This is a genomic window from Bacillus sp. LQ01, assembly GCF_057624735.1.
On sequence record NZ_JBYEZL010000001.1, the window covers coordinates 286199 to 343869 of the forward strand.

Annotated in this window: 50 protein-coding genes and 1 riboswitch (1 of these 51 cut by a window edge); of the genes, 39 read left to right on the top strand and 11 right to left on the bottom strand. The window is 35.7% G+C overall.

Features of this window, described 5'->3' with window-relative positions:
- Positions 1-11: 11 nt before the first annotated feature.
- The 9 genes from AC22L0_RS01600 to AC22L0_RS01640 all read left to right on the top strand — a co-directional run bounded on the left by AC22L0_RS01600 (position 12) and on the right by AC22L0_RS01640 (position 9309).
- Positions 12-677 carry a DUF7018 domain-containing (lipo)protein gene (locus tag AC22L0_RS01600; protein ID WP_000644831.1) on the top strand — a complete coding sequence of 222 codons (666 nt, stop codon included), beginning with the start codon at positions 12-14 and terminating at the stop codon, positions 675-677.
- Between the two features lie 358 nt (positions 678-1035).
- On the top strand, positions 1036-2232 hold the full coding sequence (locus AC22L0_RS01605; RefSeq protein WP_139894355.1) for an oxalate decarboxylase family bicupin: 1197 nt from the start codon (positions 1036-1038) through the stop codon (positions 2230-2232).
- Positions 2233-2616: 384 nt separating this feature from the next.
- On the top strand, positions 2617-3066 hold the full coding sequence (locus AC22L0_RS01610) for a helix-turn-helix domain-containing protein (protein WP_087966171.1): 450 nt from the start codon (positions 2617-2619) through the stop codon (positions 3064-3066).
- A gap of 97 nt (positions 3067-3163) precedes the next feature.
- Complete coding sequence (gene glpP / locus AC22L0_RS01615) at positions 3164-3724, top strand: glycerol uptake operon antiterminator GlpP (protein ID WP_087966170.1); 561 nt, start codon at positions 3164-3166, stop codon at positions 3722-3724.
- Between the two features lie 226 nt (positions 3725-3950).
- Positions 3951-4772, top strand: a complete 822-nt coding sequence (gene glpF, locus AC22L0_RS01620) for a glycerol uptake facilitator protein GlpF (RefSeq protein WP_001272195.1) — start codon at positions 3951-3953, stop codon at positions 4770-4772.
- A gap of 13 nt (positions 4773-4785) precedes the next feature.
- The gene (glpK, locus tag AC22L0_RS01625; RefSeq protein WP_000760008.1) at positions 4786-6276 is read left to right on the top strand and encodes a glycerol kinase GlpK; all 1491 of its coding nucleotides are present in this window, start codon (positions 4786-4788) and stop codon (positions 6274-6276) included.
- A 133-nt stretch (positions 6277-6409) separates the two neighbouring features.
- On the top strand, positions 6410-8092 hold the full coding sequence (glpD, locus tag AC22L0_RS01630; RefSeq protein WP_487272096.1) for an aerobic glycerol-3-phosphate dehydrogenase: 1683 nt from the start codon (positions 6410-6412) through the stop codon (positions 8090-8092).
- A 118-nt stretch (positions 8093-8210) separates the two neighbouring features.
- The gene (locus AC22L0_RS01635; protein ID WP_000356630.1) at positions 8211-8543 is read left to right on the top strand and encodes a PadR family transcriptional regulator; all 333 of its coding nucleotides are present in this window, start codon (positions 8211-8213) and stop codon (positions 8541-8543) included.
- On the top strand, positions 8536-9309 hold the full coding sequence (locus AC22L0_RS01640; protein ID WP_001288383.1) for a VanZ family protein: 774 nt from the start codon (positions 8536-8538) through the stop codon (positions 9307-9309). The genes AC22L0_RS01635 and AC22L0_RS01640 overlap by 8 nt, the downstream gene beginning before the upstream one ends.
- A 424-nt stretch (positions 9310-9733) precedes the next feature.
- Here AC22L0_RS01640 and AC22L0_RS01645 read toward each other — a convergent pair whose 3' ends face one another.
- On the bottom strand, positions 9734-9889 hold the full coding sequence (locus AC22L0_RS01645; RefSeq protein WP_000469930.1) for a hypothetical protein: 156 nt from the start codon (positions 9887-9889) through the stop codon (positions 9734-9736).
- Between the two features lie 289 nt (positions 9890-10178).
- On the opposite strand from AC22L0_RS01645, the gene AC22L0_RS01650 reads away from it, so the two are divergent.
- Genes AC22L0_RS01650 through AC22L0_RS01660 form a run of 3 tightly spaced genes read left to right on the top strand, consistent with a single transcriptional unit; the run spans position 10179 to position 12385 of the window.
- Positions 10179-10712, top strand: coding sequence for a sigma-70 family RNA polymerase sigma factor (locus AC22L0_RS01650; RefSeq protein WP_097814071.1), 534 nt, complete (start codon positions 10179-10181; stop codon positions 10710-10712).
- A gap of 4 nt (positions 10713-10716) precedes the next feature.
- Positions 10717-11124, top strand: coding sequence for a PadR family transcriptional regulator (locus AC22L0_RS01655; protein ID WP_000390151.1), 408 nt, complete (start codon positions 10717-10719; stop codon positions 11122-11124).
- Between the two features lie 7 nt (positions 11125-11131).
- Positions 11132-12385 carry an FtsW/RodA/SpoVE family cell cycle protein gene (locus tag AC22L0_RS01660; protein WP_139894357.1) on the top strand — a complete coding sequence of 418 codons (1254 nt, stop codon included), beginning with the start codon at positions 11132-11134 and terminating at the stop codon, positions 12383-12385.
- Positions 12386-12389: 4 nt separating this feature from the next.
- Here AC22L0_RS01660 and helD read toward each other — a convergent pair whose 3' ends face one another.
- The 3 genes from helD to AC22L0_RS01675 form a co-directional block, all read right to left on the bottom strand.
- On the bottom strand, positions 12390-14726 hold the full coding sequence (gene helD, locus AC22L0_RS01665; RefSeq protein WP_139894358.1) for an RNA polymerase recycling motor HelD: 2337 nt from the start codon (positions 14724-14726) through the stop codon (positions 12390-12392).
- Positions 14727-15160: 434 nt separating this feature from the next.
- Entirely contained in the window at positions 15161-16030 is an 870-nt protein-coding gene (gene prsA, locus AC22L0_RS01670) for a peptidylprolyl isomerase PrsA (RefSeq protein ID WP_098507855.1), read from the bottom strand.
- A gap of 423 nt (positions 16031-16453) precedes the next feature.
- On the bottom strand, positions 16454-16648 hold the full coding sequence (locus tag AC22L0_RS01675) for a hypothetical protein (RefSeq protein ID WP_000172690.1): 195 nt from the start codon (positions 16646-16648) through the stop codon (positions 16454-16456).
- A 115-nt stretch (positions 16649-16763) separates the two neighbouring features.
- On the opposite strand from AC22L0_RS01675, the gene AC22L0_RS01680 reads away from it, so the two are divergent.
- Entirely contained in the window at positions 16764-17099 is a 336-nt protein-coding gene (locus AC22L0_RS01680; RefSeq protein WP_000383655.1) for a DUF1878 family protein, read from the top strand.
- A 5-nt stretch (positions 17100-17104) separates the two neighbouring features.
- On the opposite strand, the gene AC22L0_RS01685 is transcribed toward AC22L0_RS01680, so the two are convergent.
- From AC22L0_RS01685 to AC22L0_RS01695, 3 genes are all read right to left on the bottom strand, one after another.
- On the bottom strand, positions 17105-17662 hold the full coding sequence (locus AC22L0_RS01685; RefSeq protein WP_000834924.1) for an HTH-type transcriptional regulator Hpr: 558 nt from the start codon (positions 17660-17662) through the stop codon (positions 17105-17107).
- Between the two features lie 299 nt (positions 17663-17961).
- On the bottom strand, positions 17962-18324 hold the full coding sequence (locus AC22L0_RS01690) for a YtxH domain-containing protein (RefSeq protein WP_000030302.1): 363 nt from the start codon (positions 18322-18324) through the stop codon (positions 17962-17964).
- A gap of 179 nt (positions 18325-18503) precedes the next feature.
- The gene (locus AC22L0_RS01695) at positions 18504-18938 is read right to left on the bottom strand and encodes an HIT family protein (RefSeq protein WP_001016835.1); all 435 of its coding nucleotides are present in this window, start codon (positions 18936-18938) and stop codon (positions 18504-18506) included.
- A 562-nt stretch (positions 18939-19500) separates the two neighbouring features.
- Here AC22L0_RS01695 and ecsA point away from each other — a divergent pair.
- Genes ecsA through ecsC form a run of 3 tightly spaced genes read left to right on the top strand, consistent with a single transcriptional unit; the run spans position 19501 to position 22169 of the window.
- Entirely contained in the window at positions 19501-20244 is a 744-nt protein-coding gene (gene ecsA, locus AC22L0_RS01700) for an ABC transporter ATP-binding protein EcsA (protein WP_001292603.1), read from the top strand.
- Positions 20237-21448, top strand: a complete 1212-nt coding sequence (gene ecsB, locus AC22L0_RS01705) for an ABC transporter permease EcsB (protein WP_098607468.1) — start codon at positions 20237-20239, stop codon at positions 21446-21448. The genes ecsA and ecsB overlap by 8 nt, the downstream gene beginning before the upstream one ends.
- A gap of 13 nt (positions 21449-21461) precedes the next feature.
- Positions 21462-22169 (top strand): ecs operon protein EcsC, encoded by a 708-nt coding sequence (gene ecsC, locus AC22L0_RS01710; protein ID WP_000634143.1) that lies wholly within the window; start codon positions 21462-21464, stop codon positions 22167-22169.
- 40 nt (positions 22170-22209) lie between these two features.
- Here the strand turns inward: ecsC and AC22L0_RS01715 are convergent, their stop codons facing one another.
- Entirely contained in the window at positions 22210-22353 is a 144-nt protein-coding gene (locus tag AC22L0_RS01715) for a YjcZ family sporulation protein (protein WP_000522760.1), read from the bottom strand.
- Between the two features lie 155 nt (positions 22354-22508).
- Between AC22L0_RS01715 and AC22L0_RS01720 the strand changes: the two genes are divergently transcribed.
- The 13 genes from AC22L0_RS01720 to AC22L0_RS01780 all read left to right on the top strand — a co-directional run bounded on the left by AC22L0_RS01720 (position 22509) and on the right by AC22L0_RS01780 (position 38944).
- A complete protein-coding gene (locus AC22L0_RS01720) occupies positions 22509-23090 on the top strand; it encodes a TetR/AcrR family transcriptional regulator (RefSeq protein WP_000164831.1) in 582 nt (193 codons plus the stop codon).
- 2 nt (positions 23091-23092) lie between these two features.
- Entirely contained in the window at positions 23093-23260 is a 168-nt protein-coding gene (locus tag AC22L0_RS01725; RefSeq protein WP_000783813.1) for a hypothetical protein, read from the top strand.
- Between the two features lie 79 nt (positions 23261-23339).
- A complete protein-coding gene (locus AC22L0_RS01730; protein WP_487272097.1) occupies positions 23340-23816 on the top strand; it encodes a PH domain-containing protein in 477 nt (158 codons plus the stop codon).
- Positions 23809-25251: a PH domain-containing protein gene (locus tag AC22L0_RS01735; RefSeq protein ID WP_065704657.1), complete on the top strand. Its 1443-nt coding sequence runs from the start codon at positions 23809-23811 to the stop codon at positions 25249-25251. The genes AC22L0_RS01730 and AC22L0_RS01735 overlap by 8 nt, the downstream gene beginning before the upstream one ends.
- Before the next feature lie 200 nt (positions 25252-25451).
- Complete coding sequence (locus AC22L0_RS01740; protein WP_000625400.1) at positions 25452-26105, top strand: DUF975 family protein; 654 nt, start codon at positions 25452-25454, stop codon at positions 26103-26105.
- Between the two features lie 224 nt (positions 26106-26329).
- Positions 26330-26755, top strand: a complete 426-nt coding sequence (locus AC22L0_RS01745) for a hypothetical protein (protein WP_002098741.1) — start codon at positions 26330-26332, stop codon at positions 26753-26755.
- A gap of 449 nt (positions 26756-27204) precedes the next feature.
- Positions 27205-27741 carry a TetR/AcrR family transcriptional regulator gene (locus AC22L0_RS01750; protein WP_000028010.1) on the top strand — a complete coding sequence of 179 codons (537 nt, stop codon included), beginning with the start codon at positions 27205-27207 and terminating at the stop codon, positions 27739-27741.
- Between the two features lie 172 nt (positions 27742-27913).
- Positions 27914-28006: riboswitch (cyclic di-GMP riboswitch) on the top strand.
- 59 nt (positions 28007-28065) lie between these two features.
- Positions 28066-33840: a SpaA isopeptide-forming pilin-related protein gene (locus tag AC22L0_RS01755; RefSeq protein ID WP_487272098.1), complete on the top strand. Its 5775-nt coding sequence runs from the start codon at positions 28066-28068 to the stop codon at positions 33838-33840.
- A gap of 478 nt (positions 33841-34318) precedes the next feature.
- Positions 34319-35056 (top strand): 2OG-Fe dioxygenase family protein, encoded by a 738-nt coding sequence (locus AC22L0_RS01760; protein WP_000144819.1) that lies wholly within the window; start codon positions 34319-34321, stop codon positions 35054-35056.
- Positions 35053-35799, top strand: a complete 747-nt coding sequence (locus AC22L0_RS01765) for an SDR family NAD(P)-dependent oxidoreductase (RefSeq protein ID WP_001208941.1) — start codon at positions 35053-35055, stop codon at positions 35797-35799. Before AC22L0_RS01760 ends, AC22L0_RS01765 begins: the two co-directional genes overlap by 4 nt.
- A gap of 88 nt (positions 35800-35887) precedes the next feature.
- Positions 35888-36829, top strand: a complete 942-nt coding sequence (locus AC22L0_RS01770) for a DMT family transporter (protein ID WP_000939630.1) — start codon at positions 35888-35890, stop codon at positions 36827-36829.
- Positions 36830-37059: 230 nt separating this feature from the next.
- On the top strand, positions 37060-37536 hold the full coding sequence (locus tag AC22L0_RS01775; RefSeq protein ID WP_098207859.1) for a PH domain-containing protein: 477 nt from the start codon (positions 37060-37062) through the stop codon (positions 37534-37536).
- The gene (locus tag AC22L0_RS01780; protein WP_487272099.1) at positions 37529-38944 is read left to right on the top strand and encodes a PH domain-containing protein; all 1416 of its coding nucleotides are present in this window, start codon (positions 37529-37531) and stop codon (positions 38942-38944) included. Before AC22L0_RS01775 ends, AC22L0_RS01780 begins: the two co-directional genes overlap by 8 nt.
- Positions 38945-39329: 385 nt before the next feature.
- On the opposite strand, the gene hmoB is transcribed toward AC22L0_RS01780, so the two are convergent.
- Complete coding sequence (gene hmoB / locus AC22L0_RS01785) at positions 39330-39833, bottom strand: heme-degrading monooxygenase HmoB (RefSeq protein ID WP_048568198.1); 504 nt, start codon at positions 39831-39833, stop codon at positions 39330-39332.
- A 127-nt stretch (positions 39834-39960) separates the two neighbouring features.
- Here hmoB and AC22L0_RS01790 point away from each other — a divergent pair, with 127 nt between their 5' ends.
- From AC22L0_RS01790 to hemY, 4 genes are all read left to right on the top strand, one after another.
- Complete coding sequence (locus AC22L0_RS01790) at positions 39961-42078, top strand: transglycosylase domain-containing protein (RefSeq protein WP_097796472.1); 2118 nt, start codon at positions 39961-39963, stop codon at positions 42076-42078.
- A gap of 177 nt (positions 42079-42255) precedes the next feature.
- Positions 42256-43302, top strand: a complete 1047-nt coding sequence (hemE, locus tag AC22L0_RS01795) for a uroporphyrinogen decarboxylase (RefSeq protein ID WP_487272100.1) — start codon at positions 42256-42258, stop codon at positions 43300-43302.
- A 14-nt stretch (positions 43303-43316) separates the two neighbouring features.
- Positions 43317-44252 (top strand): ferrochelatase, encoded by a 936-nt coding sequence (gene hemH, locus AC22L0_RS01800; protein WP_000726800.1) that lies wholly within the window; start codon positions 43317-43319, stop codon positions 44250-44252.
- 19 nt (positions 44253-44271) lie between these two features.
- On the top strand, positions 44272-45693 hold the full coding sequence (gene hemY, locus AC22L0_RS01805) for a protoporphyrinogen oxidase (protein ID WP_487272101.1): 1422 nt from the start codon (positions 44272-44274) through the stop codon (positions 45691-45693).
- Between the two features lie 56 nt (positions 45694-45749).
- Here the strand turns inward: hemY and AC22L0_RS01810 are convergent, their stop codons facing one another.
- A complete protein-coding gene (locus tag AC22L0_RS01810) occupies positions 45750-47102 on the bottom strand; it encodes a DUF4026 domain-containing protein (protein ID WP_098664076.1) in 1353 nt (450 codons plus the stop codon).
- Positions 47103-47343: 241 nt separating this feature from the next.
- On the opposite strand from AC22L0_RS01810, the gene AC22L0_RS01815 reads away from it, so the two are divergent.
- Positions 47344-49710, top strand: coding sequence for a DUF6359 domain-containing protein (locus AC22L0_RS01815; protein ID WP_487272102.1), 2367 nt, complete (start codon positions 47344-47346; stop codon positions 49708-49710).
- Between the two features lie 128 nt (positions 49711-49838).
- The gene (locus tag AC22L0_RS01820) at positions 49839-50138 is read left to right on the top strand and encodes a hypothetical protein (protein ID WP_001176848.1); all 300 of its coding nucleotides are present in this window, start codon (positions 49839-49841) and stop codon (positions 50136-50138) included.
- Positions 50139-50192: 54 nt separating this feature from the next.
- Here the strand turns inward: AC22L0_RS01820 and AC22L0_RS01825 are convergent, their stop codons facing one another.
- Positions 50193-51038: a hypothetical protein gene (locus tag AC22L0_RS01825; RefSeq protein ID WP_000984162.1), complete on the bottom strand. Its 846-nt coding sequence runs from the start codon at positions 51036-51038 to the stop codon at positions 50193-50195.
- Positions 51039-51267: 229 nt separating this feature from the next.
- Between AC22L0_RS01825 and AC22L0_RS01830 the strand changes: the two genes are divergently transcribed.
- The 4 genes from AC22L0_RS01830 to AC22L0_RS01845 all read left to right on the top strand — a co-directional run.
- Positions 51268-51669 (top strand): BlaI/MecI/CopY family transcriptional regulator, encoded by a 402-nt coding sequence (locus AC22L0_RS01830; protein ID WP_000184503.1) that lies wholly within the window; start codon positions 51268-51270, stop codon positions 51667-51669.
- A gap of 2 nt (positions 51670-51671) precedes the next feature.
- On the top strand, positions 51672-53585 hold the full coding sequence (locus tag AC22L0_RS01835) for a M56 family metallopeptidase (RefSeq protein WP_458737380.1): 1914 nt from the start codon (positions 51672-51674) through the stop codon (positions 53583-53585).
- 213 nt (positions 53586-53798) lie between these two features.
- The gene (locus AC22L0_RS01840; protein ID WP_000963381.1) at positions 53799-54371 is read left to right on the top strand and encodes a TetR/AcrR family transcriptional regulator; all 573 of its coding nucleotides are present in this window, start codon (positions 53799-53801) and stop codon (positions 54369-54371) included.
- 216 nt (positions 54372-54587) lie between these two features.
- On the top strand, positions 54588-57671 hold the 5' portion of the coding sequence (locus AC22L0_RS01845; protein ID WP_487272103.1) for a YhgE/Pip family protein. The gene runs 252 nt beyond the window's last position; 3084 of the gene's 3336 nt are visible here — the first part of the coding sequence; it begins with the start codon at positions 54588-54590; its stop codon lies off the right edge, out of view.

Below are 57671 nucleotides of genomic sequence, written 5' to 3' on the forward strand. Positions count from 1 at the left end.
TATTAGTAATCATGAAAGCAAAGAAATTAGTAAGTTTAGCGTTACCAGTTATGTTATTGAGTGGTTGTATTACAATTGAAACTGATGGTAAGAAAGCTGAACCAAAGAAAGAAGAAACGCAAAAGGTAGAGAAAGAGAATAAGACTTCTGAAAAAGAGAGTAAGTCAACTGATGGCAAGAAAGAGGATAGCTTATCTGTAGCGAAAGGTGAAGGTACAAACAGTAGTTCATCAAGTAGTCAACCAAGTTCTTCTTCAAATAATTCAACTTCTTCTAGTTCTTCAACTGGTAAGGTAACTGGTTCAGATGTTGAAAGGTACAAGGCAGATATCATAAATAGTGCTACTCAAATTGAAAATACAATGAAATTAATTGAAGGAATAGCAGATTCAGACGTAAAATCATACAAACAAAAGAAAAGTGAAGTACAACTGAGTTTAGGTGGAGCAAAGGCAACTGCAACGAAACTGAAGAATCTACAAGCGCCTCCAGAGTTACAGGGAGAACAGGCGAAGATAAAGCAGTCGATGGAACTGTATGCGGATTGTTTTCAACTTCTCTTTGATGCATTGGACCAAGAAGACGAAAGTAAAATGCATCAATCAGTAAGTAAAGCACAAGAAGGTTCGAAACTGTTTGAAGAGGCAGCGAAGAGTATCGGTAGTAAAACCAACTAAGAATAAATTATTTTAAGAGGTACTTGTGGGTGCAGTTGGTGCAAGTGAAGAGTTAGGAATTAGTTATGGGAACACATTACAAATTTATCAAATGGACGATAATGTTCGTATTCGATATATAAAACAATAAATAATTGGTGAAAAACTCTGTAATAAATTTTACAGGGTTTTTTGTTAGTTCTAGTTTATTTTTTGTCTTCCTAAGCGCTAAGCATACTAGTATAAGTTGAGAAATGAACAAAACGATAATGATAGGCAGATGATGTAACTCCATAGTAACTGTAACCATCTAAAGCCCAATTCATACACTATGATGGAGGCTTTTTACTTACTAATCGGATGAAAAAGGAGTGTAATCATGAAGAAACGTACTGTTAATGAAGCGGGAGGGAATGTGCCACAACCAATCCGCAGCGACGGAGCAGGTGCGATTGATTCTGGACCTCGTAATGTTATGCGGGATATTCAAAATCCGAATATGCTTGTTCCGCCTATAACGGATGCAGGGTTAGTTCCTAACTTGAAGTTTTCATTCTCGGACACTTCTATGATTTTGAAACAAGGCGGGTGGTCTCGGGAGATTACTGCTCGGGAACTACCGGTTTCGACGACGATTGCGGGAGTAAATATGAGTTTAACGGCCGGTGGAGTACGAGAACTACATTGGCATAAAGAAGCGGAATGGGCGTATATGCTTTTAGGACGGGCGCGCATAACGGCTGTTGATCAAAATGGGCGTAATTTTATTGCTGATGTTGGACCAGGTGATCTTTGGTATTTTCCGCCTGGTATTCCGCATTCCATTCAAGGATTGGAACATTGTGAATTTCTACTCGTTTTCGATGATGGGCATTTTTCTGATTTATCTACTTTAGCTATTTCTGATTGGTTTGCGCATACGCCAAAAGAAGTGTTGTCGGCTAATTTCGGAGTACCTGAGAGTGCTTTTCGTTCTATTCCTTCAGATCAAGTTTATATTTATCAAGGAGAGGTGCCAGGTTCGCTTGAAAGTCAGGAAATTCAATCGCCGAAAGGAGAAGTTCCTTTAACATTTAAACATGAATTGTTAAAACAAAAGTCGATTAAGACGCCTGGTGGTAGCGTTCGAATTGTAGATTCTACAAATTTCCCTATTTCCAAAACAATCGCAGCAGCGCTCGTTGAGGTTGAGCCTGGTGGAATGAGAGAACTTCATTGGCACCCGAATAATGATGAATGGCAATATTATTTGACAGGGGAAGCGAGAATGACTGTGTTTCTTGGAAATGGTACCGCTCGTACATTTGATTATAGAGCTGGCGATGTCGGATATGTACCGTTTGCGACGGGGCATTATATTCAAAATACAGGTACCGAAACATTATGGTTTTTAGAGATGTTCAGAAGTAATCGTTTTGAAGATGTATCGTTAAATCAATGGATGGCACTGACTCCTAAAGAAATAGTGGAGAGTAATATACATGTTGGCCCGCAAGTAATGGATTCCCTGCGTAAGGAGAAGAGGCCTGTTGTGAAATATCCGGGGTTTTCATATAGTCCGAAAAATGATGAGTAAAAATGAAAATTTGCGTTATTCTTTCTGGAGACTGATAAGAAGGGATGGCGTATTTTTTATGCCTAATCTAGTCTTTATCCCGCTATTTGCCGGGCAGTAAGACCCCACCTCAAAATTCAGCGGAATCAAAGAAGTTAGGTGGGGGGCGGGCTGTCCGTAAAAGCCCGATTAGTGAGGGCTGATTAAAGTTTCACTTTATTAATATCCGTCCCTTGTATTATTGTTCGGGAAATTATTATTGGAGCATAGTATAGGGGAGATACATATAAAAGAGCGCCATTATAAGCTGTAACGCATAAGTTGCACAGGAAATGCAACGATAACTAGCTTTACTCTTCATCATTTATTTGAACATAATGGGTATAGAGAGGTGATAAACACAGTATGATTTTTAGTGAGCATTTAAAAGAAGAAAGGGAAAAAAGAAATTGGTCACAAAATGATTTGGCTGAAAAACTTCATGTGAGTAGGCAATCTGTTTCGAAATGGGAGACGGGAAAGAACTATCCGAGCATTGAAATTATTATTCATTTAAGTGATTTGTTCGGTATTACAATTGATGAATTGCTAAGGGGTGATGAAGAATTGACGCAGAAAGTAATTGAAGATGGTAAGCAATTGGCGTATCCAAAATGGAAGGTGTTTTTTGATAGTCTATTTATGATAGGGGTATTTTTGTTTATTGCAAAAATCGTTGTATGGATGCTAAATAAGTTTGCAGGAGCAAGTATTACAATTGTAGCAGATGCGCCATATGTAATGAATCTTTTACCCCTTGCATTCATGATTATAGGTGGTATGGGATCGGATAAGTTGAAGAAAATATATAGATAGAGGAAAGATTTGAAAGAAATCCCCTACACTAGCTGTTCTTTTCACTTAAATTGTGTACTATAAAGGATAGGATGACATAAAGAAGGGGATATAGAGAATGGAATTTCATGAACAGAAAATTTTGCCGGCAGTGAGGCAAATTAAAGATTTGGAAAAGCTATTACATAGTTCGTATGAATATATCGTTATTTTAGATATTCATGTCGGTCAATTGAAGAGTGTTATATCACTTGCGAAGCAATATTGTAAAAAGGTGTTTTTACATGTGGATTTAATTCATGGTTTGCAGAGTGATGGGCATGCGACGGAATATTTATGTCAGGAGTTTAGACCGTACGGGTTACTTTCAACAAAGGCGAGCGTTATTATGAAGGCGAAGCAAAAAGGTGTTGTGGCAATACAACGCATCTTTTTAATCGATTCGAGTGCGATGGAGAAGAGCTGCAATCTTTTAGATAAGACGAAACCGGATTATATTGAGGTACTTCCTGGAGCAATGACGGACGTTATCGCTGAAGTGAAAGAGCGTACTGGTGTACCGATTTTAGCGGGTGGTTTTATTCGTACTGTAGAAGATGTGGAAAGAGCTTTAAACGCTGGTGCGACAGCAATTACGACATCAAAACGCGAACTATGGAAACATTACCAAAAAAAGTGACGAAAATGTGAATTTTTTCATTGACACCGCTTTCATTTACGGTTAACATTATAGACAAGTTAATAAACGTGACGGAGAAAAGTAGAGATCCACATTTCATTGTTTCTATATAAATTTATATAGAAGCGTGCAAGCTGTGGGTCTTTTTCTTTTGACAAAAACGAATGGCCATTCATTTTACCTCTATCACATTTGGAAGCGTTTAAATTGATTGTGGAGGGATACTATGTCAGCATTTTTAGGAGAGTTAATAGGGACTGCGTTGTTAATCGTACTTGGTGGCGGCGTTTGTGCTGGTGTAAGTTTAAAGAAATCGTTTGCGAAAGATTCAGGTTGGATTGTTATTACAATGGGCTGGGGCTTAGCAGTAGCGGTTGCAGCGTATGCGGTTGGTTCAATTAGTGGGGCACATTTGAATCCAGCTTTAACAATAGGATTAGCATTTAAGGGAGCGTTCCCATGGAGTGACGTACCAGGTTATATCGCAGCACAAATGATTGGGGCAATTATCGGGGCAGTTATCGTATATTTACATTACTTACCACACTGGAAAGAAACAGAAGATCCAGGAACAAAGTTAGGTGTATTTGCAACAGGTCCAGCAATTCCGAACACATTTGCAAACCTTTTAAGTGAAATGATTGGAACATTCGTTTTAGTATTTGGTATATTAGCAATTGGTGCAAATAAATTTGCAGATGGATTAAATCCATTTATCGTAGGTTTCTTAATTGTAAGTATTGGTTTATCATTAGGTGGGACAACAGGATACGCAATTAACCCAGCACGTGATTTAGGTCCGCGTATCGCACACTTCTTCCTTCCGATTGCAGGAAAAGGCGGTTCAAACTGGAAGTATGCATGGATTCCAGTAGTTGGTCCAATTTTAGGTGGATCACTTGCAGGTTTATTCCATCAAGTTGTATTTGAAGGAAAACAAAATTCAGCACTTATTTATGTGATTATCGCAACTGTGATTGTACTAGCAATCTCTTATATGACAAGTAAAAAAAGCGGAAGCAATACAAATAGTAGAAAAGTAGCATAAGGGGGAAACCGATATGAAAAAATATATTCTTTCATTAGACCAAGGAACAACAAGCTCACGCGCAATTTTATTCAATAAAAAAGGTGAAATTGTTCATTCAGCTCAAAAAGAGTTTACACAACATTTTCCAAAGCCGGGCTGGGTAGAGCATAATGCGCAAGAAATTTGGGGATCTATTTTAGCAGTTATCGCAACTTGCTTAAGCGAAGCAGATGTAAAACCAGAACAAATCGCTGGTATCGGTATTACGAATCAACGTGAAACAACGGTTGTCTGGGATAAAACAACTAGTAAACCAATTTACAACGCAATTGTATGGCAATCTCGCCAAACAGCTGAAATTTGTGATGAGTTAAAAGAAAAAGGTTATAGCGAAATGGTTCGCGAAAAAACAGGTCTTTTAATTGATGCATACTTCTCTGGTACGAAAGTAAAATGGATTTTAGATAACGTTGAAGGTGCAAGAGAAAAAGCAGAAAACGGCGATCTATTATTCGGAACAATTGATTCGTGGCTTGTATGGAAACTATCTGGTGGTAAAGCACACGTAACAGATTACTCAAACGCATCACGTACGTTAATGTTTAACATTCACGACTTACAGTGGGATGATGAGCTTCTAGAAATGTTAACAATACCAAAGAGCATGCTTCCAGAAGTACGTCCATCATCTGAAATTTACGGAGAAACAATTGATTACCACTTCTTCGGTCAAAATGTACCGATTGCAGGTGTAGCTGGTGACCAACAAGCAGCATTATTTGGACAAGCTTGTTTCGGTGAAGGTATGGCGAAAAATACTTACGGAACTGGTTGCTTCATGTTAATGAACACAGGTGAAAAAGCAGTAGCTTCTGAGCACGGTCTATTAACAACAATTGCATGGGGAATAGATGGTAAAGTAAACTACGCATTAGAAGGAAGTATTTTCGTAGCAGGTTCTGCAATTCAGTGGTTACGTGACGGAATGCGCATGTTTAAAGATGCAAGTGAGAGTGAAGTGTATGCGAGTCGCGTTGAATCAACTGATGGTGTATACGTTGTACCAGCATTCGTTGGACTAGGAACACCTTATTGGGATAGTGAAGTACGTGGCGCTATGTTTGGTGTAACGCGTGGTACGACGAAAGAGCACTTCATTCGTGCAACGCTAGAATCTTTAGCTTACCAAACGAAAGATGTATTATGCGCAATGGAAGCAGATTCAGGTATTGAACTGAAAACATTACGCGTTGATGGCGGAGCAGTTAAAAATAACTTCTTAATGAAGTTCCAAAGTGATATTTTAGATGTTCCTGTAGAGCGTCCAGTAATCAATGAAACAACGGCTCTAGGTGCAGCATACTTAGCTGGTCTTGCGGTTGGATATTGGAAAAACCAAGATGAAATTAAAGAACAGTGGCATATGGACAAACGCTTTGAACCAACGATGGAAGCGAAAACAAGCGAAGAGCTATATGCTGGATGGAAAAAAGCAATTGAAGCAACAAAAGCTTTCAAATAATCATAAACAGTGTTATAATGGTGACAAGTTAATAATTCGGTAGGAGATTTGGAGAGACCGCAACGCGCTATAGAGGCGAAATCTATAGCGGAGTTTGTGGTCTCTTTTTTCGTTATCAAAGGGAGGAATTACCATGAAATTTTCAAGTAAACAACGTAAAGACGTATTAAACGGAGTAAATAAACAAGAGTTAGATGTGATCGTAATTGGTGGAGGTATTACTGGTTCTGGTATTGCATTAGATGGAGCAACACGCGGGTTATCAACAATTGTGTTTGAAATGCAGGACTTTGCAGCAGGTACATCAAGTCGTTCAACGAAACTTGTACACGGTGGTCTACGTTATTTAAAACAACTTGAAGTGAAAATGGTAGCAGAAGTAGGTAAAGAGCGTGCGATCGTATATGAGAACGGTCCCCATGTAACAACACCAGAGTGGATGTTACTTCCATTCCATACAGGCGGTACGTTTGGATCATTTAGTACATCAATTGGTCTTCGTGTATACGACTTCTTAGCAGGTGTAAAACGAAGCGAGCGCAGAAAAATGTTTAACCGTGAAGAAACGCTGAAGAAAGAGCCTCTTGTAAAACAAGAAGGATTAAAAGGCGGCGGTTACTACGTAGAATATCGTACAGACGATGCGCGTCTTACAATTGAAGTAATGAAAGAAGCAATTGAACGCGGTGCAAAAGCTGTTAACTACGCAAAAGTAGACAGTTTCTTATATAAAGATGGAAAAGTATGCGGTGTACGTGTAATCGATTTACTAGACGGAGAAGTATACGAAGTTTACGGTAAGAAAATTGTAAACGCAGCTGGCCCTTGGGTAGATACACTTCGTGAAAAAGATAACTCGAAAAAAGGAAAAGTACTTCAGTTATCAAAAGGTGTTCACTTAGTAATTGACCAAAAACGTTTCCCATTAGGTCAAGCGATTTACTTCGATACACCAGATAAACGTATGGTGTTCGCGATTCCTCGCGGCGGAAAAACTTATGTAGGTACAACAGATACGTTCTACGATAAAGACGCAGCTGTACCACAAATGACAACAGAAGATCGCACATACATCATTAATGCGATTAACTACATGTTCCCAAGCGTGAAAATTACAGAGAAAGACATTGAATCAAGCTGGGCTGGTGTACGTCCGTTAATTTATGAAGAGGGTAAGAGTGCATCTGAAATTTCTCGTAAAGACGAAATTTGGACTTCTGAATCTGGTTTAATTACAATCGCAGGTGGTAAATTAACAGGATACCGCAAAATGGCTGAAATGGTAGTAGACTACGTAACGAACTTACTACAAAAAGAAGGTCATAGCGCATATCCGAAGAGCGACACGAAACATATGCCAATCTCTGGTGGACATGTAGATGGTTCACACGGATTCCCAGCATTCGTTGCGAAAAAAGCTGGCGAAGGTACGAAATATGGTTTAACAACAGCACAAGCAGAAGAATTCGCGAAATTCTACGGTTCTAACGTTGACGTACTATTTGACTTAGCGAAAAAACATAAAGACGAAGCGAAAGAATACAACATGCCGCTAGACGTTCTAATCCCACTTGTATACGCAATGGATTACGAAATGACAGCAAAACCAGTTGACTTCTTCGTACGCCGCAGAGGTGCTGTATTCTTCAACATCCACTGGGTATACGAGTGGAAAGAAGCAGTAATCAACTACATGGCTGCGAAACTAGGCTGGAGCAAAGAAGAGCAAATGAAATACACAGCAGAACTAGAAAAAGCATTAACAGACGCTGTAATTCCTGTAGATCAACAAGAACAGGCAGCTGCGTTAGCGTAAAATAGAGAACTACCTGAAGGGGAGCCCTTTAGGTGGTTCTTTTTTTATGGAATATTCTTCTAACTATATTGCATAACGACATATGTTGTTATACGATGTATATAAGGTGGTGGTATTGTTGGACAAAGAAATCTTGAAGGGAAGTATAGATATTTTATTACTTTCTATCATTGCAAAACGTGATACATATGGATATGAAATAGCTCAAAGTTTAAAGGATGCAAGTGAAGATTTGTATAGTATGGGGCAGGGAACTTTGTATCCTGCTTTAAAGAGATTAGAGAAAAAGGAGTTTCTTGAATCTTATTGGAATGAATCTGAGAATGGGATGAAAAGGAAATTCTATACTATTACAGATAAAGGGAAAAAAGAATTGCAGAAGAAAGTGAATTCTTGGGAGAGTGTAACAGCATTAATTCAAGCTTGTCAGAAAGGAGTTATTTATGAGTGAATTTGATGAGTATATTAAGTCTATTTTAGCCTATTCAGAACTTAGTGATATTGAACAGGATGAGTTATTTCTAGAAATGTATGATCACTTGAACAGCTTGAAAGAAGAATATATGGAACAAGGTATGAATGAAAAAGAAGCGATTTATAAAGCAATTCAAAGTTTTGGAGAATCAAAAGTTATTGGCGTAGAGATTAATAAATCGGTATACGAAGTTCCTAGACCATTAAAGGTATTATCAAAAATTTTATGTATTCCTTATATAATCATTTGTTTTATTGTCTTTTTAGGAACGTTTATTTCAACTTCTACATTTGACTCTGTTCGCAGTTTGACAGGTGGGACTGTCTATCATCCCATTGAATTTTGGCAGCAATTTTTACATATATCTGATTTAGAAACGTTATTACAACTTTTTGGAATAACACTTTGGCAAGTTAAAGATTTTATTGCACATCCAGGTCCTTGGGGAAACTCAACTTATTGGTTAAGTGTTTTACAACATATAATATTAGTAGTTCCATTCGGATTTTTCGTTCCAGTGCTGATTAATAAAGTGACTAACTATAAGAAAGCTCGTAAGTGGTATGTTATGACCTTTCTTGTTTGGGAGATATTACATTTACTAACTTTGTCTGATGTTTTTGATGTGTGGCGGATTGCTATAAATATGCTCGGTGCGTCGGTAGGATATCTTTTATTTATAAGCATGATACAAATAGATAATAAATTTAGGATAATGCGCAAGAAGATATTTGAAAATTAGCTTGCTATTCTGTAGTTTAAATTATACAAATTTAGTTTGATGGTAATAGAGTATTGCTGAAAACATAAGTGCTATATAGTGAGAGGATTTTTTATATTCGTAATAGGTGTTGTTCCTTGTTTACTCATACTGTTATGAAGCGGGTATATAATCCGTCTTTATTGGTGCTATAAATGATGAGAGCGGCACAGCTGAACTTGAAAAAGTCTAGCTGCGTTAGCGTAAAATAGAGAACTACCTGAAGGGGAGCCCTTTAGGTAGTTTTTCTCTTGACTAAAAATAAATAAAATGTGTTACAATGATGATAGAGTATGTAGTGTGAATTTTGCATAAAATAAAAAAGACAGAAGCCTGAGAAACTTCTGCCTTGTGTAACCTAACTTGCTATTGTGGTGGTAGTAGGTGCGGTTATAAGACAATTACATTAACGTTTTAGCCGAGAACCGCCCTTACCTTTTCCACGAAGCAGGGTGGTTCTCGCTTTTTTGTATACAGAAATTAGCCACGGACCGACGTATCTTCTACCGATGACAACGCCAGCTCCGGTTAGGATACCATACACTAATTTAATTATAAACATCGCGATTATATTATCACCTCCCCCCTTTTTTCAAAATGGAAGAGATGATTGCCACACCTACTAGTTATAGCTTATTAAGTTACATTTTAATTGTATTATGTTTTAAAATAGGGAACAAGATATATGGATGAAAATTCCTGTTTTTAAGCAGAGCATTAGTGTCAGGGGACAAGAAGTAAATAAATATTCATAAAAAAACGGTATGGACATTACCATCCGTATTTTTTTATACATTTATAAAACTTTTCCATACAGTGCGTCGTCTAATATATGGGAAGGAGGAAATGATGTGGATGAATTAACGATAGAAGCGTTTGAAATAGAAGATAAGGAGGACCTTATCGACGAAATAATGAACAAGTATGGACAAGAAGTCCTGCAGCTTGTGTATTCGTATGTGAATAATAAAGAGGTTGCGGAGGATTTAACGCAAGATATATTCGTGAAATGTTATAAATCTCTTCATACATATAAAGGGAAATCGAATGTGAAAACGTGGTTATGGAGAATTGCGATTAATCAATGTAAGGACTATATAAAAAGTTGGTATAACAAAAAGGTAATCGTTACAGAGGATGAATTTGCGTATATTGGGATTCAAAATGATAGTGTCGAACAAACTGTCATTCAAAATGCGGAGGATAGTAGGTTGGCTTCTGCGGTAATGAGTTTACCGATAAAATATCGAGAAGTCATTTATCTATTTTATTATGAAGAATTATCAATTAAAGAGATTGCTATAGTAATAGACGTAAAGGAAAATACGATAAAAACGAGACTGAAAAAAGCGAAGGAACTTTTGAAGAAAGGATTGGAGGGATAATCAAATGGAAGATCGATTAAAAGGCTTGCGAAAATCAATGGAGAACACAACGTTTAAACATTTGAGTTTTTCTGATCAGCACCAGAAGCAGGTGCGCGAAAAAATTAAGCAATCGTCCGAAAAGGAAGAAGATATCCTTTTAGCAGTGTTACAACTTCTTATGAATGAAAAAACGGGTTATGAATTGATGCAGTTGCTAAGAGGGAGAGGGATTCAAAAATTCGAAGGTGGTGAAGGGTCTCTATACACTTTATTACATCGTCTAGAACAAAATCGATTTATCCAATCTAGCTGGGATCACGCGGGAGCTAAATATTATCAATTAAATGATAAAGGAAATAAAATGCTGCGAAAGGCAGAGAAGAATGCTACGAAGGCACGATTTATATTAAAAGGATTAGTACAGGAGTGAGAAAAAATTGAGCAAAAAAGGGGAGCGTTTTTTAAAAGAAGTTACGAACCATATTAAATCAAAAGAAGCAAAGGACTTGGTGGCAACAGAACTAGACTTTCACTTGAAACAGACGAAGAATATGTGGATAGAGAAAGGCTTAAGTGAGGAAGTTGCTGAAGATAAGGCTGTTGAACAAATGGGAAGTCCAATTAAGCTTGGCCAGGAACTTAATAAACTACATAAGCCAAAGGTTGATTGGTTCTTAATTGGTTTATTAGTGGCTGCGATGGGGCTAGGATTTTTGCCAGTTATAGCGCTTGGACATGCTGACTTATTAATGAATAAGGTGATATTTGTAATTCTCGGTGTTACAACAGCGATTGGGATGATGCTATTTGATTATCGGAAGTTAGAGAGACTCGGGTGGCTGTTTTATACAATTGGTGTACTTATCTTGTTAATGATAAAGTGTTTTCCGACTGCTTTTTTGAATGGTGAGCCATTAATGAAAATTGGTTCCATCATAATTGACTGTCTAATGACAATACCATTCTTCCTTCTAGCCTGGGCTTCTTTTTTCAATAACAGTAGATTAAAGTTTATACATCTTCTCATGTTGTATTTATTTTCTTTATATTTATTTCTAACTACATCAACTCTTTTACCACTGTTCATCTATATCACGATGGTATTTGTTATGCTTTGGTGGAGTAAGCTAGGAAAGAAAACGGCCTGGCTCATTACAATGTTACCGATTTGTTTCTTTATTATTAGGGATTTATTTTCCTGGTCTGCCGTAAAAGAATACCGGATAGCTAGAATTTTAGGGTTTTTAAACCCAGAGCATGATCAATGGTATTTACGTTTAAAAGAGGCAATGGCATCGGCAGGTTGGTTTGGTACATATGGAAATATAAAGTCTATCCCTGCTACTCATACTGATTTTGTATTTGCAAGTTTGACTTACTATTATGGATATGTGCTTGCGCTAGTTCTTGTCTTGATTTTGTCTCTTTTTGCAGTAAGAATAATGAATATAGCTTATAAAATAAATGATGGTTATGGTAAATTACTCCTCGTTGGTGGAGTAACTCTTTTTGTATTCCATTTCGTTTATAACGTTGGCATGATTCTTGGGATATTACCACGTGTTTCTATATCATTACCCTTTATTAGTTACGGCTTGATACCAACTCTGTTTCATGCATTTATAATGGGGATTGTGCTGAGTGTATATCGTCGTAAAGATATGTCGTTTAGAATGAGAAAAACACCTTGAATCATCAAGGTGTTTTCGTTATAAGCTCAAAACTCTCCGAATCAGCCCCAAGCACAAAAGGACTAACCTCGCCAACGCTATAAAGTTGTAATTCATGCATTGCGCGCGTACAAGCAGTGTAGAATAATCTACGAACACTCTCGTCACTATATACATCTTTAGAAGCATCGTAAATAATAACAGCATCAAATTCAATACCTTTCGCTAAGTAAGCAGGGATTACGACAATGCCTTGCTCATACTCGGCTGAGTTACTCTTCACGAGTTTAATATTATCGATATGATTAAGTGCTTCGTATGCAGCTGCGCTTTCAGCTGCAGATTTACATATAATTGCGATCGTATTGTGCTGCTCTTTTTGTAGTTCAGCAACTTTGGCAGTAATACGTTCGTGCAGTTCGTTGACATTCGATACTTTCGTCACTGTAGGTTTCTCGCCGTCACGTTCAAAGGCGTGAATGTTCTTGCCTTCCGGTACGAGAGCACGTGTAAATTCAATAATCGGTTTTGTTGAGCGGTAGCTACGAGTTAAGTTAATGCCGTTTGTTTCGTCTGGACCGTATAAATTTGTAAGTGTATCGAAATTAACCGTTTCACTCGCATGAGCAAATATCGCTTGGTTAAAGTCTCCGAGTACCGTCATTCTTGCGGCAGGGAAGAGACGTTTTAAAAACTCGAACTGAAACGGAGAATAATCTTGCGCTTCGTCTACGAGTACGTGTTTAATCGATCTGTTCGTTTGGAAGCCTTCAATTAATTCTTTTAAAAGTAAGAATGGAGTCGCATCCTCGTAATATAGTTTTCCTTCATCAAGCATGTTTACTGTTAAGGAGCAAATGTCATCCCACTCTTTCGGTTTTTTCTCAGTAACCCATGATGCATCTGTGAAGAGTTGTTTATATATGCCTGTGAAATTGATAAAGCGTAATGTTTGAACGCCTTTACGCAGTGGCTTCAATTTTTTACGGACAATCATACGTCCAAGTACTCTCGTTTCTTTTTCAAAATCATGAAAGGAGTTGTCGTCAAACTCTCCTTTTTTCTGCAAATATTTATAAGCTTTTTGGTATTCATCTTTACTAAGTAATTCAATTTCTTCTTCTACCCAAGGCTTTTTCAGTTCTGCTTTTTCAAGTGCATCTATTTGCTTATTTAGCCAATCCGTTAACTTCTCAATTCGACTATGGAAGCGGAGGGAGGAGTCGGTATTGTAAAATTGTTCTGTAATTTCTTTCGCAGAAACAATCAGTTTTCCTCTAAATTTCATTCCTCTAAATAGCATGCCTGAAGATTCAAGAGATTGTCTGTACGCTCTAATCATCTCGAAAAATTGAGTGGATGCTTTAAATCGGATGCTCGCATTTCTCGTTTTATAGGTAGGATTATTCGTTTCAGTTAACATATATTCTAATTGTTCATAAGGATCTTCAACTTCAAATGACTTACTTAGTCTATGATTTAAATATTCTTGGAATGTAACTTGCTGCATATTTTCTTCACCGAGTTCAGGTAGTACGTTAGAAACGTAGCTATTGAACATAGAGTTAGGAGAGAAGAGAATAATTTGATCTGCTTTTAGCCATTCGCGATATTTATATAGTAAGTAGGCGATTCGTTGCAATGCAGCTGATGTTTTACCACTACCAGCGGCTCCTTGCACGATAAGGAGTCGGCCTTCATCGTGACGGATAATTTTATTTTGCTCGCGCTGAATCGTAGCAACGATGCTTTGCATATGTTTGTTCGTGCCTTTTCCAAGCGCTTGTTGCAAGATTTCATCACCAATTGTAAGGCTCGTATCGAACATAGAATCAATCTCGCCATTTTGAATAATGTATTGTAATTTTTTCTCCACATTACCGTGGATTACGCCGCCTGGTGTACTGTATTCAGCAGGTCCTGGTGGATAATCGTAGTACACACTCGAAATAGGTGCGCGCCAGTCATATATAAGGAAGTTTTCTCCGCTTGCATCAGTAAGTGTAGCGACGCCGATATAAATTTGATCCGCGGCAGATTCTCCTTCTTCTTTGAAATCAATTCGTCCGAAATAAGGTGCTTTATGCATACGTCTTAATGCGGCAAGTCGATTAAAGGTGTGCTTATGGGTAATTTGTGTGACAGCTAGTGACTGAGCTTGTTGTCTTAAGTTGATAACTGTTTCAAGATAATCATCGAAAGTATCAGTATTCACTTTCACGTCATCCCAAAAGTGTTTACGAATATTGATTACTTCTGCTCGGCGTCTGCCAGTTTCATTTTCCAGTTTATCAATTTGCTCCGTAATTGTCTCGATTACGGTATCCAATCTTTTTTGCTCTAGATCAAGTTTTTTGTTCATACGGTAAGCACTCCTTTAAAAGTGAAAAATAGAGGTTGACTGAAGATGTGTTTTGGTGTAAAATTAAGATACGGATAAATACGTTCCTTTTGTTTTATAAAACGTGTTTCTGTTCTAATTTAACATAGTTTTTTCATTTAATCAATGATAATAAGATAAACCTTGGTTCTACGTGGCGTGGATCAAGGTTTTTTTGTGTTTGAAGAGGAGTCACGCTTGTTGTCGTTTTTTGTCGGTAAGTCGATATATTTCGAAAATCGCTGATATAATTGGAGTTGCGCTGATATATTTTGAAAATCGCCGATATAATTGGAGTTGCGGTCGATATATTTGAAAAATCGCCGATATAATTTCATTTACCGAATCTAGATTAACTACTGGGAGAAGAGGAGATAAAAAAAGCTCGGGCCGAAGCCCAAGCTTTTTTTACTTCATTATTTCTTTTCGTCTTTCTTATCGTCAGCTTTTTTCTCTTCGAAAAGATCTTTTAAATCTTTATCGTCAACTTTTACGTCAGCTTTTTTGATTTCTTTCATCATAAGATCGTTCATAAATTGAGCATCTTGTGTTTTTTCTTGAACTAGTGATTTTTTAATATCAGCTTTTGCTTTATCGAAATTTGCATCTGCGTGATTATCAGTTACTTTGATGATATGGTAACCGAATTGTGTTTTTACAGGTTCGCTTACTTCACCTTTTTTCAACTTTTGAGCTGCTTCTTCAAATTCTTTTACCATTTTCCCTGGTCCGAAGAATCCTAAGTCGCCACCTTTTTCTTTTGAGCCTGTATCTTCAGAGTATTGTTTTGCTAATTCTTCGAAAGATTTACCTTGAGCAAGTTCATCTTTTACCTTTTTAGCAGTTTCTTCATCTTTTACAAGGATATGACTTGCTTTAATTTCTTTTTTATAATCCTCGAATTTTGCTTTTACATCTTTATCAGTAATCGATTGTTCAACCGCTTTTTCTTGAGCTAATTGAGCACGCACACTATTTTTAATAGTTTCTTCTTTAATACCTTGTTGTTTCATTAGTGTATCGAATTGATCACCGTATTGTTTTTTCATTTCATCGAACTTTTTGTCTACATCTTTGTCTTCAACTTTGTAGTTTTTAATAAGTACTTTTTCCATAACCATGTTGTTTAGTACTTGTTTACCAGCTTGTGTCTTCATTTGATCGTAGAATTCTTCTTTTGTAATGTCACCAGCTTTAGATGTAACAATTTTGTCTGATGATGATGTTCCACATGCTGATAATGCGATTACACTTGTTGCGGCTAAGGCAAGCATAGCTTTCTTCATTCAATAAACACTCCTACTATTATGTATTTTTAATTTATCCTACACCGATGAATTTTAGTTCATAAGAGCCCGATTAAGTCTCACTGATACTTTTGCTTTTTTATATTGGTAAAGCGCGCTTAACAGGGCTTACCGTGGCTGAGGATAAAGTTTTGATGAATGTTTTGTTCTATAGTATAAGCAATATGTACAAAATTTAATATATCATATTTCGAACCGTTTTCATATTGATAAAGAAAAATTAACCAGCACGTGTCAGATTTTGAAAGTGTGCCATATTGGGCGTATGCCGCATATACAGAATAGAGGAGGGGATGGGGATGAATTCTCAACTTATTTTATTACTTGTACTGTTTATTTTATTGGTTATTGTAGGTATAATTTGCTTATAGAGGAAAAAAGTGAGGAAGGGGCTTTCCTTCCTCACTTTCCATGAAATATAATTTCTATATAACTAGAAATTAATAAAATTGTTATACATACATTAATAACCCGAAAGACACCGGGCTGGCGGCTCGCAGCTATTTGTTTTCGTTCACACAGTGTATGTGTCATGAAATTCGTGTAAAATATAACAAGAAGTGCGAATGCGACAAAAACAACTGTTATAAGTGTCATGAGGCGAGACCTCCTTTTGGCTAAAATACATATACATATATTGTATCACACGATATTTTGTTCGTGTTACAAAATTCAGAAATAGAAGACTTTGTGTTAGAAAGTGAGGGAGAAAATGGACGTTGTTAGAAGATTAGAACAAGCTGAATACTATGTAGACCTATTATTTAAAATGATTGATGAAGAGAAGTGTCCATTTTATTCTTTGATCATAAAGAAAAAAGCTCGTAAAAAAGATATTGAACGTATACTAAATCTTTGTGAAAAACTGAACGAGCAATATGTAGTGGAGAAAGCAGAAGGGCTTCTTTTGTTCGATGCGCTGTTAGATCAATTTGAAAAAGCGCTTCCACATCAGCTCGAAGTACACGAAACTGCGGAAGCGCTAGCAAAACAAGGTTTATTTAAGCCGCTTATGAATGAATTCTTAAGCATGATTGCGAAAAAATAAATAGATTATTTCTTAACTAACTTTTGATCGGATTCTGTAAAGTTCTCTTCAATATCTTCTAATGATTTCTCAAAAATATCGATAAAGTCTTGTCCGTAAATGTTACGCAGGATTGCAATCAGTTCGATATTTTCTGGGAACTTCCCATAAAAATTACGAAGTGCAAGAGCCCCATTAAACACTGAATTATTTTCAGGATCATACTCTTCCATTAAGCGAAGTAGTAATTCTTCCCCTTTGTCTGTAATTTCAATGTACGTATTTCGTTTATCATCTTCCTTTTTTGAGAATACAAGATAGCCGCGTTCTTCCAGCTTTTTCGAGAAGTTAAACGCTGTTGATACGTGCATAACTCCAAACTTAGCAATCTCAGAAATAGAAGCCCCTTTTAAATGATAAGCGATTGTTAAAATATGATGTTCATTAATATTTAAATCGTAAGGTTTAATCCACTGCTGCCAATCTTTCTCTACACATTTCCATAACGCTTTCGATAATTGAGCAATGCGTTGGCTGAAAATCATCGCTTCTTTTACCGAGTAATCTTTTTCTCCACTTTTCATTTACTCACCCACTTTAACATTCTTTTTTCATTACTATCTATTATGCCAGTAAAATAAAAATTAATAAAGTCTTTTTGTGAGAATTGTGAAAATTTTTCGGAAAAATGACATTCTATACAAATCATGCATAACTATGGAAGCGTTTTATGAGTCGTGAATACATACGTTGTCCTTACATGTTAAGTGATAACATATATTGTAAATGCATAAAAACACGGCATATCTATACGATATGCCGTGTCAAGGTCAATTTATATAAAAAATATTTGTTATATGCAAAAAACTAAGCAGGAATTTGTTTACGCTTTTTCTGGAACAGCTTCTTGTAGTTTCTCAATTGACTTTTGGATGTCCAAAATTTCTTTCTCAATATGGCGCTTGTTTTGAGAAATATCTTGCTTCCAGTTAGAAAGCGTGTCTTGCATGTCATCTTTTAATTCTTGAAACACTTCTTTACCTTCTGAAGCAGTTTCAACAATTTGACGCTTTAATAATTTCGTATCAGCTGTAATATCAGCTAAAGTCTTTTTAATATCATTTCCTTTTTCTTTTAACTTGCCGCGCATGTCTTTACCAGAAGAAGGAGTTGAGAAAAGAACAGCTAGTCCAGCAACTGCTCCGCCGCAAATAACACCTGTAATAAAGGATTTAGCTTTTGACATAAAAGGAGACCTCCTTATTTTTTGTTCGTATTCATGATGGGAAAAATATGCATATCTTTCTTATATGTGCTATGCACAAACAATCATCCCTGAGCATTTTAAGTAAAGAAACAAGCCATGCGGAATTTGATGACTTCAGGGAAGTGGCTTGTTATGTATTACGCCTTCTTATAGTGTCATTATTTCACACTATTTGCAATTGTACTTGCGATGTTTTGTAAATTTTCCATAGTGTATTCATTTTGATGTGATTTCCAAACAGCACCGAAACCATCTTTTTCACCGTAGCGTGGAATTAAATGAAGGTGGAAGTGGAACACAGTTTGTCCAGCTTTTTCACCGTTATTGTTAAGTAGGTTAAAGCCAACTGGATTAAACTCTGCTTTAATCGCATTTGCGATTTTTGGAACGACAGAAAAAATGTGTGATGCGATTTCTGGCGTTAGCGCAAAAATGTCTTGTTTGTGAACTTTCGGAATAACAAGAGTATGTCCTTTTGTTACTTGACTAATATCTAAAAATGCAAGCACATGTTCATCTTCGTATACTTTTGAGCAAGGGATTTGCCCGTCAATGATTTTACAAAAAATACAATTGTCTGCTGTATGATTCATTGATCTCATCCTTTCAAATATCCTTAGCCGTATTTTACCATAATTACATAAGAGAACAAACACGAAAAACAGGAAGCTGACTCAGCTTCCTGTTTTCTGAAGAGGGATTGAAAAAGCATTATCGTAATTTACGTTTCGCAGACACCTCATTTATTTAAGAAATGCACGGTAAATCGGCTAAAGTTTCTGCCGTAGACACCCCATTTTCAAGTGAAATGAATTGCAATCTTTTTTAAAATGAAATTGTTTATTTTTTAAAACAGTATATGCTCTTTCAGAGACACCCCGTTTCGAAAATGAAACAAATGATCTGGTTATGTGTAAATTTCATTGTCCAACTTGGACACCCCATTTCATGATGACTTCACTATGTTGTTGTACTCATCAATTGGTGGTTGCTTTTTCAATGTGTTCCTTCTTCAATAATTATGATGTCCGCTTTCGGAAAAATATATGCTAATAAATTTAAAAATTTTTTTTGAGTACATGGATACTATGTAGTACAGCATAATTTTTGGTAAGATGAATATAGAATGAATACTAATGAAGAAAGTGGTGTCGTATGAGCGAGTTATTGCGTGTAGAAAATGTTACAGGAGGATATACGAAACGACCTGTATTAAAAGACGTTTCGTTCTCTGTTAATAAAGGCGAACTTGTCGGCTTAATCGGTTTAAATGGAGCTGGTAAAAGTACGACGATTAAACATATTATCGGTTTAATGGAACCGAAAAAAGGAACTGTCACAATTAATGGGAAAACAATTCGTGATGATATGACAGCGTACCGTTCTAGCTTTTCATTCATTCCGGAAACGCCAGTATTATATGATGAATTAACGTTAGAAGAGCATTTGAAATTAACAGCTATGGCGTATGGCGTTGATGAAAAACAATATGAAGAACGTGTAGGACAACTACTACAAGAGTTTCGTATGAAAAATCGTTTAAAATGGTTTCCATCTCATTTCTCAAAAGGAATGAAACAAAAAGTAATGATTATGAGCGCATTTTTAGTGGAGCCATCTCTTTACATAGTAGATGAACCTTTCGTTGGATTAGATCCGTTAGCGATTCAATCCCTTCTTCAAATGATGGACCAAATGAAAAAGAGTGGTGCCGGTATTTTAATGAGCACACATATTTTAGCGACGGCAGAGCGTTATTGTGATTCGTTCATTATTTTGCATCAAGGTGAAGTAAGAGCGAAGGGAACGCTATCTGAACTGCAATCACAGTTTAATATGCCAGGTGCAACGTTAGATGATATTTACATCGCGCTAACAAAGGAAGAAGATTATGAATAGCACAGCGTTATGGAAAGAACGATTTCGTCACTTTCTAAAAGAAGTTCGTACATATAGTAAATACGTATTTAATGATCATTTGAAATTTATTTTCGTGTTCATCATTGGTGCGGGAGCGTATTATTACCAGCAATGGTTACAAACGTTAACACCTTCGTTTCCGGCGGCGCTCGTAATGGCAGTATTAATTGGACTCGTGTTAACGGCTGGATCCATTCAAACATTATTAAAAGAAGCGGATCTCGTTTACTTACTGCCAGTTGAAGAAAAGTTAAAACCTTACTTCACAAAGGCATTTCTTTTTACATTTATGATTCAGTTATACATAATCGCAATCGTAGCAGCTGCGCTTGCTCCGTTATACTTCCAACAAATGAAGCAAACAGGAGCGGCTTACATATGGATTGGACTCGCGTTTGTTATCGTAAAAGCGTGGAACTTATTCGTAGCGTGGGAAAAGTCATTTTTAACAGATCAAAATATACAAAGAGCTGATTGGTTCATTCGTTTCATTTTAAACGGCTTATTTGTTTATTTCCTTGTAGAGCGTACTTCGGTTATGTTTATTGGCGGAACCGTCCTTCTCATGGTGTTATACCTCGTAGTACTGCATCAAATGGTGAAGGGAAAGCCGCTAAACTGGGAGTATTTAATTTCTGAAGAAGGTAAGAAGATGATGCTACTGTACCGCATTGCGAATATGTTCGTTGATGTACCAGCATTAAAAGAAAGAGTAGCACGGAGAAAATGGCTCGATTTCATTCTTTCGATGATTGGTGAAAAGCGTACCTATTTATACTTATATACGAGAACATTTTTACGATCTGGTAACTATTTCGGTTTATATGTGCGTTTGCTCGCTCTTGGAGGAGTTATTTTGTACTTCATTCCGTTTTTATATGGACGATTTATCGTAAGCCTTATTTTCCTATACTTAATCGGTTATCAGCTCTTAACTTTATGGAAACATCACCGCATGAAGATTTGGCTTGATTTGTATCCGGTAGGGGGAGAAGAGAAGAAGAAAGACTTTCTTACTTTATTAAACGCGATTCTAATCATAGGGAGCGTAATCTTTACAGTTATATTTGCACTAGCAACGAAAGATTTCATGATGACAGGAATTTTACTTATCGTAAGCATATTATTTAGTATCGGTTTTGTTTACCAATACGGGGCGAAGCGCATTGAGCGTTTAAATTGAAAGGAATGAACCTATGATTACATACGAAGAGAAGGTTATAAAAGAATTGGAGCAGTGGAAAGCTACATTCATGAAAGATTCTTCTATGATGACACGGTTCTCCAAAAAAGTGCAGACGAAAGTGCAACAGCTCATTCCGGCGAAAGTACAAAAGGTACTAACAGAGACGATTCGTATGATGGTGCAAACGATCAGCGCCGGGTCAAACTTTATAAAGCCGAAGCTAAAAGAGACGACATGGTCATTGCAAAGACGAGACGATGAAGTACGTAAAAAAATGGATGAGTACAAAAAAATAGCAGCGGCAGAAGGAGCAGGGACGGGGGCTGGCGGTATTCTCCTCGGTCTTGCTGACTTTCCGCTTCTACTTACAATTAAAATTAAATTTTTATTCGATGCAGCAACGTTGTACGGATTTGATACGAGTAAACAAGAAGAGCGTCTTTTTATCCTTCACGTTTTTCAGCTTGCCTTTTCAAGTGACAATCACCGAAAAGAAATATGGAAAGCAATTGAAACGTGGGATACAGAAAAAGAAAATCATATGGACTGGGAAAAGTTCCAAACAGAATACCGAGACTATATCGATTTAGCAAAAATGCTTCAGCTCGTCCCGGTAATCGGTGCCCCAGTCGGCGCATATGCGAACTATCAATTGCTGCAAAGACTTGGAGAAGTGACGATGAATTGTTATCGTATGCGATTGCTGAATAGGGATTAAAAAGAAGGCGTCCTACATGTGTAACGTAGGACGCCTTTTCTTAGAAGCCAAGTCCGATATAGCTAACTCCAACTATAATCAATACGATAAAAAGTACAATGATTAATGAAAATCCGCTCTTACCAGCTTGTCCTGCTTCACCGCCGCCATTACCACCACTACCGCCATTACCGCCAAGTCCCATATGATATCCTCCTTATTGTTATATGTTGCTTTTACTTTATAACTTTCTGTATTTTCTGATAAACACCTTCTGTAGTGCTAACTAAATTGAAAATCATTTCGTTTTGTTTTATAATTTACTTACCGACCGGTAAGTAAAAATAAGTGAGGTACAGTATGACGAAGAATTTACAAACATCGCAAAACATTGTAGAGGCATCATTTAAACTTATGGCAGAACACGGCATTGAGAAGATGAGTCTTTCCATGATTGCGAAAGAGGTAGGTATTTCAAAACCGGCTATTTATTATCATTTTTCTTCTAAAGAAGCGTTAATCGATTTTTTATTTGAAGAAATTTTCTCTGGATATCATTTCGTGAGTTATTTCGATAAAGAGCAATATACGAAAGAAAATTTTGCAGAAAAGTTAATTGCTGATGGTTTACATATGCTCTCTGAATATGAAGGGCAAGAAGGGATATTACGCGTTATCAATGAATTTATCGTAACTGCATCGCGAAATGAAAAGTATCAGAAACGCTTATTTGAAATACAAGAAGATTTCTTAAATGGTTTCCACGATTTATTGAAGAAAGGCGTAGAACTTGACGTAGTGTCACAACATGAAACGGAAGAAAATGCTCATACGCTAGCACTCGTGATTGATAATATGAGCAACTATATGCTCATGGGATTCCAGTTAAAGTATAAAGAAATTTGGATTCGAAATGTGAAAAACGTCATGAAGGAGGAGTAAAGATGAAAATGCAAAAAAACTGGTGGCTCGGTTTTCTTGGATTTATTGGGGTTTATAAAATACCAGGTATGATTGAAGCTTTTCAAGCGGATGGAAATTGGATGAAGTTAATCGGTTTCATTTGGCTACTTTGGTTCGGATATTTTATTCCTGAGAAGAAAGAAGATTGAATTTCAATTTTCTGTAAAGTTACGTAAAATATAGATTGAGAGTATTCATATATTAGATTACTAGATTTGGAGTGGTTACATGGATCCATTGAAAAATGAAATTCACCCTGACATGGTCAAGGTGTGGAAAGTTCGTGCTGTAATTGAAGAAGGGATCGGTATACTCGTTATTTTAGCTTACCTTTTCCTCATGATAAAGTTTGATTGGTGGGCGTGGATTTTGTATGTGATGATTGGGCTAACAGTTGTGTTCGCACCATTTGCGTACTTCTTATTCCCGAAACTACGTCAACGTTATTACAGCTATCAACTAAATGAAGAAGAACTTGAAATTCAGCATGGTCTTTTTGTCGTAAAGCGCGTATTAGTACCGATGATTCGTGTGCAGCACGTAACGATTGAACAAGGACCAATTATGAGAAAATATGGCTTAGCAGAATTACAGATTTCAACGGCAGCAACTTCTCATAGCATCCCAGGTTTAACGATGTATGAAGCTGAAATGTTGAAAACGAAAATCGCAGAATTAGCGAAAGTGAGTGATGAGGATGTATAAAAGGCAGCATCCAATCACGATGTTATTAGAGTTAAAAATAACAGACTTTATACCACTCATTATTTTTCTTTTTAGCTTAAGGGGAAAGTTTCCATTTTGGTATTTAGTTCCTATTGGCTTTGCGTTAATCACAATTATTTCAGCTATCGTAGGCTGGTATTACAAAGTATACTGGGTCGAAAATAACGTATTACATGTGAAACAAGGTCTCTTTGTGAAAAAGGAGAGCTACTTAAATAAAGAACGTGTTCAAACAATTAATACAAGTTCTAACGTACTATACCAAATGCTCGGTTTGAAAAAAATTCAGATTGAAACAGCTGGCGGGGGCGATGAAGCAGAAGTTAGCTTAGCTGGAATTACGGTAGAAGAGGCGACGGAGCTTATTACTTTGCTAAATGAGCCAACTCCAGAAGTGAAAGCAGAAAAAACGTTAGACGAAGCAGCAGAAAATACAGTAGAAAAAGCAATTGTTACAGAGGAAAAACAAACGACAGAGTACAAGTTAACGTGGAAAGAGATTTTAATAGCGTCTGTTACATCTGGTCAATTTGGAGTATTGTTCTCTTTAATCTTTTTCGTTTATCACCAAGTAGATGAGTATATTCCGAAATGGATAAAAAATAGTGTGACGTCATATGTAATGGACCACGATATATATGGCTGGATTTACATGGTAGCTATTTTACTTGTCGTTTCTTGGATGATATCTACAATTGGCTACGCGTTAAAACACGGTAACTTCACAGTGAATCGAAAAAATGATGAAGTCCGTATTTCGCAAGGGTTACTGGAGAGAAAAGAACTCGTACTAAAATTGCACCGCATTCAAGGGATTACGATAAAAGAAGGCATTTTACGCCAACCGTTCGGTTATTGTGCTGTGCAAGTAGAAGTCATTCAAAGTGAAGGGAAAGAAGAAAAAGTTACACTGCATCCTATCATTCGAAAAAATCGAGTGCAACAATTACTCGCGCATTTACAATTACCATACGAACTGAATGCAAATATTACTTCGTTACCAAAAGCAGCATTGCGCCGCTATCTCATTGATAGTTTCATCTTTTTCGCTATGCTCGCAATCCCGCTTACTGGAATAAGCGTATACTTTGAAAAGTATTACATCATGTGGGCATTACTACCGCTCGCAATCCTTATCTTTACACTTGGCTACGCAACATTTAAAACAAATGGCTACAGTGTTAACGGAGAACAAATTACACTTGTCTATCGTAGCGTCGGAAAATATACAGGACTTATTAGAAGAAGACACGTCCAATCAATGGAGAAGACACAATCATATTTCCAGCGCCGTGCGGATTTATGTACGTATAAGTTTTCGAGTGCATCATCTAGTTATAAAATAGAGCATACGAGAGTAGAAGATGCGGAGAGAATGCAGGATTGGTATAAGAAGAAAATAAATGAGATGTAACTTGAGAAAGCTTGCCTATTATGAAAGGCAGGCTTTTTTGTTATAGGGAAAAGAGTCGTTTAATCCATATATTAGTACAACTACAGCACACATGTATCAATACGTATGAAAAAAGGTAATATGCTTCTGTTTTAGGAAAATATGTGGGATTTTTGATATAAATGGTATAATAAAATGGAAATAGTATTAGGAGGTTATATATGATAAGTCAGTTGAAAAGAGAAGCACTTGATGCATTAAAAGGAAGATGGGGACTAGCGGTAGGGGCAACCTTATTAATTGGAATCCTTATTGGAGCTGTTGAAATGCTAACAACAGGTATTTTCTCGATATTTTGGGGTTGGGAAGAAGCAAGTGATTCACTTACAGTAAGTATTATAGTAATGCTTGTTATTGGTCCATTAACAATAGGTGCCTATTATCTTGTTTTAAATGCAATTCGTGGGACTGATGCTCGCATTGGTCATATATTTAGATGGTTTAGCGATGGAAGTAAGTTGATGAAGTCGTTTTTAACATATTTACTAATGTATGTCTACTTGACTCTATGGACATTACTTCTTATTATTCCAGGTATTATTAAATCATTTTCTTATTCTATGACATATTTTATTTTGAATGATCATCCAGAATATACAGCGAATCAAGCGATTACTGAGAGTCGTCATATGATGAATGGACATAAAATGGATTACTTTTTACTATGCTTAAGTTTCTTAGGTTGGTTCATTTTAAGTATTCTTACTGTAGGAATCGGTTTCTTATGGTTAGCACCTTATTTCTACGCGACATCAGCCGCATTTTATGAAGAGATTTCAAAAGAATATTATAAAAAAGAAGGCACTACTTTCTAATAAAACATATAAACTATCTACCCTAAAGAATGTAGGGAGCAGATAGCAGATGGTTTAGGTGTTTTGATATTTGTCCTATTTTCGGGATTCACTTCAGGATAAGGTATAGATTTTTATATAGAAATGCTACCCTCTATGTTTTATCATAGAGGGTTATTTTTTTATGTAAAAATGATAGGAAATAATGAATAATATATGTAAAGAAAAAAGCGAGGTGAATGAGAGTGAGCAAATTTTTAATACCGTATTCATTTTCTATATTAAGTTTCTTTATTTCAGCAACAGCACTTGATTTATATGATAGGATGGGAAACGATAGTGAGCTGGTTTCGCCGAACATAATTGGAAAGATAATTCAATCTACTGCGCAAATGGGAGTCCTTACATTGTATTTCGGAGTACCTATTATTTTAGGTGGCTGTCTACTTGGTGAGCTATTGTTTAGAGGTATCATTTTACGATTTAAACTAAGCTATATTATATCTTTATTATTATATCTATTTTTAGCTTTTAGTATTGTTTTCGTAACGGTAGGCATTCCAACTACATATGAAGATTCTAATACATTTTTCATGGGGATAACTATGATTTGTGCTGTTACATTCTTTGTGAGTCGGAATATATGGGAAAACAAGTTAATAATGGAGTGACAAAATGAAATACACCTGTCCATGTTGCGGATATAAAGTTTCACTTTATTGGATCAGTTAGAAAACCGACTAGTGAAGATGTGAAGGATGCTAGTTGGCAGCGAATTTGTTAAGTAAAATGTTATTACTCAATTTAATGGGAGTAATAACATTTTTTATTTAGTACTGAAAGAATTACTGCTGTCTTAAAGTAATAAGAAGGAATAAATCGGTAAATTTTATTAATGGATATATTTTCAATAAATACAAAAGTATAGATGTATAGTCAGCTTTGTGTATTTAATGTTATCATATTGAATGATATGGAAATTTTTAATAGAATAAGTAACTAAAAATTCAAAGGTAATGAAGCTTTTGTTGTATAAAGAAAATACTTAGTAGTAATCAACAATATTAAAAATAAGATTCGTATTTATATAAATTTAGTAGAAATGGGGTTTTAAAAAGGAATGAGTATAAGCATAACGCGGCAAAAGATTTTGGCGGCCGCTTCTCAAATTGTACAATGTAAAGGGGTTGCTAAATTAACTTTAGAAGCAGTGGCAAAAGAGGCGGGTTTAAGCAAAGGTGGATTATTGTATCACTTTTCAAATAAAGAAGCTTTAATAGAAGGTATGATAGTCCGAGGGGTAGAGGATTATGAAGGGGCCATTTACAATAAAGTAGCGGAAGACTCAGAGAGGAAAGGGAGATGGGTTCGCTCTTTTGTAGAGGAAAGATTAAGTAATGAGAGAAGAACAGAAGAGTTGTCTAGCAGTATGATGGCAGCACTCATGTTAAAACCTGAATTACTTGAGCCATTACAACAATCATTTCAGCAACTGCAAAAAAATATAGAAAATGATGAGATAGATTCAGTTTGTGCAACAATTATTAGATTAGCAGCAGATGGATTATGGTATTCGGAATATTTAGGGGTTGGAAGACTAAGCCCCGAGTTAAGAGAAAAAGTGATTCAAGCTCTTATTAGTAATTCATATAAATAGAATATACTAACTATATAATTTAAAAATGATTCACCATTGCTTCTTTAATGTAGTGGTGAATTATTTTTTTTATTAGAAAAATAGAACAATTTTATAGAGTATTGAATTATAACCGTCCAGACGGTATAGTAATATTTGGTTTAAGAGGAAAATGAAACAAAAAAAGAATAAAAGATATTTTTAGCACACTATTCGAAAGGATAGGCCGCAAAGCTTAGAGTCTACGGTAATACATATTGGTTACTAAGATCGTCTGGTTGCACATTTTTGATGCAACCGGACGGTCTTTTTTTGTTATATAAATATAAAAAATAGGAAGGAACTATGCAAATGAAAAGTACTAAAAGACATATTTCAATGGTTTCATTAGTTTTTCTAGTATTATTTTCAGTGCTGAATGTGTGGGCTCCAGTTATTCAAGCTGCTGTGATGAAAAGTCCAGTGGACGAAATTAATATTTCCCGTACTGATGGCACGACATCTGAACCATATCAAGCCTCAGATGGTATGAAAGTAGAAGTGAAGTGGTCAGCTAAAGAAAAAATAAAAAGTGGAGATCAATTCACAATTGATATGCCAAAAGAGTTTCGAAAAGACCTTATGAATATGAGTTTTCCTTTAAAAGATGCTGAAGGAAAAACAGTTGGTACATGTGAGATGAAAAAGGGTCTATTAACGTGTACTATGGGTGATTACGTAGAAGGAAAGAACAACATTAAAGGTTCTTTATTCGTAGAATTCTACTTTGGTCTAGAAGCATATGATGGTGTTAAAGAAATTCCATTAGAATTTAACGTTGATGGTCAAATCGTAAATAAAGAAGTAAATGTAAGTAATACGACAGAGAGACCGAAGCCACAACCCAATACGGAAAATCTATTGAAATGGGGTTCTTATAATCAAGAAGATCCGTCTATTGCTGATTGGCTTGTATATGTAAATGCAACTGGAACAGAAATGCAAGATCTTAAATTAACAGATACATTAGGACCTGGGCATGAGTTAATTACAGACAGCGTAGTATTAGAAGAGGCTGTATTTGAAGATGGTTATGCACCAACAAATATTAAGCCAGCAAATTTATCTAACATTAAAATAAATGCAACAAAGACTGGATTTACAATTGAATTTCCAGACAGTTCAAAAGGCTATATTTTAAGATATAAAACAAAGGTTACAAATCCTGCTGCAAAACCTCATAAAAATACTGTGAAATTAGAAGGTAAAAATATTAAAACTGAAGAAAAAGTAGGACAAGTATTTGTGAGTGGTGGGGGAGGATCTGGTTCAGGTGACAATAATCCACCTAGCATTGAAAAAAATATAGTTGATGAGAATGGCAAGCTTGTAGAGAATGAGCAGCTAACACAAATGGATCAAGTTATTCAATACCAAGTTGGTACACATATACCGAACGATCCTTCTAAATACACATCTATGGTAATTAGTGATGATTTAGAAGATGTTTTAGAAGTATTAGAGGCAAAAGTGTATGATAAAAATGGCCAAGATATTACTTCTAAAGGGACGTTAAATATAGATAAACAAAGAAGTGAAGTAACATTTACGTTTGGTGAGAATTTTGATTATAAGTCATATGAAGACCAGATAATTAATCTTAGTATCAAGGCGAAAATTAAAAATAATGCAGACTTATCTTCTTACGTAGATAAGCAGATTCCTAATAAAGCGGAATTACATTTTGATGATAAAACATTAACATCAAAAGAAGTAACTATTACACCGCCTGAAGCTCCAAAAGATGGTACAGTATCGCTTCATAAAATAGATTCTGAGAATCCGAACAAAGGGTTAAAAGGTGCCGAATTTGAAGTTCGAAATAGTGCAAATGAAGTTGTTGCAAAACTGACAACGGACGAAAAAGGTTTTTCAGTACCTCAAACTTTAGCTCCTGGGACGTATAAAGTTTATGAAACAGTAGCACCAGAAGGATATCAAAAATTAACAAGCCCAGTAGAGGTTACACTTCAAGCTGGAGAAACAAAAACAATTGAAATTAAAAATACTGTGCAAAAGGGTCAAATTGAAATAAAGAAAATTGATTCGGAAAATGGTGAAAAACCATTAGCAAATGCAGAGTTTGATATAGTAAAAGACGGTGTAGTAGTCGAACATATTGTTACAGATAAAGATGGTAAGGCAATCTCTAAACCGTTAGCACTAGGAAAATATATTTTAAAAGAAACGAAAGCGCCTGAAGGCTACCAATTAAAAGAAACAGAGTTCGAAGTAAGTGTAACAGGGGACAGCATATTCCCAATACAAGTGGAAAATGCAATGGTAGACAAAGGTAATATAGAAATTACAAAAGTGGACAAAGAAAACGGAGCAGTATTAGCGGGTGTCGAATTTGAAGTCCAAGATGAGAAAGATGAAGTAGTAAGAAAAGTAGTAACAGATAAAGATGGAAAAGCAAATGTTTCAGATCTATCAGTAGGAAAGTACAAATTAGTAGAGACGAAAAGCTTACCAGGTTATAAAAAGCTAACAGAACCAGTACCATTTGAAATAAAAAAAGGTATGACAAAAGCTTTAGCAATAAAAGTAGAAAACGAGCAGTTAGACAAAGGCTCAGTAGAAATTACAAAAATAGATAAAGATAGTCAAAAAGTATTAGAAGGCGTAGTCTTCGAAGTGCAAGATGAGCAAGGAAAAGTAGTAACAGAAGTAAAAACAGATAAAGATGGTAAAGCAAAAATCTCTGATTTATCAGTAGGGAAGTACAAATTAGTAGAGACGAAAAGTTTACCAGGCTACAAAAAGCTAACAGATTCAGTATCATTCGAAATTAAAAAAGGTATGACAACAGTCCTATCGTTGAAAGTAGAAAATGAACAGTTAGATAAAGGTTCAGTAGAAATTACAAAAATAGATAAAGACAGCAAAAAAGCATTAAAAGGCGTAGTTTTTGAAGTGCAAGATGAAGCTGGAACAGTAGTAAAGGAAGTAAAAACAGATAAAGATGGTAAAGCAAAAATCTCAGATCTATCAGTAGGAAAGTACAAATTAGTAGAGAAAGAAAGTTTACCGGGCTATAAGAAACTAACAGATCCAGTATCATTTGAAATCAAAAAAGGCATGACCGAAGTTCTATCATTAAAAATAGAAAATGAAATGGTAGATACGGGAAATATAGAGATAACAAAGATAGATAAAGATAATAAAGCACCGTTAGCGGGAGTAACATTCATCGTCCAAGATGAAAAGGGTAATGAAGTTACAAAAGTAACGACAGATAAAGATGGAAAAGCAAATGTTTCAGATTTACTTGTAGGAAAGTATGAATTAGTAGAGGTAGAAAGTTTACCTGGTTATAAAAAATTAGAAAAACCAATATCATTTGAAATCAAAAAAGGCATGACCGAAGTCCTATCATTAAAAGTAGAAAATGAAATGGTGGATACAGGGAATGTCGAGATAACAAAAATAGATAAAGATAGTAAAGCACCATTAGAAAATGTTGTATTTGAAGTACGTGATTTAAAAGGAAAAGTAGTTGCGAAAGTAACAACGGATAAAGAAGGAAAAGCAAACGTTTCAGATTTATCTATCGGGAAGTATGAGTTGGTGGAAGTAGAAACACCGGCAGGATACAAACCACTAGAAAAGCCAATTTCATTCGAAATTGAAAAGGGTAGAGTAACAGCGCTAAAGCTAACAGTAGAAAATGAATTAGTGGATACAGGAAATGTAGAAATTACAAAAGTAGATAAAGAAAATAAAGATGCTTTAGCTGATGCAGTCTTTGAAATTCAAGATGAAGCAGGACAAGTAGTCGCTAAAATAACGACAGATAAAAAAGGACAAGTACAAGTTACTAATTTATCAGTCGGCACATACAAGTTAGTAGAAGTAAAAGCACCAAAAGGATATAAACAATTAGTAGATCCGATTACTTTCCAAATTGAAAAAGGCATGACAAAATCTCTTGCTTTAACAGTAGAAAACGAAATGTTAGACAAGGGAAATGTAGAAATCACAAAAGTAGATAAAGATAATCAAAAAGCATTAGAAGGCGTAGTCTTCGAAGTACAAGACGAACAAGGAAAAGTAGTAACGGAAGTAAAAACAGATAAAAATGGTAAAGCAAAAATCTCAGACTTATCTGTAGGAAAGTACAAATTAGTAGAGAAAGAAAGCTTACCAGGTTACAAAAAACTAACAGAGCCAGTATCATTCGAAATCAAAAAAGGTATGACAGAAGTCTTATCATTAAAAGTAGAGAATGAACAGTTAGACAAAGGCTCAGTAGAGATTACAAAAGTAGATAAAGATAGTCAAAAAGCATTAGCAGGTGTAGTCTTCGAAGTACAAGATGAAAAAGGCAAAGTAGTAACAAAAGTAACGACAGATAAAGAAGGAAAAGCAAAGATTGCTGATTTATCAGTAGGAAAATATAAGCTAGTAGAGGTAGAGAGCTTACCAGGATATAAAAAACTAGCGAAATCAGTATCATTTGAAATCAAAAAAGGTATGACAGAAGTCTTATCACTAAAAGTAGAGAATGAACTAGTAGACAAAGGCTCAGTAGAAATCACAAAAGTGGATAAAGATAGTCAAAAAGTATTAGAAGACGTAGTCTTCGAAGTGCAAGACGAACAAGGAAAAGTAGTAACGGAAGTAAAAACAGATAAAAATGGTAAAGCAAAAATCTCAGACTTATCTGTAGGAAAGTACAAATTAGTAGAGAAAGAGAGCTTACCAGGCTACAAAAAACTAACAGAGCCAGTATCATTCGAAATTAAAAAGGGTATGACAGAAGTTCTATCATTAAACATAGAAAATGAAATGGTAGATACGGGAAATGTAGAAATTACAAAAATAGATAAAGATAATAAGGCACCGTTAGCAGGTGTAGTCTTTGAAGTTCAAGACGACAAAGGCAAGGTAGTAACGAAAGTAACGACAGATAAAGCTGGAAAAGCAACAGTTGCAGATTTATCAGTAGGAAAGTACAAGTTAGTAGAAGTAGAGAGTTTACCAGGCTACAAAAAATTAGAAAAGCCTGTACTATTTGAAATTACAAAAGGTATGACAAAATCTTTAGCGTTCACTGTAGAAAATGAAATGGTAGATACGGGGAATGTAGAAATCACAAAAATAGATAAAGACAGTAAAGCACCATTAGAAAATGTTGTATTTGAAGTACGTGACTCAAAAGGCAAAGTAGTTGCGAAAGTAACAACGGATAAAGAAGGAAAAGCAGACATTTCAGATTTATCTATTGGAAAGTATGAGTTAGTAGAAGTAGAAACACCAGCAGGCTACAAACCACTAGAAAAGCCAGTTTCATTCGAAATTACAAAAGGTATGACGAAAGTCTTATCATTGCAAGTAGAGAATGAACAGTTAGACAAAGGTTCAGTGGAGATTACAAAAATGGCCGCTGAAAGCAAGGAAGTCTTATCAGGAGCTGTGTTTGAGGTTCATGATGAAAAGGGAAAAGTAGTAGTGAAAGTAACAACAGATAAAGATGGAAAGGCAAAAATCACAGATCTATCTGTAGGTAACTACACACTAGTAGAAGTAGAAGCACCAAAAGGATATGAAAAATTAACTAATCCAATTCCATTTGAAATTACAAATGGAATGATAAATGCAGTTCAATTAGAAGTATTAAACAAATTGAATCATTTAGCGCCACCAGGCCCAGAAACACCAGATCCAGAAAAACCTGGAACACCAGATCCAGAAAAACCTGGAACACCAGATCCAGAAAAACCTGGAACACCAGATCCAGAAAAACCTGGAACACCAGATCCAGAAAAGCCTGGAACACCGAATCCGGAGAAACCTGGAACACCGAATCCAGAAAAGCCTGGAACACCGAATCCGGAGAAACCTGGAACACCGAATCCAGAAAAGCCTGGAACACCAAATCCAGAAAAGCCTGGAACACCAAATCCAGAAAAACCTGGGACACCAGATCCAGAAAAGCCTGGGACACCGAATCCAGAGAACCCTGAAAAAGAATTACCGAAGACAGGGCAGAAAATGCCTGTGGAACCATATATGGGAGCACTTCTTGTAATGATGAGTTTTGGATTACTCATATTAGGTAGAAAACAGCAGAGATAATAAAGGTGAAAAGGTATCCTCAAAGTATTTGAGGATACCTTTTTTAGCATAAAAAAAAGCATCTAGCAAAAGTACTAGATGCAAATAAAAACACAAGGGAAGACAAAATTCTTCCCTTTTCCCGTATGTAATTATATCAAAAAATTTATAAAAAACTAGCTATATTTAAAATATAATTTTTAAAAAAGTTATATACATAAATAATTGCAATACGCGCAGTTTTATCTTTCTGAAAAATCTATTTCTTTATTTTTGAATATTAAGACTAATGTTGATAAATCTTCAGATAATTAGAAAAAATACCCGAAAGGATATATAGTATTGCTTAATAAATAATTTTAACGAATTACGTATATTTCATTTGGTGTATTAATTGAATATCATAATTTTTAATTTTATTAAGCAAGAATCTCGGTTACTTATTGCATTTCTAACATAGGGTGAGATAGAAAAATACAATAGTGTGGAGGTTTTTATAATGACGTTTGTTCTTAGTAAAATGAGTGGCTTTAGCATAGAAGAAAAGGTACATGAATTTGAATCTAAAGGATTCCTTGAAATCTCAAATGAAATCTTTTTACAAGAGGAAGAGAATCATCGTCTATTAACACAAGCACAGTTAGATTATTATAATTTGGAAGATGATGCATACGGTGAATGCCGTGCTAGATCTTATTCAAGGTATATAAAGTATGTTGATTCACCAGATTATATTTTAGATAATAGTAATGATTACTTCCAATCTAAAGAATATAACTATGACGATGGCGGGAAAGTTAGACAGTTCAATAGCATAAATGATAGCTTTTTATGTAATCCTTTAATTCAAAATATCGTGCGCTTCGATACTGAATTTGCATTTAAAACAAATATAATAGATACAAGTAAAGACTTAATTATAGGTTTACATCAAGTAAGATATAAAGCTACTAAAGAAAGACCATCTTTTAGTTCACCTATTTGGTTACATAAAGATGATGAACCAGTAGTGTTTTTACACCTTATGAATTTAAGTAATACAGCTATTGGTGGAGATAATTTAATAGCTAATTCTCCTCGGGAAATTAATCAGTTTATAAGTTTGAAGGAGCCTTTAGAAACTTTAGTATTTGGACAAAAGGTCTTCCATGCCGTAACGCCACTTGGAACAGAATGTAGTACGGAGGCTTTTCGTGATATTTTATTAGTAACATTTTCTTATAAGGAGACAAAATGAGAGAGAATAAAATAATTATGATTTCTGGAGCCAATAGCGGTATAGGTCATGCTTGTATAAAATACTTTTTAGAAAAATCATTTCATGTAATAGCGCTTGATATTAATAATAATAATTTAATAGATTATATGAAAACAGATATGCCTTTGAAAGTAGTGCAAATTGATTTAAGTAATAGCGAAGCGATTCATAATCTTTTTACTCAATTAGATTTAGAAAAGCTTTCTCCTGATATATTAATAAATGCAGCTGGTATTCGAGAGATAACACCTGTTTTACATTTATCCGATGATATGTTTAAAAAAGTAATTGATGTAAATTTAGTAGCCCCATTTATCCTTTCTAGGGAAGTAGCGAAGCGATGGTGCGAATCGAAAATAAAAGGTTGTATTGTGAATATAGCATCGGTTTCTGGATTAATGGCTGAACCAGAGCGAGCTGCTTATGTTGCATCAAAGCATGCTTTAATCGGATTGACTAAACAGATGGCTATGGAATTTGGAAAGCAAAATATAAGGGTGAATAGCATTTCTCCCGGTGTTATTAGAACTGAACTTACAGAAGAATACTTTAGTAATACAGCCTTGATGTCTATGATAAAAAGTAATCAATCTTTAGATACTTGGGGGTTGCCGCAGGATATTGTTTCATGTATTGAGTACTTGATTTCTGATCAGGCCCGCTTTATTACTGGTTCTAATTTTGTAATTGATGGTGGTTGGACTGCTGGGAAAAATTTATAATTGAGTGTTTTTGAGGAAAAGCACCTGTCCTTTTTTAGGCTGGTGTTTTTCTCACTATAAACCGAGTTTTTATTGGAGGGGGATTAATTTGCTTCAAAAAAGTTTTAAGCAAGAGAAAACGGTACCGGCTTTAAAGATGATAGCATCAATGGTTATCTTTGGATCAGTTGGATTTTTTTCAGTTCAAACAAACTTACCTTCGTTTGAATTAGTGTTTGTAAGGTGTATTTTTGCGACAATATTTTTAAGTGTATGCTGGTTGCTTACAGGGCAATATAAACAAGATAAATGGGAACGAAAAGAAGTTATTCAAGTTTTAATATGTGGCTTTTTCTTAGTATTTAATTGGGTTTTCTTATTTAAAGCCTTTGAAAATATGTCAGTTACAATTGCTATCTCGGTTTATCATCTTGCACCAGTAATTGTACTGTTAATTGGAAGTATCGTCTTTAAAGAAAAATTAACATTAATATCTATCATTTCAATAGTTGTGTGTTTTGCAGGAGCTTTATTAATTGCTGGTATCGATGGAAGTTTCTCTGTCGGTTCATTAATGTCTTCAGGTATGATATGGGGATTTCTTGCAGCTCTCTTTTATGCATTTACAACTTTATTTGGTAAAGGGATTAACAAAATGAGTGCGTATGCAATGACATTTTTACAAACATTCTTGGGGATATTTCTTTTAATACCATTTATAGATTTAGATGCTTTTAGTGGCCTCACTCAAAGTAATTGGACATATATTATAGCTACTGGTTTTATTCACACAGGGATAGTATATTATCTGTTTTTTGATAGTTTACGCTATTTATCTACAAAAACAATCTCAATATTAGTTTTTTTGGATCCGGCAGTGGCAATATTATTAGATACTGTACTTACTGGATTCCGTCCAACTTTAATGCAAATAACAGGAATTCTTTTTATTTTTATTGGTATGACTTTAACATTAAAAAAATCTAAAGATAAAAAACTGAGCCAAAAAGAAAAGCGAATTGAAAGCGATGCTAGTATATCTCAACAATAATGAAATATATTGTGTATAAAACGATAAACCTTACATGAATCATGTAAGGTTTATTTTAGTTCAATATAATTCATATTTATAATATATAATTTTCAAAACTGAGGTATGTTTTTCTTTAATATGCTTTTGATTCATATATTTTTATTTGACTATAAATTTACAAAAATGTATATGAAATCTTATTTTTTGATAATATATAAGTAATAAATTCATAGAATTGGAGTGATGAGATGCAGCCGTTAGAAAGGGAGATTCATTTTAATATGCTGAAAGTGTGGCGAATTCACGCTTTAATTGGGACGGCAGTTATACTAACAGTCGTAATTGCGTATTTCTTTTTTATGATTAACTTTAACTGGTGGGGCTGGTTGTTTGGACTATTAGTAACAGGAGCTATTACATTTATTCCACTTGATTATTTTGTGTTTCCAAATTTACGTCAGCGCTATTATAGTTACAGATTAAATGAAGAAGAGATTGAGATTCAAAAGGGAATGTTCGTTGTAAAACGCGTACTTATTCCGATGATCCGTGTGCAGCACGTAACGATTGAGCAAGGGCCGATCATGAGAAAGTATAATTTAGCAGAATTACACATTTCAACAGCCGCAACTTCTCATAGTATTCCAGGTTTAACGAAAGAAGAAGCAGAACAGCTAAAAAGACAAATTGGAGAACTTGCGAAAGTGAGTGATAAGGATGTATAAGAGGCAACATCCGATTACGATATTGTTAGGTATTAGAGTTGCGAGTTTGTTGCCACTTATTATTCTTGTTTTATTTAAACCTGATGAACAAGTGGAACCTTGGTATTTATTTTATCTTTTCCTTCTGGTTGTTTTATTCATCATGGCTATTTTTTCAGCAATTAAATGGTATTTTAAAGTGTACTGGATTGAGAATAATATTTTACATATAAAGCACGGTGTTTTTGTAAAGAAGGAAAGTTATTTAAATAAAGAACGTGTGCAAAATGTTAGTACGTCTTCTAATGTCATTTATCAGATGCTTGGGCTTATGAAGTTAAATATAGAAGTAGCGGGTGGTGGTAGTGAACCAGAAGTGATGTTGGCTGGTATTAAAGAAGACGAGGCAAAACATTTAATCTCTTTATTACATAAGAAAGAAACTACTGTAAAAGAAGAAATAGAAGAGGAAGAAAGCAAGACGGTTTATCAGTTAACAGCGAAAGAGGTTTTAGCAGCAGCGATTACATCTGGTCGGTTCGGACTAGTGTTTTCTGGACTGGTACTTCTTTACACAAAGTTTGATTTTGTTCTTCCTGAAGGATTCACAAGTAAAGTAGAAGGGTATGTGATGGGAAACGGTGTTTATAAACTAATTGTAATAGCATTAATTTTAATGGCAATTTCATGGATTATTTCCACGGCTGGATATGTGTTGAAATATGCAAACTTTAAAATTGAGCGAAAAGGGGAAGAAATTCGTATCGTTCAAGGGTTATTTGAAAAGAAAGAGTTTGTCTTAAAATTGCACCGAATTCAAGCGATTACTGTAAAAGAATGTATGCTTCGCCAGCCATTTGGTTATTGCGCTGTTGAAGTGGAAGCAATTCACAGTATTGGAGCAGCAAGTAATGAAGTGATGCTGCATCCTTTTATGAAGAAAAAAGATGTACAGCACCTGCTCACATATTTAGAGTTACCTTATGAAATTGAAGCGGAGATCGCTCACTTACCAAAAACAGCGTTGCGTCGTTATTTCATTATGGGCTGGTTAATAAGTATCATACTCACAGTTCTAATTGCTAGCGTAAGTATATATTTAAAACAATATATTGCGTTATTTTTTATTTTACCGTTATTTATCGTGTTTTCGTTACTTGCGTATGCTAGATATAAAAGTGGCGGTTATGAATTAAGAGAAAATCAACTAACGGTTGTATATCGTAATTTTTCGAAATATACAGGAATAATGCGAAGAAGACATGTTCAAGCAGTAGGTTATAATCAATCGTATTTTCAAAGAAAGGATGAATTATGTACAACTCTTGTAGCGGTAGCGGGGCGGGGTTATGAAGTAAAGCATATGAGAAAAAAAGATTCATTTCGTATATATAATTGGTACAAAGAAAAAGGAAACACCGGTGTGTAATGGTGTTTCCTTTTTGTGTCATGATTTGTCGATAAGTCGATATATTCGAAGAAACGCTGATATAATTCGAGTTGCGCTGATATATTCAGAAAAACGCTGATATAATTCGAGTTGCGCTAATATATTCGAAGAAACGCTGATATAATTCGAGTTGCGCCGATAAATTCGAAGAAACGCTGATATAATTCGAGTTGCGCCGATAAATTCGAAGAAACGCTGATATAATTCGAGTTGCGCCGATAAATTCGAAGAAACGCTGATATAATTCGAGTTGCGCTGATATATTCAGAAAAACGCTGATATAATTCGAGTTGCGCCGATAAATTCGAAGAAACGCTGATATAATTTCACATACCGCGGTTTCCGAACTCCAAACTCAAAAAAATTAAACTAACACATCAAAAGTAGTCACAAAAGAAGGGCGAGAGAAAATACTCTTTTGCTGTTCCGCATGTGGATGCGCTTGAGCCTGAGGTTTTCCTTCTGCTTGCGTGGGACGTTTTTTATGAGCGTTTTCGAATGAACGTGATTCTGTCCAGTCTTTAAAGTTTTGCTCTGTTTCCCACATCGTTAAGATGACATATGTATCGTTACTTAATGGACGTAGAACACGGATCGCTTGGAATCCTGGTTCGTTTTCGATAAGGCCTGCGCGGTTTTTAAAGCGGTTTTCAAATACAGGGCGACCTTCGTCTGTTACAGAAATGTTGTTACAAACGATATAGCCAGGTTGTCCTTTAAATTCGCCGACAGCATCTAGTACGTCATACTGAAGTGAACCTTCTACAGATTCTTCTGTATTTTCTTTATAAAACATATTTTTCTCATCATTTTTTGCAGTGAAATGTGCTTGTTCTAGAGGTGTTTCGTATGAAATAATAGCCTTCATTTTAATGCCCCCTTACTAGTTTGTTTCTATTATATCAACTCTCTTAAAAAACTTCGAAGATTATATACATAAAGATACTTCTTTTTCAAATAATAAATGTACCATCATTTGGAAAGAAGGACGATGTATGAAGAAAGTAAAGTGGACTTTATTAGGCGGCGTCGCAACGTTCGTAGTAGCGATTGTACTCTATAAACTTATCGTGTTAGCTGGTGGCTATATGATGGATGAAAAGCAGCTCGTTTTCCACTCTTCATCACGTATCGTTGACCAGAAAGGGAAAGAAATTACGAAATTATACGTAGAAAATAGAGACCTCGTACCGATCGAGCAAATTCCGAAGTATGTGCAGCAGGCGTTTGTTGCGGTGGAAGATTCTCGTTTTTATGAGCATCAAGGGATTGATTATCCGTCTATATTCCGTGCTCTTTATAAAGATACGTTAGCTAGAGAGAAGGTAGAGGGCGGTAGTACCATTACGCAGCAACTCGCTAAAAACGTCTTTTTAACTCGTGAAAAAACATTTACGCGCAAATTGAAGGAAGTCGCAATTTCTCTTCAATTAGAGCAAAAATATACGAAGCAACAAATTCTTGAAATGTATATGAATCATATTTATTTTGGTCATGGGGCTTACGGTATTCAAGCGGCAGCAAAGTTGTATTTTAATAAAAATGTTGAGGATTTAACAGTAGAGGAAGGGGCAATGCTTGCAGGCCTTCCGAAGTCACCAAACGGATATTCACCGTACTATTCTGCAGAGAAGAGTAAGGAACGGCGCGATCTAGTATTGTCACTTATGCATAAACAAGGCTATTTGACTGCAGAAGAAAGCGTTCGTTATCAAGGGAAGACAATTGCTCTATATAAAAATTTAGATGAGAATGAGCTTGCATATATGCCGTATATTGATATGGTCATAGATGAAGCCGCTCGTTTATACGGGTTGTCTCATCAAGAAGTACTTCGCGGAGGATATACGTTTGTCGTACCTATGGATGAAAAGATTCAAAAGGTAGCATATAACCAGTTTCAAGATGCAAGGAATTTTCCTGGGAAAGAAGAAGGGGCGCAAGGTGCTTTCTTATTAATGGATAATCGTACGGGAGGGATTAAAGCGGCGATTGGGGGAAGAAAGTACGTCCCGAGAGGATTTAATCGTGTTTTTGCCAAAAGGCAGCCCGGATCTGTTTTAAAACCACTTATCGTTTATGCACCAGCACTAGAAACGAAAAAGTATAATCCGTATTCTTTATTAACAAATGAAAGAAATTCTTTTGAAGGGTATGAACCTCGAAATTATAATCATGAGTATTCAAAAGAAATGACGATGTATGATGCGATTTTAGAGTCGGCAAACGTACCGGCAGTTTCTTTATTAAATGAGTTAGGGGTAGAAGAAGGAAAGCAATATTTAGAAAAAGGAAATATCCATATTGCAGATGCTGGTTTAAGTACAGCTCTTGGGGGACTAAAAAATGGCGTTTCAACATTTGATCTTGTAAAAATGTATCGTTCATTTTTAGCAAATGGAAATATTATTGAGCCGCACGTTATTGATAAAGTATTAAATAGACACGGTGCAGTCATTGGGGAATCTCCAAAAGTAGAGACGAAAATCTTCTCGAAGCAGACAGCATGGTATATGACGAAAATGTTAGAAGGAGTTGTGAAGGAAGGAACAGCGAGAGTTGGTGTATATAACGGTGCGTTAGCTGGAAAAACGGGTACAACTTCATTGCCAAATGACGATAAGGGAGCAAGAGATATGTGGTTCGTCGGCTATACACCTAACTTAGTAGGCGCTGTTTGGATTGGTTATGATCGCACGGATAAGGAGCATCAGTTGCAAGGAGAAAGTGCATCTGCGACAAAATTGTTCAAGAAAATTTTAACGAAGGCTAATGTAGAACATAAAGAGAAGTTTATGAAGCCTGAAGGTGTGGAAACAATCGGCGCTCCGATTCGACTGCGCAAAATTGAAGATGTAAAAATGAAACTATCATTTAGCCCTTTCGGTTTATTTAAAGCAAAATTAAGTTGGACGCCACTTCCAGATAACAGAATTATGTACCGAATCTATAGAGTGGAGAACGGAATTCATACACATGTTAGCACTGTAAATGGTGCTGGGGAATATGAGGAAAAGTTCGTTAACATATTTTCAAAACCGAGCTTTTACGTTGTACCATATAATACACAAACGAATCGTGAAGGAGAAAAGTCAAAAGTAGCTAAACCATAGTTTTTCTCTGTGTTATAATAAGAATGTTGTGAAAATAGTAAGCGTTTTTAAGAATGTTTGTGTCAATTTAATGAACAACGTACATAATATTATGCATTTTGTTTTTACAAGCTGTATAGTAAAAAAAGATAAATATCGAACGTATTCGAAGCATTGGTAAGGAAGGGAGCAAGGGTCTTGGTAAGAACTATAAATGAGACATTTTTAAAAGCATGTAGGGGGGAACGTACCGATTATGTACCAGCATGGTATATGCGTCAAGCAGGTCGTTCACAGCCGGAATATAGAAAGATTAAAGAAAAGTATTCTTTATTTGAAATTACACATAATCCAGAGTTATGTGCTTACGTTACAAAATTGCCGGTTGATCAATATAACGTAGACGCAGCAATTCTTTATAAAGATATTATGTCACCACTACCTGCAATTGGTGTGGATGTAGAAATTAAATCAGGTATTGGCCCAGTTATTGATAATCCAATCCGTTCTTTACAAGACGTAGAAAAACTAGGGGAAATCAATCCAGAAGATGACGTACCGTACATACTAGATACAATTCGTTTATTAACGACAGAAATGTTAGACGTACCGTTAATCGGTTTTTCAGGAGCTCCATTTACATTAGCGAGCTATATGATTGAAGGCGGTCCATCTCGTAACTACCATAATACGAAAGCGTTCATGTATGCAGAGCCAAAAGCTTGGTTCGCTTTAATGGATAAACTAGCAGATATGGTTATTACATATTTAAAAGCGCAAATAAACGCAGGAGCAAAAGCAGTTCAAATTTTCGATTCTTGGGTTGGAACAGTAAATGTAGCAGATTATCGCGTATTTATTAAACCAGCAATGGAGCGTATTTTTGTAGAAGTTCGTAAGATGGGTGTACCGATGATTATGCACGGCGTAGGAGCTGCACACTTAGTGAATGAGTGGCACGACTTACCGCTTGATGTAGTCGGCTTAGACTGGCGCTTACCGATTGAAGAAGCACGTGCACGTGGCGTTCATAAGGCGGTACAAGGTAATATGGACCCTTCATTCTTACTTGCACCATGGTCTGTTATTGAAGAACATGTAAAAGGTATTTTAGATCAAGGGATGAAACAGCCGGGTTATATCTTTAACTTAGGTCACGGTGTATTCCCAGAAGTAAATCCGGATACATTAAAACGTTTAACTACATTTATTCATGAATACTCTAAAGGGCAGTTAGCGAAGTAAAGGAGAATTGCTGTATGAAAAAGAAAATTGGTTTGCTTGTAATGGCATACGGAACGCCATATAAAGAAGAAGATATTGAACGTTACTATACACATATTCGTAGAGGAAGAAAGCCAAGTCCTGAAATGCTGGAAGATTTAACAGAGCGTTACCGTGCAATTGGTGGTATTTCTCCTTTAGCTACTATTACATTAGAGCAAGCTAAGAAGTTAGAACAGCGTTTAAATGAAGTACAAGATGAAGTAGAGTACCATATGTATCTTGGTTTAAAACATATTGAACCGTTTATTGAAGATGCGGTGAAAGATATGCATAACGACGGAATACAAGATGCAATCGCACTTGTTCTTGCACCTCACTATTCTACGTTTAGCGTGAAATCATACGTTGGACGAGCACAAGAAGAAGCTGAGAAACTTGGAAACTTAACAATTCACGGCATTGATAGCTGGTATAAAGAGCCGAAATTCATCCAGTACTGGGTTGATGCAGTGAAAGGTATATATAACGGTATGTCAGATGCAGAGCGTGAAAAAGCAGTATTAATCGTATCTGCACATAGCTTACCAGAGAAAATTATTGCAATGGGCGATCCATATCCAGATCAATTAAATGAAACAGCGGATTATATCGCGCGCGGAGCTGAAGTAGCAAACTATGCAGTAGGCTGGCAAAGTGCAGGAAACACACCAGATCCTTGGATTGGTCCAGATGTACAAGATTTAACGAGAGAACTAAATGAAAAGCACGGTTATACTTCATTCGTATATGCACCAGTTGGATTTGTTGCGGAACATTTAGAAGTTTTATATGACAACGACTTTGAGTGTAAAGTTGTAACGGATGAAATTGGTGCGAAATATTATCGTCCAGAAATGCCAAATGCATCGGACGCATTTATTGATTGTTTAACAGATGTTGTATTAAAGAAAAAAGAATCTGTACTGTAAGAAGAAAGGGGGAGCCTGCTTGAGGAAAAAAGTTGTGATCGTCGGCGGAGGCATCACTGGATTAACAGCAATGTATAACTTACAAAAAAATATTCATGAAAAAAACTTGCCGATTGATACATTACTTATAGAAGCATCGGGTAAACTTGGCGGAAAAATTCAAACCGTTCGAAAAGATGGATTTACAATTGAGCGCGGACCGGATTCTTTCTTAGCACGAAAAGAAAGTGCAGCTAGATTAGTGAAAGAATTAGGTCTTGGCGATGAACTTGTAAATAATCAAGCCGGTCAATCATTTATCCTCGTAAACAATCGGTTACATAAAATGCCGAATGGATCAATGATGGGAATTCCAACGCAAATTACGCCGTTTCTATTTTCCGGGCTGTTCTCCCCAATTGGTAAACTAAGAGCTGGTTTTGATCTATTAATGCCGAGGTCAAAGCCAGTATCTGACCAATCACTCGGACAATTTTTCAGAAATCGTCTTGGAAACGAAGTGGTTGAAAACTTAATAGAACCGTTACTATCGGGTATTTATGCAGGGGATATTGATGAAATGAGCTTAATGTCAACATTCCCGCAAATGTATCAGATTGAGCAGAAACATCGCAGTATTTCACTCGGTATGCGTACGCTCGCTCCGAAAGAAGAGAAATCTGAACCGAAAAAGGGAATGTTCCAAACAGTGAAAACAGGTTTAGAATCTATCGTAAAATCTCTCGAAGCAAAGATGCATGAAGGTACGATAATAAAGGGAACTCGCATTGAAAAAGTTGCAAAACAGGGTGATGGTTATACAATTACTCTTAGTAACGGAAAAGAAATAGAAGCGGACGCCATCGTAGTGGCAACTTCGCATAAAGTATTGCCGTCCATGTTTGCTCAGTACAAGCAGTTTCGTTTCTTCCGTAATATTCCATCCACATCCGTTGCGAATGTGGCACTTGCTTTCCAAAAGTCTGCAATCCAGCGCGATATTAATGGTACAGGATTTGTCGTATCACGAAATAGCGATTACACCATTACAGCATGTACGTGGACGCATAAAAAATGGCCACATACAACGCCAGAAGGAAAAACACTCCTTCGCTGTTACGTTGGACGTGCTGGTGATGAAGCGGTTGTAGAACAAACTGAAGAAGAACTCGTTCAGCTCGTACTAGAGGATTTAAAGAAGACGATGGATATTACAGAGGATCCAGAGTTTACAATCGTAAGTCGCTGGAAAGAAGCGATGCCTCAATATACAGTAGGCCATAACGAGCGAATGAAACAGCTCACAACATTTATGGAGAAAGAGTTGCCAGGTATATACTTGGCAGGTAGCTCCTATGCTGGCGCTGGACTTCCAGACTGTATTAATCAAGGTGAGGAAGCTGCAAAGCGTGTATTATCTCATTTGGAGAAAGTAATAGATGCTGAATTAATCGCACAATAAATTATAAGAAACGCCTTCAATCATATTGAAGGCGTTTCGTTTATTATATAAAATACTTATTCGCCAATAAACATATATAAGTTATTTGGCTTTATAACAGCATCTCCTGCATAAATAACCCACTCTGTTAAGTTATCAAAATCTAAATGATAACTATTTCCTTCACTCATATCTTCTATGAAATATGGTTCATTAATGAGTATTCCTTGAATGAAATCTTCCGTAATGTTTTGCATTTCAAACCACATATGTTCACTTTTTCCTTCTTCGTAGGAGACACCAAACTTAGCAAGGAAACGAAAATCTTCATTTGATTGTTCAATGTGAAAAATGTTGCTGAAATACCCAAAAGTATTTTTCGCATTGTAAGCCATACGATCGGTTTCACTATTTGTTTTATAGAACATGAGCCCTGTAGCTTCCTCGTGTTCTTTGAAAAAACTTTCAATATATTCTTCTGAAGTATTAAATTTGAATAAGAGAACGGATGGAGATTGATGGTATTCATCTCGGGCATCCATTCCGCCTAAGAATGTATTTTGTGCATCTATTGGTTGTAGTTTCACTTCCTCATCTTCGATTGAAGATAATTGGTCCATACTCGTTTTATGCCCTATATAAGATAATCCTTTTTCCCACGGAACAGCGACTGTATGTATAGAACCTTGCTGACTATGCGCGATAACGATAGGCTCATTCATAGGGACTTGTCCATTCTCAACGGCATTATTAGCAAATGTTTGAAAGAGATCGCTAATGCCGTAGTAGGAAGAAATGCGATTTGGAATAATTAACTCTATTTCAGTTACGCCTGCTCTTAAAAGACCATGTGTATGAAACCAATATTGCGTAGGCTCACCGTCTTTATCGTCTTCATAAACGGAATGAATAACGTATAAGTCAGGAATGTCAGGTAATAATTCATTTTCAACGTGATATTCAATATAGCTTCTAGATATCACTTTCATTGCTGCACTTGAATCGATTACAAATAACAAATCTGGGGCGAGATTCCATAAGAACTGTAACTGCTGGAAAAAGCAGTCCAGTACATTGCCTACAAATAGCGTACGAGTGAAAATTTCAGTGCCGAAAGCTGCATCTTCAAAATTACGATCTAAGATTGTAGCATCTTGTCTATTGTACATTTTATATCCTTCTGGATCGTTCGGTTCATCAATATGCAGTTCATACGGTATGACTGTTTCACCCATATGTAATTCAACAATAAGGCTTGTCTCATCACTATAAACAATTTTTAAATCATCAACTTTAGTAGCGATCGTTTCTAGTCGCTGTTTTAACTGCTCAATTGTAATTCTAGTTGGTATAACGGCAATCATATCTGAAAAATGACGTTCTAATGTTCCATTCATAGCTGCGCGGTATGTTTCTGTTTGCACTTCCATCCAATCACTCCTATTCAAATGAATCCATTTTACATGCCAATTAAATGTCGATATTTTCTGTTTTCTCTCTCTAACATTATAGAGTGTATTTGTAGAAGGTGTAAAATTATTATTTTGTATTATAGTTTGAAAGCTTGTAAATTAAATAAATCTTTTGTAAAATTTGTCGAAATATAGTTCTATATAACGAATCATTTGTTATGATAGAAATGCTGAGAAAATATGAAATAGAGAGAGGAAAATGGCTGTGAAGAAATTGTTAAGTGTCTTTTTATCATTCTTGCTATTGCTTTCATTTACTGGAACTTTAGCGCAAGCAGAAGAAACTGCTTCTATGTCAGTAGAAAAAGCAATTCAAGTATTTAAGCAGCAAGGGAAAACGAAGGGGATAGTAGAAGGATATATTGTTGGATATACGCAAAGTTCTTCTAAATATACGAAGGATCCAGCTAAGTTTGATGATACAAACGTAGCAATTGCAGATTCGCCAAACGAAACGAATCCAGACAAAATCATGCCCGTTCAGTTACCGAAAGGTGATGTGAGAACGGCAGTGAATGTAAAAGATCACCCTGAAAATATCGGGAAGAAAGTTAGTTTGACTGGGACCCTTGAATTATATTTTAGTAACCCAGGTCTAAAATCAGTAACAGCTTATAAGTTTCAAGGTGAAGGACAAAATCGTGTTAGCGATGTAGTAGCTTCACCGAACGGCGGAGAAGTTGCTAAAGGAACAGCGGTAACATTAACGACGAATACAGAAGGCGCAACAATCTACTATACGTTAGATGGCTCTAATCCTACTAATAAAAGTGTTCGTTATAATGGACAAATTATAGTGAATGAAAATAGTGTAGTGAAAGCAATCGCAGAAAAAGAAGGACTTACTCCTTCAGCAATTTCGACATTTTCATTTATTATCGTAAATAATGAACAGGTTCGTATTCATGACATTCAAGGGAAATCACATATGTCTCCTTACAACGGGAAGAAAGTAAACAATGTGGAAGGCGTTGTCACAGCACTTGATAAAAGCGGCTTTTATATAGAAGATAATCAGCCAGATAATGATCCAGCTACTTCAGAAGGTATGTACGTATATAAAAAAGATGCGAATGTAGCAGTAGGAGATCTTATTCAAGTTGATGGAGTAGTAGAAGAATATGTTGGACCAGGATATGCAGAACGATTTGAAACAGACTTAACGACGACTGAAATTAAAGCGAGCCGCGTTGCTGTAATCGCAAAAGATCAATCTTTGCCAGCACCGATTGTACTTGGGGAAAACGGTGTGAAAATCCCGGACCAGATTATTGATAATGATGCATTTGGTTTATTTGATCCAAATGAAGATGCAATCGACTTCTATGAAAGTATAGAAGGTATGCGTGTTACGATGCCAACACCAAAAATTATTACACCTCAGAAAAACGGAAATTTATATGTAACAGTAAAAAATGGTGGAGATAAAATAGTAACACAATATGGCACACCTCTATTAGATGAAAATCAATTAAACCCAGAGCGCCTTTCTGTAAAAGTACCTCGCGATTATGTAGCAAAAGTAGGAGATACTTTTACTGGAGATATAACAGGGGTAGTAGGATATGATTACGGTTCTTTCCGTATTTCACCAATAACAGAACTGCCAGCTGTAGTGGATGGTGGATTTAAGCAAGTAGGGGCAAATATTCAGCCACGTCTTGATAAGTTAACGGTTGCTACATATAACATTGAAAACTTCTCGGCGAATAAAAAAGAAACAACAGATGAAAAAGTAAAAGCGTTAGCGTATTCTATTAAATACAATTTAAAAATGCCAGATATTATCGGTGTAGAGGAAATGCAAGATAATAACGGATCAATTAATGACGGTACAACAGATGCGTCATTAAGCGCAAAACGTATCATTGATGCAGTTCTAGAAATTCGTGGACCGAAGTATGAGTATGTAGAAATCGCTCCAAACAATAATCAAGATGGAGGAGCACCAGGAGCGAATATTCGCGTCGGTTTCTTCTATAATCCATCACGCGTGAAATTAGCGACGGTACCGAAGTTACTTGATAAGAATGTTGTTCGTATTGGAGACGAAAATCCATTGTTTGAAAGTACACGTAAACCGCTAGCGGCAGAATTTACGTTCCAAGGACAAAACATTGTTGTCGTTGCAAATCACTTAAACTCAAAACTAGGAGATGCAACGCCATTTGGAAAAGTGCAGCCGCTCGTATTAAAGAGTGAAGACAAACGAATTCAGTTAGCACAAGAAGTAAATTATTTCGTGCAAGGAATTCAGAAAAAGAATACAAATGCACCAGTTGTTGTGTTAGGTGATATGAACGATTTCGAATTCTCTAAAGCATTAAAAACACTAGAGGGAACAATCTTAAAAGATATGTTAAACACAGTGCCGAAAGAGAATCGTTACACGTACATTCACGAAGGAAATGCACAAGTATTAGATCATATTTTAGTAACAAACAATATCGCACCACACACAATTGTAGACCCAGTACACTTAAACTCAAACATTATGAAAGAACACGGACGTGTAAGTGACCACGACCCAGTACTTGCTCAAATTGATTTGAAGAAGGCTTCTTAAAGTGGGGAACGCTTAGGTGACTAAGCGTTCTTTTTTTGCATCGTTAATAGTATAAAGAGATGATTCCTTTTTTTGTAATCTAATGATAAAATTGATTGAATATTTAGTTTTTAATAAGGGGGACAACAATGCAGTTACAAATAAATGGAAAGGTAATGAATCAGTTTGCAATTTTTTTTAGTACGATCGTCATGCTTCAGTTTGTAGCTGATATAACAGGACTTACAAGCAATCTAGATATTACGTATAACTTAATACATACAGCAGCTTCTTATATAACATTTAGTTTGGCGGTTATTTTCACTTTAATAGGTGCAAGAAGAGAATTAAGTAAATATGCAATTGTTTCATTATGTTTAGTAATAGCGATTAAAGCGATTTATTTTGTAGCGGTTGTTATTTTATGGGGATTGGCTGGTACACCGTAAGTGAATAGTAAATAAAACCCTAATTTCCAATATAGTAAGGAAATTAGGGTTTTATTATACTTGAAACGCTTTTCTACACCGCTCTCTTTTTTGCAACCTTCTTCTATATTTTTTTTTATCACGTTTTACTCCTTGTATATACATGATTAAGCTAACGAGGAGGAAGAATGCACATTGTATTGTCAAAATATACGGCGACATGCCATGCAAAGGTTGTTTTGGGTCATATAAATGAAAAGGAGCTCCGCCTATTGTAGGGAATATCGTATTTAGCAGGACGTATGGAATGGAGGCAACTGCAAATGGGAAAAGAATCGCCATATAGTCCTTTTGTGACCACGCAGATGCAGCAAGTCCTAAAAGGGCCATTAAACCTGCAAATAAAAAATTAATTCCAATATATACAGTAATGTAAGTGAGGGGAGATTCGTAATATAAGTTTGCAAACATCCCATTATCATTTATAATGCCTGAACCAGCCGTCGGTTCTCCGTCTGGAATGGTTAATTTGCAAAATAATAACGATAAGATGAACGGAAATGTATAAAGAAGTCCGCCACAAAAGAATGTAACAATATATTTCGTTACTGAATAAGGGAACAAAGAAATCCCTTTACTTACAAACGGTTTAAAACCATCTGATTTATCCGAATTGTAACTTGTACTAAAGGGGAAACTGGCAATAACGGGCATTAATAATAAATAAACATCCATTTCATTGTCCCGAAATCCAATCCATTTAAAAGCTGTTGTTACAAACGCATCCGTTCCATCCCCAATGTAACGAATTACATAATAATAATGGTAAATAAAAATAAGAGCTAGTCCACTAAACATAATAATTAAAGAAACACGATTACAAAAAGCTTGCTTTATATTTAAACGAAGTGCACGCATCATGACTGAAAAAGCCTCCACTGTTTTGATAAACTTGTCTATTTTCTATATTACTATTAATTGTAAAGATTTTCTTGTTTTTTTATTTGATTATTTGAAAAAGAGGAATTTTGTTGTTGGTAAGTAAGGTTTAGCTGAAATTAATTTTTCTAAAATATGGTTGACAATTAAGTATTACATTTGTAATCTTAATTATAGATTACAAATGTAATACTTAGGAGTGAAATATACTATGACAAATCAATTACCTAAAATATCTGAAGCAGAATTAGAAATTATGAAAGTGCTTTGGTCGAATTCTCCGCAAACAGCGAATGAAATTATAGAAGAACTGGAAGATGCAATGGACTGGAAACCGAAAACAATCCGCACATTAATTAATCGATTAGTGCAAAAGGAAGCCGTTTCTTACCATCAAGATAAAGGGCGTATGTACGCTTATTACCCGTTAGTATCACAAGATAATTATTTGCAAGTGGAAACGAAATCTTTACTAAAACGTTTTTGCGGTGCAGCGTTTAAGCCATTACTTGTTAATTTCTTAAAAGAGGAGAAATTATCTTCAGAAGATATTAATGAATTAAAACGCATTTTAGATGAGAAGACAGAGGAGAATAAGAGGAAGGATCGATAAAAATGATAAACACGCTTATAAATGTATACCTTCCTCATTTTTTTGATTGGCTTATAGAAACGTCACTTATGGCTAGCATATTAGTCGGATTTATTTTATGTATAAAAGTTCTATTTAGAAATAAATTAACCCCCCGGTGGCAATATATGCTGTGGATCGTATTAATGATAAGACTCCTTTTACCGTGGTCGCCAGATAGCTCTTATAGCATTTACTCATTACTTTCTTATAGTTCTAGCGTATCGGAAGTTATTCCAAAAAATATGCCGGCTACTGAGAATATAGTGAACATAGAAAGCGACCGAAAAGTGGAATTGGAATCAAATTCTAAAATGGTGACAAAAACTAGCGAACCGGAAGTAAAAGTCAGTTCGGAAAAACAGACTACATTTTCTTTATACAAACTTGCTTTGTATGTGTGGCTAGCTGGGGTAATCATATTAGCAGCCATCACGTTTCTTACAAATAGACGTTTATATTCTTACATAAAGAAACAACCGGATATTACGGACGAACAGGTCACTACAGTGTTTAATCGCTGTAAGCAGTCTATGAAAATGAAGAAGGCAGTTTCATTACGTCTTGCAGGAAAGATTGCAAGTCCAACGGTTTTTAGTTTCTTTCGCCCGAAAGTATTACTATCAAAAAAACATATGAAAGTATTAAATGAACAACAATTACAATATGTCTTTTACCATGAGTTAGCTCATATTAAGAGAAACGATGTAGCTGTAAATTGGATTATGTACAGTTTAATCATATTAAATTGGTTCAATCCAATTCTTTGGTACGCCTATTTTTGTATGCGAGAAGATCAAGAATTAGCCTGTGATGCATATGCACTTACTTTTATAGATAAAGAGGAACAAATTGCATACGGTCATACAATTATTACCCTTTTAGAACACTATTCCTATCAAGTACCAAGCCTAGCAAATTTAAGTAGAAATAAACGAACACTAAAAAGGAGAATCATTATGATTAAAAAATTCCAAAAGAAATCGTATCGTCTTTCTTTACTTGGAGTGATTGTCATAGTTGCTATAGCATCTCTTTCTTTATTCAACGCACGTGCAACGGAAGGGAAAGAAAAACAAAAGGATAAAGTAGAGCAGTCAAAGGATGCTTTCCAAAATGCTGTAGATACATTATTTGGTACAGAGGAAAAGGCGAGAAAAGAGTGGGGGATGTCAAAATGGCAATATGAAAACCGAACAGCCTTTTTATATCATGCTGAAAAAGCTTTAACAAAGGAAGAGTTTGAGAATTATGTGCAGTTATATAAAGAGGTATTGCAGATCGAGAAAAAAGGATTAGTTAGATTAAACTTACCCGAAAATTTCCAAGGGGATATAAAAGAGGTGAAAGAAGAGCGCTTAAGTACAGAAAATCGTGAAAAATTAAAAGAAATTCATAATAAAACAACTCCTTATGAGGATAAGGTAGGGAAATATTTAACATATACAGTTGAAGAAGTGCAGCAACATGTTGATTTCCAAATCAAGAGGCCAACTTATACAATTAAAGGATATACCCAAAAAGACGAAAGAGTGAATTATTATCTTAAGATAAAACCGGAATTCACTATTGAATTAGAATATACGAACGGAAAAGGAAATTATACAATTTCTCAATCGCAAGTTTTTGGGGAAAGCAAAGACCCATTTAGCCACCAGTTTATAGTGCCTGAAAATATAGAAAAGTACGAACTAGAAGGGAATCAAATATTCTACGCTACTCATCACTCGGATAGTAATTTACAAGGTATGAAGATGATTGTTCCAGCAAAAGGGAAAAATAGTGCATACCAAATCGTTATTATTAATCATAGTTTAGAGAACCCAGGAGAAGCAGTATTCGATAAGAATGTAAATAAAGAAGAATTAGAGAAAATTATGCTTTCTATGTTGAAATAGCAAAAAGGTGTTCTTAAGATGTATATCTCTAGAACATCTTTTCCTTTTCTCTTTTCTTCTGATAAACTATGGAAAGTATGATATACACTGACTGAAATTTTTTTATACTGGAAATAATAAAAAGAGAACTTGTATAGAATGTAAGCGTGTGGTAATATCAAAGATGTACTGATTGACTATATTATCCAATTGGTCATTTTTGGAGGTGACAATGTGGCGATAGATCGAAAACGTTCTATTATTGAAGCTGCAACAAAGTCTTTTTCAGCGTTCGGTTATAAAGCAACAACGATGGATCAAGTAGCGAAGTTAGCGAATGTAGGAAAAGGAACGATTTATACTTTTTTCAAAAATAAAGAAGAGCTATTTGGTGAAATTATTTCTAATTTAATTACAGAAATGAAGCAAGTTGCAGAAAGTGCAATTCGTTCAGATGTTTCATTTTTTGAAAATGTACATAGAGCATTATATAGCATCTTGGAATTTAGAAAAGAACATCAGCTCATGATTAAATTAATTCAAGAAGAGCGCGATATGGGAACGAAAGAAGTACAAGAAGTGATGCAACAAGTTGATGTGGAAATCGTTTCTGTTATTCAATCGTATTTAAAGATTGCGATTGAAAAAGGTGAAATTAGCAAATGTGATCCAGAAATTACAGCATTTATTATGCTTCGTCTATATGTATCGCTTATTTTTGATTGGGAAAAAAATCACGAACCGCTAGAAAAAGAAAAAATTGCAGAGTTATTTGAACTTTATTTACTAAAAGGATTGTCAAACTAAGATAATCCTTTTAATTTTATAAAAAATGACCAAATGAACAATACGGTCATATATTTAAGTTAAGGGGGGATATAGAAAAATTATAATCATAATAAGAAAAAGTTGCATAGTAATAAATTCGGGGATAAGGCATATGTATGAACAAGTATAGCCTTTTTGTTTGGGTAAAAATGACTATATGAACATTTTGGTCATTTTATAAAAGGGGGAGAAATTATGAAAGGGAATCAGTTACTTCGGAAAGAGTTCACGGAAATTATAAAAAGTAAAAAAATATTAATTCCAATTATTGCGGTCTTATTCGTACCGATTTTATATGCAGGGATGTTTTTGTGGGCCTTTTGGGATCCGTATAAACAGTTAGATGACTTACCAGTTGCAGTAGTCAATTTAGATAAAGGCGCAGTATTTGATGGGAAATCAATTGAGGTCGGAAAAGGGCTCGTTGATAATTTAAAAGATAATAAAAGTTTTAAATGGGAGTTCGTAAGTGAAAAAGAAGCGAAGAAAGGAATGGAAGGTAGAAAGTATTACATGTTAGTGCGCATTCCAGATGACTTCTCAAGTAACGCTACAACGTTACTAAAAGACAATCCAAAGCCATTAAACTTAGAGTACATTCCAAACGAAAGCTTAAACTTCTTATCTTCACAAATTGGAGGAACAGCCATTGAAAAGATTAAAACTGAAGTATCAAGCACGTTAACGAAAACATATGCAGAGAAAATGTTTGATTCCATTCAAGACGTCTCAAAAGGATTAGCAGATGGGGCGGAAGGAGCAAATAAACTACACGACGGATCAAGTGAGCTGCATGATGGTTCAAGTAAAGTGACGGATGGCCTTCATACACTTCAAGGGAAATCTAGGGAGATGAAGGATGGAGTTCAGAAATTAGCAGATGGATCTAATAAATTAGTAGATGGATCAGGCAAAGTAACAAACGGTTTAAATGTGCTAAATAGTAAAACAGGTGAAATGCAGGTAGGTATCGGAAAATTAGTAGATGGGTCAGGCAAAGTAACAAATGGTTTAAATACGCTAAATAGCAAAACAGGTGAAATGCAGATAGGTATAGGGAAATTAGTAGATGGGTCAGGCAAAGTAACAAATGGTTTAAATACACTAAATAGCAAAACAGGTGAAATGCAGATAGGTATAGGGAAATTAGTAGATGGGTCAGGCAAAGTAACAGATGGTTTACACGTATTAAATAGCAATGCAGGTATTGGAAAATTAGTAGATGGATCAGGCAAAGTAACAGATGGTTTACATGCATTAAATAGCAATGCAGGTATTGGGAAACTAGTAGATGGATCAGGCAAAGTAACAGATGGTTTACATGCATTAAATAGCAATGCAGGTATTGGGAAGTTAGTAGACGGATCGGGCAAAGTAACAGACGGTTTAAATACGTTAAATAGTAAAACGGGTGAGTTGCGTGATGGATCTGAGAAAGTGACCGGTGGCTTGAACAAATTAGTAAGTAAATCCGGTGAATTAAAAACAGGAACAACGGATCTATCAAATGGTATGGGAAAACTTGTTGAAGGGCAAAGCCAATTAGAGGAAGGTTCTCAAGCGATCCAAAAGGGATTGCAAGAGTTAAATAGTAACGTACAAAAGTCTGCTGCAGGCTTAGAGGAAATGCAGTCGAAAGTTCCTTCTATATTGAATACAGTAAATGAAAAAATAGATGGAGCTGGGGCGAATGTAAATCAGTTAAATGAACTTACACAATCAACAGCAGGAGATGCAAAAAATGCAGCACAAGAGGTAGCGAATTTACAAAAGCAAATTGAAAGTTTACCAAAAGAATATCAAGAGCAGTTACAGCCATTCGTAACAAGTGCTGTAAAAAGTACAGCGACAGTTCAGCAAAAAGCTGCCGGAGTAGCAGGTGGAACAAATAAATTAAATGAAGAAGTGAAACAATTAAAAGGTGAAATACATCAAACAACAAATGGGTTGCAAAAAAACTTACCAAATCCAGCAGGGATAAAAACTCTAGCAGGTGCTATTGAGAAACTAACGAGCGCACAAAATGAATTTGTTAGTAAGTTTCATGGATTTGGTGAGGGATTAGATAATGCAAAAATAGGTGCCGATAAATTAAAAGATGGATCAGTTCAATTAATTGATGGAGTAACGCAATTGCAAAGTGGCTCTGGAAAAGTGACAGCAGGATTAGGTCAATTATCTGCAGGAGTAAATCAATTAGCAGATGGGTCTGGTCAAGTAACAGGCGGTTTAGGAACATTATCTGTAGGAGTATCCAAATTAGCAGATGGGTCTGGTCAAGTAACAGGCGGTTTAGGGACATTATCTGTAGGTGTAACGAAATTAGCAGATGGCTCAAGCCAAGTAACAGGTGGTTTAGGAACATTATCTGCAGGAGTAAATCAATTAGCAGATGGCTCGGGTAAAGTAACAGGCGGTTTAGGTGCATTATCTGCAGGAGCAAATCAAATGGCAGGTGGTGTACATCAATTAGCAGATGGCTCAAGTCAAGTAACAGGCGGCCTAGGTCAATTATCTGCAGGAGCAAACCAAATGGCAGGTGGAGTAAATCAATTAGCAGATGGCTCGAGTAAAGTAACAGGCGGTTTAGGTACATTATCTGTAGGAGCAAATCAAATGGCAGGTGGAGTAAATCAATTAGCAGACGGATCTGGTCAAGTAACAACGGGCTTAGGTACTCTAAATGGTGGCCTAAATCAAATGTCAAATGGCTCAACCCAGCTAATCGACGGCGTAAATAAACTAGCAGATGGCTCAGGAAAAGTAACAGATGGTCTCGTAAAAGTAAACGACGGTTCAGGTGAACTTGCAGAGAAACTTGGCGAAGGGGCAGAGAAAACTGGGGAAGTAAAAGGAACGGATAAAACGTATGATATGTTTGCAAGTCCTGTAAAAGTGAAGACAGAGAAAATGGCGGAAGTTCCTAACTACGGAACTGGATTTACGCCGTATTTCTTATCACTCGGTTTATTTGTTGGGGCATTATTATTATCTATCGTATACCCATTACGTGATACAGTAGGCGTTCCAAAATCAGGATTTAGTTGGTTTATTAGTAAGTTCGGTGTTTTACTATCAGTTGGTATTATTCAAGCGATAGTAGCAGATGTTATATTACTGTTCGGATTGGGTGTAGAAGTACAAAGCATTCCATACTTCATACTCTTTAGTATCATTACAAGTTTAGCATTTATCGCATTAATTCAATGTTTAGTAACAGCATTCGGTGATGCAGGCCGTTTTATCGCCATCATCACATTAATTATGCAGCTTACAACG

Coding starts and splice junctions, on each gene's coding strand:
- AC22L0_RS01600 (WP_000644831.1), top strand. CDS start 12: ATGAAAGCAAAGAAATTAGTAAGTTTAGCGTTACCAGTTATGTTATTG.
- AC22L0_RS01605 (WP_139894355.1), top strand. CDS start 1,036: ATGAAGAAACGTACTGTTAATGAAGCGGGAGGGAATGTGCCACAACCA.
- AC22L0_RS01610 (WP_087966171.1), top strand. CDS start 2,617: ATGATTTTTAGTGAGCATTTAAAAGAAGAAAGGGAAAAAAGAAATTGG.
- glpP (WP_087966170.1), top strand. CDS start 3,164: ATGGAATTTCATGAACAGAAAATTTTGCCGGCAGTGAGGCAAATTAAA.
- glpF (WP_001272195.1), top strand. CDS start 3,951: ATGTCAGCATTTTTAGGAGAGTTAATAGGGACTGCGTTGTTAATCGTA.
- glpK (WP_000760008.1), top strand. CDS start 4,786: ATGAAAAAATATATTCTTTCATTAGACCAAGGAACAACAAGCTCACGC.
- glpD (WP_487272096.1), top strand. CDS start 6,410: ATGAAATTTTCAAGTAAACAACGTAAAGACGTATTAAACGGAGTAAAT.
- AC22L0_RS01640 (WP_001288383.1), top strand. CDS start 8,536: ATGAGTGAATTTGATGAGTATATTAAGTCTATTTTAGCCTATTCAGAA.
- AC22L0_RS01645 (WP_000469930.1), bottom strand. CDS start 9,889: ATGTTTATAATTAAATTAGTGTATGGTATCCTAACCGGAGCTGGCGTT.
- AC22L0_RS01655 (WP_000390151.1), top strand. CDS start 10,717: ATGGAAGATCGATTAAAAGGCTTGCGAAAATCAATGGAGAACACAACG.
- helD (WP_139894358.1), bottom strand. CDS start 14,726: ATGAACAAAAAACTTGATCTAGAGCAAAAAAGATTGGATACCGTAATC.
- prsA (WP_098507855.1), bottom strand. CDS start 16,030: ATGAAGAAAGCTATGCTTGCCTTAGCCGCAACAAGTGTAATCGCATTA.
- AC22L0_RS01675 (WP_000172690.1), bottom strand. CDS start 16,648: ATGACACTTATAACAGTTGTTTTTGTCGCATTCGCACTTCTTGTTATA.
- AC22L0_RS01680 (WP_000383655.1), top strand. CDS start 16,764: ATGGACGTTGTTAGAAGATTAGAACAAGCTGAATACTATGTAGACCTA.
- AC22L0_RS01685 (WP_000834924.1), bottom strand. CDS start 17,662: ATGAAAAGTGGAGAAAAAGATTACTCGGTAAAAGAAGCGATGATTTTC.
- AC22L0_RS01690 (WP_000030302.1), bottom strand. CDS start 18,324: ATGTCAAAAGCTAAATCCTTTATTACAGGTGTTATTTGCGGCGGAGCA.
- AC22L0_RS01695 (WP_001016835.1), bottom strand. CDS start 18,938: ATGAATCATACAGCAGACAATTGTATTTTTTGTAAAATCATTGACGGG.
- ecsA (WP_001292603.1), top strand. CDS start 19,501: ATGAGCGAGTTATTGCGTGTAGAAAATGTTACAGGAGGATATACGAAA.
- ecsB (WP_098607468.1), top strand. CDS start 20,237: ATGAATAGCACAGCGTTATGGAAAGAACGATTTCGTCACTTTCTAAAA.
- ecsC (WP_000634143.1), top strand. CDS start 21,462: ATGATTACATACGAAGAGAAGGTTATAAAAGAATTGGAGCAGTGGAAA.
- AC22L0_RS01715 (WP_000522760.1), bottom strand. CDS start 22,353: ATGGGACTTGGCGGTAATGGCGGTAGTGGTGGTAATGGCGGCGGTGAA.
- AC22L0_RS01720 (WP_000164831.1), top strand. CDS start 22,509: ATGACGAAGAATTTACAAACATCGCAAAACATTGTAGAGGCATCATTT.
- AC22L0_RS01725 (WP_000783813.1), top strand. CDS start 23,093: ATGAAAATGCAAAAAAACTGGTGGCTCGGTTTTCTTGGATTTATTGGG.
- AC22L0_RS01730 (WP_487272097.1), top strand. CDS start 23,340: ATGGATCCATTGAAAAATGAAATTCACCCTGACATGGTCAAGGTGTGG.
- AC22L0_RS01735 (WP_065704657.1), top strand. CDS start 23,809: ATGTATAAAAGGCAGCATCCAATCACGATGTTATTAGAGTTAAAAATA.
- AC22L0_RS01740 (WP_000625400.1), top strand. CDS start 25,452: ATGATAAGTCAGTTGAAAAGAGAAGCACTTGATGCATTAAAAGGAAGA.
- AC22L0_RS01750 (WP_000028010.1), top strand. CDS start 27,205: ATGAGTATAAGCATAACGCGGCAAAAGATTTTGGCGGCCGCTTCTCAA.
- AC22L0_RS01755 (WP_487272098.1), top strand. CDS start 28,066: ATGCAAATGAAAAGTACTAAAAGACATATTTCAATGGTTTCATTAGTT.
- AC22L0_RS01760 (WP_000144819.1), top strand. CDS start 34,319: ATGACGTTTGTTCTTAGTAAAATGAGTGGCTTTAGCATAGAAGAAAAG.
- AC22L0_RS01765 (WP_001208941.1), top strand. CDS start 35,053: ATGAGAGAGAATAAAATAATTATGATTTCTGGAGCCAATAGCGGTATA.
- AC22L0_RS01775 (WP_098207859.1), top strand. CDS start 37,060: ATGCAGCCGTTAGAAAGGGAGATTCATTTTAATATGCTGAAAGTGTGG.
- AC22L0_RS01780 (WP_487272099.1), top strand. CDS start 37,529: ATGTATAAGAGGCAACATCCGATTACGATATTGTTAGGTATTAGAGTT.
- hmoB (WP_048568198.1), bottom strand. CDS start 39,833: ATGAAGGCTATTATTTCATACGAAACACCTCTAGAACAAGCACATTTC.
- AC22L0_RS01790 (WP_097796472.1), top strand. CDS start 39,961: ATGAAGAAAGTAAAGTGGACTTTATTAGGCGGCGTCGCAACGTTCGTA.
- hemH (WP_000726800.1), top strand. CDS start 43,317: ATGAAAAAGAAAATTGGTTTGCTTGTAATGGCATACGGAACGCCATAT.
- AC22L0_RS01810 (WP_098664076.1), bottom strand. CDS start 47,102: ATGGAAGTGCAAACAGAAACATACCGCGCAGCTATGAATGGAACATTA.
- AC22L0_RS01815 (WP_487272102.1), top strand. CDS start 47,344: ATGGCTGTGAAGAAATTGTTAAGTGTCTTTTTATCATTCTTGCTATTG.
- AC22L0_RS01820 (WP_001176848.1), top strand. CDS start 49,839: ATGCAGTTACAAATAAATGGAAAGGTAATGAATCAGTTTGCAATTTTT.
- AC22L0_RS01825 (WP_000984162.1), bottom strand. CDS start 51,038: ATGATGCGTGCACTTCGTTTAAATATAAAGCAAGCTTTTTGTAATCGT.
- AC22L0_RS01830 (WP_000184503.1), top strand. CDS start 51,268: ATGACAAATCAATTACCTAAAATATCTGAAGCAGAATTAGAAATTATG.
- AC22L0_RS01835 (WP_458737380.1), top strand. CDS start 51,672: ATGATAAACACGCTTATAAATGTATACCTTCCTCATTTTTTTGATTGG.